This window comes from Serratia sp. TSA_105.2, from assembly GCF_052692115.1.
Genome location: NZ_JBQZFT010000001.1, coordinates 1,189,017 through 1,243,650, shown reverse-complemented (window position 1 = coordinate 1,243,650; position 54,634 = coordinate 1,189,017). Strand labels below are relative to the sequence as shown.

The window sequence follows — 54,634 nt, the reverse complement described above, 5'->3', positions numbered from 1 at the left end:
AAGCCTTCCTGAGTACCGTCACCAGCCAGCCCGGCGTCTACCGTATGTACGACGCCACGGGCACGGTGATCTACGTCGGTAAAGCCAAAGACCTGAAAAAGCGTCTCGCCAGCTATTTTCGGCAGCAGGTCAGCAGCCGTAAAACCGAGACGCTGGTTAAAAATATCGCGCAAATAGACGTAACGGTTACCCACACCGAAACAGAAGCGCTGCTGTTGGAACATAACTACATAAAATTGTACCAACCGCGGTATAATGTTCTTTTGCGAGACGATAAATCTTACCCGCTGATTTTTCTCAGTGCGGATACCCATCCCCGTTTGGCGGTGCATCGCGGTGCCAAACACGCCAAGGGCGAATATTTCGGGCCTTTTCCCAACTCTTATGCCGTGCGTGAAACGCTGGCGCTGCTGCAGAAGCTGTTCCCGATCCGCCAGTGCGAAAACAGCGTGTATCGCAACCGTTCTCGTCCGTGCCTGCAGTATCAGATCGGCCGCTGTCTGGGGCCTTGTGTTGCCGGCCTAGTGAGCGAAGAAGAATACCGGCAGCAGGTGGACTACGTGCGGCTGTTCCTTTCTGGTAAAGATCAGCAGGTATTGCACCAGCTGATTGCGCGTATGGAAGACGCCAGCAAACTGCTCAATTTCGAAGAGGCGGCGCGCATTCGCGATCAAATTCAGGCTGTGCGCCGCGTCACCGAGCGGCAGTTCGTGTCGGGCGACAGCGACGATCTGGACGTGATTGGCGTAGCGTTCGATGCCGGCATGGCGTGCCTGCACGTGCTGTTTATCCGTCAGGGCAAGGTGCTGGGTAGCCGAAGCTATTTCCCTAAAGTACCGGGCGGCACGGATATGGGCGAAGTGGTGCAGACCTTTGTCGGCCAGTTCTATCTGCAGGGCAGCCAGGCGCGCACATTGCCCGGCGAGATCCTGCTGGATTTCAGCCTGCCGGAAAAAGACCTGCTCGCGGAGTCGCTCTCCGGGTTGGCGGGGCGCAAGATCCAAATTCAAAGCAAACCACGTGGCGACCGCGCCCGTTATCTGAAGCTGGCGCGCACCAACGCGGCAACGGCGTTGACCACCAAGCTTTCGCAACAGTCGACTATTCATCAGCGGCTGGCGGAATTGGCCAAAGTGCTGAACCTGACGGAAATCAACCGTATGGAGTGCTTCGATATCAGCCATACCATGGGCGAGCAGACCGTGGCTTCGTGCGTGGTGTTCGACGGTAACGGCCCGGTGCGCGCGGAGTATCGGCGCTACAATATCAGCGGCATCACTCCAGGCGATGACTACGCGGCGATGACGCAGGTGCTGAAGCGCCGTTACGGCAAGGCGCTGGAAGAGAAAAAGATCCCGGATGTCATCTTCATCGACGGCGGTAAAGGGCAGCTCGGCATGGCGATCGACGTATTCAAATCGCTGAACGTTACCTGGGACAAGAATAAGCCGCTGCTGATTGGCATCGCCAAAGGCGCCGATCGCAAGGCCGGGTTAGAAACGTTGTTCTTCGTGCCGGAAGGCGAGGGGATTTCGCTGCCGCCGGATTCGCCGGCACTGCATGTGATCCAACACATCCGTGATGATTCGCACAATCATGCGATTACCGGCCACCGGCAGAGAAGGGCGAAGGTCAGAAATACCAGCGCATTGGAGTTGATTGAAGGCGTAGGGCCGAAACGGCGCCAGGTGCTGTTGAAGTATATGGGCGGACTGCAACCTTTGTTGAACGCCAGCGTGGAGGAAATTGCAAAAGTGCCGGGTATTTCACAAGCATTGGCAGAAAAGATCTACAATGCATTGAAACACTGAGGGCAATGTAGCAACATACTCTTAATTTCCACTCTAGCCAGATAGTTACCGTAGCATTATGCAATTGAATATACCGACTTGGCTTACCCTGTTTCGCGTAGTTCTGATCCCATTCTTTGTGCTGGCGTTTTATCTGCCGTTCAACTGGGCTCCGATGGTTTGCGCCGTTATCTTTGTGTTCGCCGCCGTCACCGACTGGTTTGACGGTTTCCTGGCACGCCGCTGGAAACAAACGACGCGCTTCGGGGCGTTTTTGGATCCGGTTGCGGACAAAGTGATGGTGGCGGTGGCGCTGGTGTTGGTGGCGGAGCACTACCACAGCTGGTGGATCACGCTGCCGGCGGCCACCATGATTGCCCGTGAAATCATCATTTCGTCGCTGCGCGAGTGGATGGCGGAAATTGGCAAACGCAGCAGCGTGGCGGTGTCCTGGATCGGCAAAGTGAAAACCATGGCGCAGATGATGTCGCTGGTGGGCTTGCTGTGGCGCCCGGATCGCTCCGTAGAGTATGTGGCGATTGGCTTGCTGTATATCGCAGCGGTGCTGACTTTCTGGTCGATGTTCCAATATTTGAACGCGGCACGCAACGATCTGCTGGAACCGTGATCGATACGCTGCAAAAATCGGCAAACGATCGTGATGAACCAACAATTTTATTGACTCATCACGTCAGGTAAGTAGAATGCATCGCATCAGACGACAACGATGAATTGCCGAAAGATAGCAAATAAATCAGTCAGTTCTGGTAATGCGGGAATAGCTCAGTTGGTAGAGCGCAACCTTGCCAAGGTTGAGGTCGCGAGTTCGAGCCTCGTTTCCCGCTCCAAACATTGGCCTGTTGGATCCCCGTGATTCGGCAGGTAAACGAAAAAGGGGCTTCGGCCCCTTTTTCGTTTTCTATTCCTTTGCCGTCCGGCGAAATCTTTCTTCAACGTGATACATCGATTATTGCCTCTGCATCTCCTGTCGTTTTCATACCGCAGGATGCATCCGTTGCATGGTGTAATCAGGCACATTTGATTGGACATTGTGCCGGTGCTCCCGTGCGGTGTACGGCCTGACATCAGTCTCTACCTCTGCAGTTCCGTTGGCGATTCAGGGCGGCGGCGTTGGGCAGGGGGGAGTGATATTCCACTTTCGGTACGGTTGCTCGGTTTTCTGCCGGCATGTGTGGTGGGGGCTATCGTCGATAGCGTCTATCCCGGCATTAGCCGATTGCCGTGGTTTCTGCTGTTATACGTGCGTTGTCAGCCAGCGGCGCCGGAGATTGCGCGATGTCCCCCATGAGATGTTTCGCATGATATCCCAAAGCAGGTGAAAAGCCGCAGAGGGCGCGGGTCAGTGATTCCTGCCGATAGAAAAGATCCGATTTGTCCGTGAATTCCTGAGCCGATGCATATAAAATCAACATTCCGCTTGCCTTTGCGTTGGCATTGTGAACAGTGCGCCCACAAAATAAGCAGTTGAAAGCGTTAGAGAACTTTTTGCTATTTCGGGGGGTTGCCAAGGTGGGGGGTTTAGTCCATAATGCAGTCCATCGATTCGGCGGTAACGAAATAAATTACTTAAGAATCAGATGATTAAGATAAGCGATTTCAACATCGCGGATCAAAAGAACAAAACGAAGTGGGTGAATCACCGGCTTTGGCCTGAAAAGGCAAACAGAATAAAGGCGCGTTAACAAAGCGGTTATGTAGCGGATTGCAAATCCGTCCAGTCCGGTTCGACTCCGGAACGCGCCTCCAACTTTCCCGAGCCCGGGTGGTGAAATCGGTAGACACAAGGGATTTAAAATCCCTCGGCTTATGGCTGTGCGGGTTCAAGTCCCGCCCCGGGTACCAGGGAACGAAAATACCGAATAATCAAAGCAATAAGTAGTAATGTCGTAGACCGCCGAGAGGCGGTTTTTTTGTGCCTGAAATTCGTATTATACCTGCATCCTTTCTTGTCGTGCTGCCACCCTGCCTGCACGGAGCCCCGCAGGGCTCCGAAATACAACTCATAAGAAACCGAACGCCGCGGCGAGGATCCAGCCGAAGACGCAGGAGACGCTGACGCCGATCAGGCCGGGCAGAATAAAGCTGTGATTGATCACGAAGCGGCCGATGCGGGTGGTGCCGGATCGGTCAAACTGGATTGCCGCCAGATCGCTGGGGTAGGTCGGCAGAATGTAATAACCGTAACAGGCCGGCGCCGAAGCGACGATATAGGCCGGGTTGACGCCGATCGCCAGCGCCACCGGCACCAGTGCCGCCAGCGCGGCGGCCTGCGAGTTGACGAATTTCGACACCAGCAGCAGGATCAGCGCATAGGCCCAGGGGTATTCTTTCACCAGCACGCCCAGCGTGGCTTCGATCTGCGCCAGGTGCGCGCCGAACATGGTTTCCGCCATCCAGGCGACGCCATACACCGCCACGATGGCGATCATGCCGGAGCGGAACACTTCGTTTTTAGAGATAGACGCCGGGTTGGTGCGGGTAATGATAACGATCAACGCCCCGGCCATCAGCATACACATCTGGATCACCAGGACCATGGAGAGCGGCTTGCCGCCGAAGCTGGGCCGCAGATCGGAAAACGCCCCCAGTACCGCCACCAGTGCGATGGTGGCGAGGAAAATCCACATGGCGATCCAGTTGCTGCGTGGCAGCACCCGGTCCAGTAAGGTGGCGGCATCGCCATAGACGTAGCGATGGTTTTCCGGCACCGAGATGAATTTCTGGAACTCCGGGTCTTTGTCCAGGTCTTTGCCGCGGAACCAACTGAAGATGCCGATCGCCAGAATGCCGCACAGGGTAGAAGGGATGGTGATAGACAGCAGATCGAGGAATTCCAGATGGCGGCCATTGAAGGTGTAGCTGCTGAGCATCGCCACCAGTGAGACTACCGCCACTGAAACCGGGCTGGCGATAATGCCCATCTGCGCGCCGATCGAGCTGGCCGCCATCGGTCGCTCCGGGCGGATGTTGTTTTTGATCGCCACGTCATAAATGATCGGCAAGATGGTGTACACCACGTGCCCGGTGCCGCACAGAATAGTGAGAATACAGGTCACGAACGGTGCGATGATCGAGACATAGCGCGGGTTACGTCGCAGCATCCGTTCGGCGATCTGCAGCATGACGTCCAACCCGCCCGAGGCCTGCAGGGTGGCGGAAGCCGCCACCACCGCGATGATCACCAGCATCACGTCCACCGGCGGTTTGCCGGGCTGCAGGTGAAAGCCGAACACCAGGATCATCAACCCGATCCCACCCAGTAACCCCAGCGCAATGCCGCCCTTACGTGCCCCATACAGCAGGCATGCCAATATCACCGCTAATTGCAGAAAGAAATCCATGATAGATACGCCTTAATAATGTTGAACTTAACTGCTTTCAGTTTCCGGCTGCGCTGGTAGCAGAAAGTTGTTTTAAATCTAAAGGCGCTGAAAAATTATGGTTATTAGCGCTAAAGAGTGATGACGGTCACGTTCAGAGAATCTGAAGAGCAGGCGGCTGACGACATCAGCACGAAAAAGCAAGTTAAGAGGTCAGACCTCTCCTATATAACGGGTTTACCACCAGAGGAGAGATCAATGGATCCGACAAAAATGACCGGGCTGGCGCTATTACAGGCTGCGATGGCCGGTAAAATTCCACCGGCTTCGATCGCTGAAACCGTGCCCATGAAACCGGTCGCGGTGGAAGAGGGGTATATCCGCATCGTGGCGCGGGCCGACGGGCGCCACCTGAATCCGTTGGGGGGCGTTCATGGCGGCTTTGCCGCCACGGTCTTGGACTCGGTGACCGGTTGCGCGGTGCACAGTACCCTGGGTGCGGGGATTGGTTATGGCACCGTCGATCTGCAGGTTAAAATGTTGCGCCCTGTGCCGAAGGAAACTGACCTGATCGCCGAGGGGCGTCTGGTCTATGCGGCGAAGAACGTCGCTTTCGCTGAAGGCACGCTCAAAACGGCGGAAGGGAAGCTGCTGGCTTCGGCAACCGCCACTTGTTTTATCATTCGCCCTACCGAACAAGCACCGCAATAATCTGCCTTTTGTCGGGCTTCGGGCTATCAACCCGGGGCCCGATGCAATTCTCTTCGGCTGCATACCTTGCTGCGCTACGATGACAGGCGCGATACGTCATTGTGGTCTAGTATTCTTGGGTAAAAATTTAACGGGGTGATTATGCAGCCGTATAAAGAGGTTGAGTTTGATCATGAGCTTTGTCTGGCGATCGGCAAAGCCGTATTAGACGTGGTGGCGCAGGGGGAGGAAACCAGCGCTCCGGGGGTGATGAACGCGATCGAGCGGTCGATGGATCAGGGGCTGAATGACGACGAAATCGCCGCTGCCGACGATGCCCTGGATTTGATGGCACGTCTCATCCACGGCTGCCGGATTGTTAACCTACCGGGTGAAGAGGAGACTTCCCATGCATTGGTTGAATTTCAAGCGCTACAAGAGTGACGTGGCCAAACAGGCCGTGCCGCCGCATTTGAATGCGGCTGAATTTGCTCGGCATTACGCCGATAAGCCGCAAACCGATACGGAAGAGTATCTTTCGCTGAGCGGGGAGATGTGCTGGGATGCGGTGGTGCTTTGCGCTCACCGTTCAGGCGCGCTCAGCAAGGCGAAATACAAGCAGCTGTGGCAGACGGTGTTCGATAAGCAATACAAACATTTCGTCAGCCCGGACGATACCGAGATCCGCACCATGGCGGATATGCTGCGCGCTCCGCAGGGATGTTTTATCGGCATATTCTCCCTGCGTGACGCGGCGGCGCCCCGTTTGCTGCATGCCATGATCGGCACCGGTGCAGGATTTGCCGCCGGCAATAAAAATCTTTGCATCGGCGTGGGGGGCGCGGTCGGTTGGGAAAATCTCAATCTGGCGCGCGATCTGCGCTGGCAGCCGGAAGGCGGTTTTTTACGCCAGGGCGACAACGAAGTGCTGCGCATTTTTTATCGGCCTTTCCCCGCCTGAGCCGGTCCGCATGTTTGTAGAGTAAAAAACTGCCGTCTGGCGGTTTTTTTGTTGGCGCGTGTCGCCCTTATTTAAACCCGCCGTTGCGAATGAACTCGAGACCGGCGGCGGTGATCCGCGTTTGATGCGGGTCGATATCATAGTTGTTCTCATCGATGTCGCTCATCACATAGGCCTGTATCAGCCCTTTGGTTTTGAGATAGGCGAAGGGATCGGCGAAGGCATGCGGGCTAGTGGCGTCTTGTTTCCACAGTTCGTAGTTTTTTTCATCCAGCGTGCCGGGGTGATTGGCGGCCAGTCGGGTCAGGATCTGATTGTAGAACGCATAATCGGTCATGATGCAGTCCCCTTATCGCGAGCGATAATCGTGGAAAATGGTGGTAACGTCTTTTAATCATAGCCGATGTTTTCCACCGCCTGCGTCGGCGTGGGGTTAGCTGCGTTGGCTCTCAATCCAGTGAAACAGGCGTGAAATGCTGAAGGTGATATCGCCAATGTTGAAGAACGCGCCAAACCACAGGGCGAGCATAACAAGGATGCCGATGATGACGGGAAGGTCCATTTTGCTCATGAATATGTTCTTCATCAATAAAGCGTGTGCTGCAAAGTGTACCACCCATTCCGATGGTCATAAAATGCGCTGCGCATTATTTCGTTTGAAATCAAAATAAAAAAGCCACCCAATCGGGTGGCTTTTGCCTTTCAGCGCCGATCAGTCCAGCTTGGGATGCTGGTCGATCAGGATCTGTTTTTTCTTTTCCAACTCGGCGATCTGCGCGTTGATGTCCTCGACTTTCTGTTCGATGTTGTCGTAGGTCTCCTGCAGCAGCTCTTTCGCCTCTGAGCGGTCAGACGCCGCCGGCGTCGCGCCGCGCAGCGGCTTGTTGGCGGTCTCTTTCATGTACAGACCGGTGATAAGACCGATCACCGCCACCACCATCAGGTAGTAGGCCGGCATGTACAGGTTGCCGGTCGCTTCGACCAGCCAGGCAGCGGCGGTCGGCGTCGCACCGGCGATCAGCACCGAAATGTTGAACGAAATCGCCAGCGCGCTGTAGCGAATGTGCGTCGGGAACATCGCCGGCAGGATGGAAGCCATCACTCCGGTGAAGGAGTTGAGCAGCACCGCCAGCACCAGCAGACCGACGAAGATCAGGCCAATCACGTTGCTGTTGATCAGAATGAAGCACGGGATCGCCAGCGCCAACAGGCCGATGCTGCCGCCGATGATAAACGGCTTACGGCCGATGCGGTCGCTGGTCAGGCCGATCACCGGCTGCACGAACAGCATGCCGATCATGATGGCGATGATGATCAGAACACCGTGATCTTCCGAGTAGTGCAGGTTATGCGACAGGTAGCTCGGCATATAGGTCAACAGCATGTAATAGGTCACGTTGGTGGAAATCACGATACCGACACACACCAGCAAACTTTTCCAGTGTTTGGCCGCGATCTCTTTGAACGAGGTTTTCGGCGGATTTTCGATGGCGTTGCGGTCCTCTTTCTCCATCTTGTCCACGTGCTGCTGGAACGCCGGGGTTTCTTCCAGCGCATGGCGCAGATAGAGACCGATCAGGCCCAACGGCGCGGCGATGAAGAACGGAATGCGCCAGCCCCAGTCGAGGAAGTTGGCTTCGCCGACGATGCTGGAGATCAGCACCACCACGCCTGCGCCCATCACAAAGCCGGCGATGGAGCCGAAGTCCAGCCAGCTGCCCATAAAGCCGCGTTTGCGGTCCGGCGAGTATTCGGCGACGAAAATTGCCGCACCGGAATATTCACCGCCGACGGAGAAGCCCTGCGCCAGCTTGGCCAGCAGCAGCAGGATCGGTGCCCAGATACCGATCGACGCATAGGACGGGATCAGGCCGATACAGAAGGTGCTGACCGCCATGATGATAATGGTCACCGAGAGCACCTTTTGGCGACCGAACTTATCGCCCATGGCGCCGAAGAACAGGCCGCCGAGCGGACGCACCAGGAAGGGTACGGAGAAGGTCGCCAGCGCGGCGATCATTTGCACGCCGGGAGAGGCGCCGGGGAAGAAGACCTGGCCAAGCGCATAGGCGACAAAGCCGTATACGCCGAAGTCGAACCACTCCATCGCGTTGCCCAGGGCTGCTGCGGTGATCGCCTTCTTGAGTTTGCTGTCATCGATGATGGTGATGTCGCTAATGTGCATCGGTTTATGTCGTTTTTTTCTTAACTTCATATAATCATCCCTTAATGAATTATTCGTTGTTCGTGAAAGCGTAATCTCCGTTCACTGTTGTTTTCGAGTTATCAAATCGGCTAATCGAATCGCGGTTCAAGACGATTCATTATCCACATTTAAGATGGGATGTGGATCACAAAATATCGTCGTTTATGCCAAGGTTATGTCATTTAGGTGACTAATTATTTTGCATCTATAGCTTAACGTTATATCTTGCGCCGATCAAATCCAGCAGTTTAACTTAAGTGTTTGCACTGATTTGGTGCGAGAATGGTCTAATAATTGTGCAATTTGACGGTTTTTCGTCTGATTGGCCATGTTTGAAGTATAGAGAGTGCGGGAGATAAAACAGGAAAAATTGATGTGTTTGCCGCTAAAAAACCACCTGGCCGGATGGCCAGGCAGTTTGGATTAGGGGGCCGATGAACCGCCGAATTCCAGATAGATTTTCGCCAGGTTCTGGTACTGCGCGAAGCGGTTTTCGTCCACCGCCAGCTCCGCCTGACGGCGCTGCTCCTGAGCATTCAGCCAATCGGTAATGGTGACAGCGCCCTGCCGGTAACGCACCTCGTTCAGCCGCTCCGATTTGCGCGCCAGCGCCAGCGAGGCCTGCAGCTGCGTCTCTTGCGCCAGCAGCTGCGCACGCAGCGACAGGGCGTTATTCACATCGCCCATCGCCTTGTACAGCGCCTGCCTGAATTCCAGCACCTGCTGTTCGTAGTCGTTACGGGCGATCTTGATATCCACGCCCATTTGCCGCCATTGCAGGAACGGCAACGTCAGGCCGGCGCCGAGGCTGCCGGTCGGGTTGCGCAAAAACTCCAGCAGCGCGCTGCTGCTGGCGCCCAGCGAGCCGGTCAGACTGAATGCGGGGTAGTATTGCAGACGTTTTTCGTCGACGTTGGCCAGCGCGGCGCGCAACCGCAGTTCTTTGGCGCTGAGATCCGGGCGACGGCTCAAGACGCTGGCGGGAATGCCGGTGCTGATCTGCGGCATTGCCGCCGTCGGCAAACGTGCGGGCGCGATGGTGGCCTGGTCTGAAGGCGCGCCCAACAGCACCGCCTGTTCGTTCAACGCCTGTTGACGCTCGTGTTGCAGCGTCAGCAGCCGGCTTTCCTGCGTCAGCACGTTCTGTTCCGCGTTCACCACGTCCAGCGCCGAGATGCTGCCGGCACGATAGCGGGCGTTGGCCAGCCGCAGCGTCTCTTTGGCATAGGCGATGCTCGCCTGGTTGACGCCGATCTGCTGATTGAGGAAGCCGATGCGCCAGTAATTCGTGGCGGCGTTGGCCAGCAGCGTCAGGCGCGCCGTCTGCAGATCCTGCTCGGAAGCCTGGCTGGCCCAGTCGGCGGCGTCGCGCTGGCGCGCCAATTTGCCCCACAGATCGACTTCATAGCTCGTAGAGAGCGTTGCGCCGCTGGTTTTATTCCAGGCGGAGGACTCCGACAGCGGGCGATTGATGTTGCTGTTCAACGAGGCGTTGACGTCGGGCGCGGTGCTGATGCCGACGCGTTCAGCCTCGAGGCGCGCGTGGTAGACACGCAACACGGCGACGGCCAGATCGTTGTTGCTGGCCATCACCTGATGCAGCCAGCGGTCGAGCTCGGGATCGTGGAAATCGCGCCAGTCGAACGGCGTCGGCGTGGCGTTTTCGACGGCGTGCTGCCAGCTCGTCGGGTAGTTGACCTGTGGCGCCCGGTAGTCGCTTTTCAGGGCGTTGCCGCAGCCGGCGGTGAGCAGGGCGGCGAGGCTTAATGCCAAAGGAGAGAAAATTTTCATGGATTACTCGCTGGCCAATGAAACGACCGGGTCCATCCTTGCCGCTTTGCGTGCGGGGAGATAACCGAAGATCATGCCGATTAAGGTTGAACAGAAAAACGCCGTTGCGGCGGCTTGCCAGGAATAGATGGCGGTGAACATGCCGCCCGCCAGCGAGGTGAACAGCGACCCGGCGGCGAACGACAGCGCGATGCCCAATGCGCCGCCGATCAGACAAACCAGCACCGCCTCGATCATGAACTGTTGCATGATGTCACCGCGCCGCGCGCCGACCGCCATGCGCACGCCGATCTCGTGGGTGCGCTCGGTTACCGACACCAGCATGATGTTCATCACGCCCAGACTGCCGATCACCAGCGAGATCGAGGCCACCATCAGGATCAGCAAACTGAGCGTCATCGAGGTGCGCTCGATCGATTTACGGAACTGATCGCGGTTGAACGTCATGAAATCCTTGACGCCATGGCGCTGGGTCAGCAACTGCGTAATGGCGCTGACGGCGGCTTCGCTGGCGACGTCATCCTTCAGCCGCACGGTAATGCCGCTGAGCGTGGTTTTGCCGACCATGCGGTACATCACCGTGCTGTAAGGCATCCAGACGCTGATACGGTTGGGCGCATAGTTGCGTTCGCTTTTGGCGACGCCGACCACTCGCGCCGGCACTGAGCCGAGAAACACGATCTGGCCGAGCGGTTCGACGCCGAAATCGCCGAACAGCGCCTGGCGCGCGTTATCGTCGATGATCACCTCCTGCAGTGCGTTGCGATCGTCGCGGAAGGTGGCGCCTTGCACCAGCGTGATGCCGTTGACGCGGAAATAATCGCGCCCGACGCCGGTGATTGACGCGGTGGCGGATTTACTGCGAAAACGAATGCTGTCGGACGCGCTGACCTCCGGGCTGACGCTGTCGACGAAGCTTTGCTGCGCCAGCGCGTCGGCATCGGCCGGCACCAGGGTGCGGATGCTGTCGATTGCGTCGTCGAAGAAGTCACGCCCCGGATAGATGCTCACCACATTGGTGCCGAGTCCCTTGATATTCTCCAGCGTGCGCTGCTTGGCACCTTCGCCCAGCGCCACCACCGTAACGACGGCGGCGATGCCGAAGATAATGCCGGTCATGGTCAGCGCGGTGCGCAGGCGGTGGGCGTTCATCGCCTTCAGCGCCATGTGCAGCGACTCGCGGGTGCGGTCGAACAGGCTTTGCCAGCCGCTTTGCCGGCTGCGGTTCGGCGGCGGCAGCGCTGCGGCGGGCGCCGATTGGCGGCCGCTGTCAGCGATGATCTCGCCGTCCCGCAGCTCGATGACGCGCTGCGCATGTTGCGCCACGTTCATATCGTGGGTGACGATCACCACGGTGTGGCCGCGCTGATTCAGCTCGCTCAGGATCGCCAGCACCTCCTGGCCGGATTGGGTGTCCAGCGCGCCGGTCGGTTCGTCCGCCAGGATAATTTCGCCGCCGTTGATCAGCGAGCGCGCGATGCTGACGCGCTGCTGCTGGCCGCCGGAAAGCTGGCCGGGCTTGTGGTCTTCGCGTCCTTCCAGACCCAACCGCGCGAGCAGTTGCGCCGCTCGCTGCCGCCGCTGATCGCGCCGGGCGTTGGCGTAGATGGCCGGAATTTCAACGTTGCCCAGCGCGCTGAGGTCGGGCATCAGGTGATAACGCTGGAAGATAAAACCGATGTGCTCGCGGCGCAGGCGGGCCAGTTCGTCCGGCGACAGGTGGGCGGCGTTCTGGCCGCTGATGTAGTAGTCGCCGCGATCCGGTACGTCGAGACAGCCCATGATGTTCATCAGCGTTGATTTGCCGGAGCCGGAGGCGCCGATGATCGCCACCAGCTCACCGGCGGCGATGGTCAAATCGATGTCTTTCAACACCGTCAGCGCCTGACCGCCGTTGGTGTAGGTCCGGCTGATGCCTTTTAGCTCGATGATCGCGTTCACAGGAAAATGCCATCCTCAGCCGACTTGGCGGCGGGCTGCGACAGCACCACGGTTTCACCGGCTTTCAGGCCGCTGAGGATCTGAATGTCGACGTTGTTGGTGATACCGGTGGTCACTTCGCGCGTTTCCAGCCGCTGATCTTGGGTCAGCACCTGCACCTGTTGCCCTTTTCCTTCGGCTTTATGCACCGCCTGGATCGGCACCAGCAGGGCATTCTTCGCTTCGCCGAGCAGCAAGGAAACCTGCGCGGTCATGGCGATGCGCAGGCGGTTTTCCGGATTGGGCACGTCCAGCAGCGCGTTGTAATAGACCGACGCGTTCGAGGTGCCGGAGCCGGACGCGGAGCTGGTGCCGGCGAGCGAGTCGTCCTTCATCACCGATTCCGGCGCCAGTTCGATGGTGCGCAGCGTGGCGTCGTAGCGTTTATCCGGATCGGAGAAAATGGTGAAGTAAGCCTTTTGCCCCGGCGAAATGCGGGTGATGTCGGCTTCGGAGATCTGCGCCTTGATGGTCATCATATCCAGCCGGGCCAGCTTGACGATGGTCGGCGCACTTTGGGTGGAGTTGACCGTTTGCCCTTGCTGCGTGACCACGGCGATGACGATACCGTCCATCGGCGCGACCACGCGGGTATACCCCAGATCGATCTTTTTCTTGTCGACTTCAATCTGCGCCTGCACCAGGCGTGCATTGAGCGAAAGCAGTTCGGCGCGGGTGGTGGCGAGCGTGGCCTCGGCGGTTTCGAAGTCTTCACGCGAGCTGGCTTCGTCGTTCAGCATGCGCCGCTGGCGTTTGAAACGCGACTCGGCCTGCTTAAGCTGTGCCTGTTTGGCCTGCAGTTCGGCTTTGATGACGTTCAGCGCCGCCTCGGCGTTACGCAGATCGTTGCGCTGTTGCAGATCGTCGATGTCGGCGATCGGCTGCCCTTTGGTGACGCGATCGCCCAGTTTGACCTTCAGCGATTTGACTTCACCGGAGACCCGCGCGCCGACGTTAACGCGTTCGACGGCATCCAGCCGCCCGGTGGCCAGCACGGCGTTCTCGATATCGCCCAGGCGGGCCGGCGCGGTAACGTAATCCTGCTGTGGCGGGCGTTGCCAATAGAGGGCCAGCGCGATGGCGACGGCGATGAAAACGATGACGGCGATCAACGCCAGACGACGGGGTGTGAGTTTCAGTAATGGCATGCCCAGGTTTTCCATAACGATAAAAGCGGCGGTTCCAGTCTGCCATCATGGCAGCGCCAGCCTGAACTGGCGCTAAACGTGAGGCGCTTTCCCGCTGGAAAGGGGATAGTAAAGGCTTTCCCGCTAAAGATCACGGCGAGTTATTATCCTTCGAGTGTGCAACCGGCAGCGCGGCACGCTATACTGGCTAAAAAACCAGTATTCATTCATCCGCAGGATAACGCCGCCGCCATGATGCCAAACCGCCTCGAGCCGGAACTCGACATTTACCAATACCCGGAGCACCTGCGCGCTTGCCTGGCGCCGTTGCCCAAAGGGCCGGGCGTCTATGTGTTTCACGGCGAGAGCGACAGCCTGCCGCTTTACATCGGTAAAAGCGTCAACGTACGCAGCCGGGTAATGGCGCATTTTCGTGCACAGGATGAGGCAAAAATGCTGCGGCAAACCCGGCGCATCAGCTTTATCGAGACCGCCGGCGAGTTGGGGGCACTGCTGCTTGAGGCGCAATTGATCAAGCAACAGCAGCCGCTGTTCAACAAACGCCTGCGGCGCTCGAAACAGCTGTGCGCACTGCGTCTGCAGGCGGACAGGGTGACGATTGCCCACGCCAAAGAGATCGATTTCGCCGTCACGCCTCATCTTTACGGGCTGTTTGCCAATCGCCATGCCGCGTTGGAAAAACTGCGCGCCATCGCCGACGAGCATCGTTTATGTTACGGCAAGCTGGGGATCGACAAGCTGCCCGCCGGGCGAGCCTGCTTCCGCTACAGCCTGCGCAAGTGCGCCGGTGCCTGCTGCGGCGTGGAGCCGGCGCAGGAACATGCGCGGCGGCTCGGCGCGGCGCTTGAACAGTTACGCATCGCCTGTTGGCCGTTCGCCGGGCGAGTGGCGTTGGAAGAGCAGGGCGAGGCGCTGCGCCAGTACCATGTGATTCACAATTGGTTTTATCTGGGCTCTGTCAGCACCCTGGCGCAGGCGCAGCGGCTGCAGAACGCCGCCAGCCATTTTGACAGCGATGGCTACAAGATTTTGTGCAAGCCGCTCATCGCCGGCGATTACCGGATTATTGAGCTGCCGTAATGCCATAACGCTATCGATAACCTAAGACTTATCTGTAAATTCAGGGCATTATGCTAAAAAAGCTTGAGTCCATAATGTTGTTATGGATAATGACGCCCCGAAGCGAAGGAACGCGCTATTAACTCAGTTGGCAGAGTGATTGGTTTTATAATGGCTTGTTTTGGCTTGAAAATTGATAGACGCGGGTTCGAGTCCTGCATAGCGCGCCAGTTTTCTTCCCTTCATCTCACCGCGCTTACCGTAAAGCGCACCCGGGTTGATTTGCACTATCGGCTCCTCGTTGGGATTTTCGGGTGTGCTTTACCGTAACCGCTGGCTTTCCTTCCTCTTTCTCTTTCGATCCTTTGCTAAACTGTAATCAGGCAGGCTTGCTGCCCGGCAACAGGAGGTCGATATGTCTCACTCCGAGCAACTGCAGGAACTCTTGCAACGCGTCGCCGCCCTCGAGGCGAGAGAGAAAGCGCTGAGCGCCGCGTCCAACGCGTATCAGGCGATTATCACCACCATGTTGGGCAATATGGAGAAGACCGAACGAGATCGGATCATCGCGATGATCGATCAGGCCCACGAAATCGCTTACGCCCGCGCCATTCATCGCAGCAACGAACCGCAAAAACAGAAAATCAAACAGGCCGACGATGTGGCCCAGCGCATGTTCATGTTTGCGCAAGGCAAGGCCGCCCAGCCACGTTGAAGCCGAACTATAACAGTTGCCGCCATTAAGTTGGCTAACTGATCTACCCGGCGAAACTGTACTTGTGTTACTTTTAGCGGTGAGATTTGATGGCAATGCTGTTTCCAGCATAAGGTTGTAACGATGGACGCGATTAAAAGCATCTTGGTTAAAGAGATTGAACAGATCAATCGGCGCGAAGGGCGTGACGGCAAGCCGCGCTTCAACAGCGAATTCGCCCGCACTCACCGCTATCTGTGCCTTGCCATGTTCGCCGGTTATTTTGCGGTGATCGCCGTGATGTACCAGGTGCCGTACATGGGGATATATGCCTTCCTGGGTTTCACCGCTTTTGTGCTGTTCATGTTCGCCATGCTGCTGATAGAGATCCGGCCGGTATACCGCTTCGAGGACATCGGGGTGCTGGATCTGCGGGTTTGCTACAACGGCGAGTGGTACTTTACCCGCGCGCTGTCGCCTTATGCGGTGCAGCAACTGCTGGATGAGCCGTCTATCGGCGCCGCGCTGAAACAGAAGATGCGCGTGATCATCGGCAACAAGGGCGAAATCGACTTCTACGACGTGTACGACATGGCCTACGGAAAAAAGCCGCAGGATGAGCCACCTCAGTTGGCGGCGGCAAACTGAAAGGTTTCCGGCCGGCGGCTTGTCGATTATACTCAGCGTTTGAACACGAAGCAGAATGAGGACCAAGCGATGAGTGATGATATTTTCGATTTTGATATCGATGCCGAACTGGCGAAAGCCGAAGAAAAAGCGGCGCAGAAGGTAAAAGAGGTCCCTGAGTTCCTCGAGGACGAAGCGGACTGCGAAGGTTGCAAGATCTGATCGCCTGACCCATAAAAAAAACCGCCGCGGCGGTTTTTTTATGTCTGAGCGTCGCGCGGTATCAATCCAGCACGAATCCCCAGATCAGGAACGCCGCCACTAGAATCAGGCAAAGCGCGGACACCGTCACCAGTATTTTCCCCAGAATGTCTTTTTCTTGTTCCTGCTGCGTCACGTTAAAATTATCCAATTAAAAGTCTATGGACCAAACCGGCGATGCCGAGATCGGCTGCCGCTACGCCCAAGGCCATGAGCATCATCACCGAAAGAAATCGAGTCTTGCCGTTCACATCCCTAATCCCTGACGGCGCCACTGTTAAATTGTTTTTATATCAAATGGATATAATTCAGCGGCGCCGTACTTCATGCATCATGATAGTGATTAAGAACGTTCTTAAGGCCAGAAGTTCCCTCGTCTGATAACGCAGCCGGTGCGGCAGCGTCAGTCGGTTACGATCCGCACGCCTATCTTGCTGACTTGGTTGCCGTCCATTTCGGCGATGGTCCAGGTCAGGCCGTCCCATTCCACCTGGTCGCCGATCACCGGTTCGCCGCCGATCAGCTGAATGACGAACTGGCCAAGCGTCTGCTGCTCGTCCACGTCGTCTTGCAGATTGAGGCCATAAACCTGCGAAATGTCGCTTAAACGGGCGTCGGATTGCAGGATAAAGTCACCGAAGAAGCGTTCGTCGAGCGTCACGGCCGGCGCCTGGCTGAACAGCTTGCCGAGGATCGGCAGATCGTGCTCATGGCCGATGACGCACAGAATATCGTTCTCCCGCAGCCGGGTACTGCCGCTAGGGTGCAGCAGCTCTTTGCCGCGGAACAGGGCGGCGATGCGGGTATTGGGCGGCATTTTCAGCTCACGCAGCGCCGCGCCGACGCACCAGTTTTCCGCCGAAAGCTGATACACGAACTGTTCCCACTGGTTCTCCGGGTGTACATCCAACCCAACGCGGGAGATCGGCGTCAGCGCCGGCGGTACGATCACCTTGGCTTTTTTGGCGGCAAACGACAGCGTGGTGCCTTGCAGCAGCAGGGAGACCAGCACCACGAAGAACGCCACGTTGAAGAACAATTGGGCGTTGGGCAGCCCGGCCATCATCGGGAACACCGCCAGGATCACCGGCACCGCGCCGCGCAGGCCGACCCAGGAAATAAAGCCGCGTTCGCGCAGGGTAAAGCTGCGGAACGGCAGCAGGCCGATAAACACCGACAGCGGGCGGGCGAACAGGATCATCCACAGCGACAGCAGCAGGGCAGGGATGGCGATCGGCAGCAGCTCGTGCGGGTTGAGCAGCAGGCCGAGTACCAGGAACATGCCGATCTGGCTGAGCCAGGCCAGGCCGTCGAAGGTTTGTACGATGCCGTGACGGTTGCGGATCGGCCGGTTGCCCAGCAGCAGGCCGCACAGGTACACCGCCAGAATGCCGCTGCCGTCCAGCGCGGTGGTCAGCGCGAAAATAAGAATACCGCCGCTCACCGCCAGCAGCGGATAGAGGCCGTCCGCCAGTTTGATGTGGTTGATCAGCGTCAGCAGCAGCCAGCCGCCGCCCAGACCGAAGACGATGCCCATGCCGAACTGCTGCATCAGATGCAGCGGGAAGGTCCAGCTCAGTGCGGTTTCTCCGGCGGCGATCATCGCAATCAGCGTGATGGTGAGAAACACCGCCATCGGATCGTTGCTGCCGGATTCGATCTCCAGCGTGGCGCTGACGCGTTCGTTCAACCCTTTTCCGCCCAGCAGCGAGAAGACCGCGGCGGCGTCGGTGGAACCGATGATGGCGCCGATCAGCAGCCCCTGTAGCAGATCGAGGTTGAACAGCCAGGCAGCGGCCATGCCGGTCAGGCCGGCGGTGATCACCACGCCGATGGTGGCAAGAGACAGCGCCGGCCACAGGGCGACGCGGAAAGAGCTGACCCGTGTACGCATGCCGCCGTCGAGCAGGATCACCGCCAACGCGAGGTTACTGACCAGATAAGCGACAGGATAATTGCTGAAGACGATGCCGCCGGGGCCATCGACGCCGGCCAACATGCCGATCGCCAGGAAGATCACCAGGATCGGAATGCCGAGCCGGGAAGAAAATGAGCTGAGCAGAATGCTTGCCCCCACCAGCACGGCACCGATGACGAACAAACTGTTAATGGTGCTGGCATCCAAAATATTGCTCTCCTGAGGCTGGGAATCGGTGGGGCACTGCGCGTGTGTCGATGATAGCGTGTTTAGTGGGTAAAACGCCAAGGCTGATTGCGAAAACAACCGATCAATTATTGCCCTTTGATGCGATTAACCGAAGAAAGTGAGGAGAAGAGAGAGAATCCTGCCTTTTATCCAACATTATCAGGCTACTGTATTTCTGCTTTGGCAACAATGGCCGATCGTGGCTGAGGGAAAAACCATTAAGCCCGCGCAGGCAGGCTTAATGGTTTGCAGACGCGGTAGGGTTAGTGGTCGAGCGATTCCAGTGCCCGTTTGATCAGCTCGCTGGCCAACTTGCTTTCCGTTTCGGAAATGCCGTCGAGATTGATGTTGGAGAGCTCAGCGACCAAAACACTGCGTTCTTTGCCGCTGATTGAGGCGTCCAGTGCGGACAGCAACCTGCCGAGGATCTTCAGCAGGGTGGCGTTTTCCGCTATGGCTTCCTGAGCCGGGGTGTGCTTATCGGTCATTCAAAATCCTCTCTGTCGTGACGGAAGGGAGATGCAGCTAACGCCATCGAATAAATTCAACGATCGCGCAGCCCTTCGGGGGTGTTGAGCCCAATCACTACCGTAAGGCAGGGATCCGGATTTCTACTTATGCATTGCAGTTATAACGGCTAGGTTATCTATGCAGCCGTATCACTTTGCCCTAACGGGCGACGCCAGGCTGAGCAATGTGTGCTCTGCATGGCAAGAGAGAGATGGCGCAACCGATAGGTAGCGCCATCAAGTATAGCGTCGGGGAGAAAATGTGAAGGCGGTGGAACCGCCTTCAGGAGATTTTTTCTTTTCGCAGACGGTTATTGAAGCGGGGACGCTCCAACAGGAAATTGAGATGGAGGCGTTGTATCAGCATATAGGCGATAACAGGGGCGATTAGCCCGAATAGCGTGCCGGCGATCGCTTGTGTTGGCCAATGGCTGATATGCATAAACTTGGTCAGTACAATGCGTAAACCGCTGGCCGCGAGGATATGCATCAAATAGATGACCATGCTCAATTCACCGAGCCGGCGTAGCCACAAGAGTTCCGTTTTGGCCAGTAAGACCGACAGGCAGACGATAAAGAAGATGGCTTCTACCGCCAGTAACAGGGAGAAACTTCCGGCATCGGTATACAGCAAGCCGGCATAGCCGTGGAATCCCCACTGCAGCGCGATAAACGCGGCCAGAGAGGCCAAAAGGGAACCGAACCCCAGATTGGCGATGAAGGAAGCGTAGCGAATGGCCAAAGCACCGAGCAAGAAGAAGATGAAGAACCGGGTGATGTAATCAAAATGGAAGGCTTTGGTGAGGCTGTCTTGGTAGAGATACAGCCCCGCGCTGATAACGATCAATACCGGCAGGAGATAACGGTATGTTTCTTTTTTATACAGCAAAGTGGCCAAAAGAAAGACCATGAACAAAGCATACAGAAACCAAAACTGCGCGCGCGGATGCGTAAACAGCGACAGGACATCACCCAGGTTGGAAGGGTTATTGGTATAGCGCGACAACAGCACTTCCACCATGCCTTGCAGTAGTGACCAGATGACATAGGGGTAAACGATGGTGTCTATCTTACTGATCACAAAGCGTGTTTTTCCCTTTTTGTCCAAAGATTGCGTAAAGAACAAACCTGAGAGGAAGAAAAACAGCGGCATATGAAAACTGTAGATAATACTGTCTGTCAGTTGGTAGTACGACCCCGAGAGCTGAATGCCAGCGCTGTATAGACCCCGGTTGACGTGGCCAAAAACCACGAGAATAATGCCGATCCCCTTCGCATAATCGACCCATGCTTCTCTCATATGAGTACCTTGCCCAGAAAGTGACGCAACTAATTTATAAGTATGAATAATGAGCGTAACAGGCAGTTGTCGTTTTGCAATGCGTCGGGGGGATTAGGATTAATATTAGGAAAATGCTCAGGGCTCTGCCGCTGTTGGAAAAGTGATAAAGCACTGTATCATTGATGTGGTTGATTTTTGGGCGATAAATCATCACCCAAAAATTGAGTCGGGAACTTAGCGCGGCTTGCCGGAGAACAGGAAGCGCAGCACCGGAATACGCTTGTGCAGTTCATATAGCGCGAAGGCCAGCGAGAACACAAACAGCAGGCCCAGCAAGAATCCCAACAGGTTGTTGCCGATATAAGGCGTCACGAAAGCGCCATATATCAGGGTCAACGGATGGTGCACCAGATATATAAACAGCGAGGCGTTGACCAGATAGGTGATGCGCGGCGAGTGATAATTCAGCAAGTTATGCCCGAAAGAGAACACGACGTTGGTCATCAGGATCCCCATTAGGGTTTTGATCACCACTTCTACCTCGAACATATAGCTGCTGTGCGCCAACAGCTTTTGATTCAGCATATATGCGATAAACAGCAGCAGCGAACCGAGCAGCGCCAGCGGTGAGCGGCGCAGAAAAATCTCCTTAAGCCACACGTACTTAAACGCATAGGCGCCGAGGATGAAGAACGGCAGGTAGAACATCGTCTCCATCACCACGAAATTGAACAGGCCGTTGGATAATAGCTGCGGGGCGAAAATTAAAATAATGCGGTGCGCGGCCGAATAGCATACCGCATAAATAAAGAAACACAGTGAGATGTTTCCTAATCCGTGCATTCGGTTTATTAACGCCGGAATAGGCTCACGGGGTTGACGCTTGATTTTGCGGAACAGATAAAAACAGGCGCAGGTTAACAATGACAGTGTCAATAAGAACCAGAGATGAGAAACCAATTCCCAAACTGTTACATTTATTTTCTGATAGAGAGAAAATTCATCCCAGCCGTTTAATTTATCGGTGAAGTATTTCAGCATGAAAAACTGCGGCACCGTGATTAGCGGGATGGAGCTCAGCAGCGGGATCGCCACCCGCTCCAGCCTGACCTTCAGCCACTGGTGGCGCTCGTAGCGCTCGTAAAGCATGTAGGAGAAGTAGCCGGATATCACGAAGAACACCTGCATGCGGAAAGCGTGGATGAAGTCGTTCAGCACCGTGAGCGAGAAAGAGGGCGACGCGCTGTTCACCGCCCAGGCATGGCTGGAATAAATCAGGGTGAGGTGAAACGGAATCCCGAGCAACATCAAATAGGCTCGGATCGAATCGAGAAAAAACTCGCGCTGTTTGCTGCCTTTAGTCATAGATTACCGCTGGTGATTTAATCGAGAGTTCATTAACACGCTTAATAAGTCGTCAAACGTTAAATTGTTATCCGGAACCCTACTATAGCCCCCCGCATTTTTCCATAGCGTCTTGTTGCGCGGCTTGCTACGCTGGTGTTCCATCAGCTGCTTAAACAATGAGCCGTAAACATGAACCATCCATTTATCATGTTGTCGGAAAGCTGAGTAATCCATTAATATGGATTTAAATGATTTGAGCACACGAATAGGGGGGGATGTGCTAGTTAATATATTATCCGGACAACCACGCGCCGCGAGCGTTCGTTGGTTAGGTGCTACCGTATTGTTCACGCTGTTCAGTTCGCCGGCTTGGGCCTTTTCTATTGATGATGTGGCCAAGCAGGCGCAGGATCTGGCGGCGAAAGGTTTCGAAGCCCCGAAGAGCAACCTTCCTTCTCAGTTCCGCGAGATGAAGTTCGCAGACTATCAGCAGATTCAGTTCAATCACGATAAAGCCTATTGGAGCAAGCTGAAAACCCCTTTCAAGCTTGAGTTTTATCATCAGGGGATGTACTTCGACACGCCGGTGAAAATCAACGAGGTCACCTCTACCAGCGTAAAACAGATCAAGTACAGCCCGGATTACTTCAACTTCGGTTCGGTCAAACACGACCCGGAATCGGTGAAAAACCTCGGCTTTGCCGGTTTTAAGGTGCTTTACCCGATCAACAGCGCCGACAAAAACGATGAGATCATGAGCCTGCTGGGCGCGAGCTATTTCCGCGTAGTGGGTAAAGGGCAGGTTTACGGGCTTTCCGCTCGCGGCCTGGCTATCGACACCGCTTTGCCGTCCGGCGAAGAGTTCCCGCGTTTCCGCGAATTCTGGGTTGAGCGTCCGAAGCAGGGCGACAAGCATCTGGTGATCTATGCGCTGCTGGATTCCCCGCGCGCCACCGGCGCTTACCGTTTCACGGTGATCCCGGGCCGCGACACTACCGTGGACGTCGAGTCGAAAGTGTTCCTGCGCGACAAGGTGGGCAAACTGGGCCTGGCGCCGCTGACCAGCATGTACCTGTTCGGGCCGAACCAGCCGTCGCCGACGTTGAACTATCGCCCGGCGTTGCACGATTCCAACGGTCTGTCTATCCATGCCGGCAACGGCGAGTGGATCTGGCGTCCGTTGAACAATCCTAAACATCTGTCCGTCAGCACCTATACCGTCGAGAATCCGAAAGGCTTCGGTCTGCTACAGCGCGGTCGCAATTTCAAAGAATATGAAGATCTGGACGATCGTTACGATCTGCGTCCTAGCGCCTGGATCGAACCGAAGGGCGACTGGGGCAAAGGCAAGGTCGAGCTGGTGGAGATCCCGACGGCGGATGAAACCAACGACAACATCGTCGCGTTCTGGACGCCGGATACCTTGCCGGAAGCCAAAAAGCCGCTGACGCTGAGCTACCGTCTGAACTTCACCCGCGATGAAGACAAACTGCATTCGCAAGACATCGCCTATGTGGCGCGGACCATGCGTTCGACCGGTGACGTGAAGCAGTCCAACCTGATTCGCGAGCCAGACGGCAGCGTGGCCTTCCTGGTCGACTTCGTCGGTCCGGTGCTTAAAGGGCTGGATGCCAATACCCCGGTCGCTTCTCAGATCAGCATCGGCGACAACGGTGAAATGGTAGAAAACAACGTCCGCTATAACCCAGTGACCAAAGGCTGGCGCCTGACGGTGCGTCTGAAAGTGAAAGACGACAAGAAGCCGGTAGAAATGCGCGCGGCGCTGGTCAATGGCGATAAGACTCTGTCGGAAACCTGGAGCTATCAGCTACCTGCCAATGAATAAGCCTACTCAACCCGCCCAGGATTATCTTGCGGCGCTGCCTCTGACCGCCGAGCGGTCGGAGGCGCTCAACCCTCAAACGGCGGATGACGCTCAGGCACTGGAGGCGCTCCATCGGCAGATGGGCGCCGCCGACGCCAACGTCAATAGCCTGTCGGCGGATGACGTGGCGCTGGCCTCGGTCAAACCGCGCATCGAAAACGCCTGGCCGGATGCGGTCAGCGATGACGACTTCGATACCGACGCCGAAGGGCGCGCCATTCTGAAGGCGACGCCGCCGATCAAACGAACCACCATGTTCCCGGAAGCCTGGCGCACCAACCCGGTGGCGCGCTTCTGGGATTCTCTGCTGGGGCGTTCGCCGCACAATCGGCACGCCACCAAAGAGGAGGCCGAGGCCGAGAACCGCTGGCGCGTTGTCGGCTCCATGCGCCGCTATGTGCTGCTGGTGCTGATGCTGGTGCAGACCGGCATCGCAACCTGGTACATGAAAACCATCTTGCCTTATCAGGGCTGGGCGCTGATCGATCCTATCGCCATGCTGGATCAGGATCTGATGCAGTCGGTGCTGCAGCTGCTGCCGTATGTGCTGCAAACCGGCATTCTGATCCTGTTCGCCGTGCTGTTCTGCTGGGTCTCGGCCGGTTTCTGGACCGCGCTGATGGGCTTCCTGCAGCTGCTGATCGGCAAAGACAAATACAGTATTTCCTCCACCATCAAGGGCGATGAGCCGATCAACCCGGCACACCGCACCGCGCTGATCATGCCGATCTGCAACGAAGACGTCGAACGCGTGTTCGCCGGCCTGCGTGCGACCTATGAGTCCGTCGCCGCCACCGGTCAGCTGGAGCACTTCGATATCTACGTGCTGAGCGACAGCTACGATCCGGACATCTGCGTGGCGGAGCAAAAGGCGTGGATGGAGCTGTGCCGCGATGTCGACGGCCACGGCCGCATCTTCTATCGCCGCCGCCGTCGCCGCGTAAAACGCAAAAGCGGCAACATCGACGACTTCTGCCGTCGTTGGGGCGGCGAGTACAGCTACATGGTGATCCTGGACGCCGACAGCGTGATGAGCGGCGAATGCCTCACCGGGCTGGTGCGTCTGATGGAAGCCAACCCGAACGCCGGCATCATCCAGTCCGCGCCGAAGGCGTCCGGCATGGATACCCTGTATGCGCGCGTGCAGCAGTTCGCCACCCGCGTTTACGGGCCGTTGTTCACCGCCGGCCTGCATTTCTGGCAGCTGGGTGAATCGCACTACTGGGGCCATAACGCCATCATCCGCGTGAAGCCGTTTATCGAGCACTGTGCGCTGGCGCCGCTGCCGGGCGAGGGTTCCTTCGCCGGTTCAATCTTGTCGCACGACTTCGTTGAAGCGGCGCTGATGCGCCGCGCCGGCTGGGGCGTGTGGATCGCTTACGATCTGCCGGGCAGTTACGAAGAGCTGCCGCCAAACCTGCTGGACGAGCTGAAACGCGACCGTCGCTGGTGCCACGGCAACCTGATGAACTTCCGCCTGTTCCTGGTGAAAGGCATGCACCCGGTGCACCGCGCGGTGTTCCTGACCGGCGTCATGTCCTACCTGTCGGCGCCGCTGTGGTTCATGTTCCTGGCGCTATCCACCGCATTGCAGGTGGTGCACACCCTGATGGAACCGCAATACTTCCTGCAGCCGCGGCAGCTGTTCCCGGTCTGGCCGCAGTGGCGGCCCGAGCTGGCGATAGCGCTGTTCTCCACCACGCTGGTGCTGCTGTTCCTGCCGAAGTTGCTCAGTATCGTGCTGATCTGGGCCAAGGGCGCGAAAGAGTACGGCGGGGCGTTCCGTCTGTTCATTTCGATGCTGATGGAAATGCTGTTCTCGGTGCTGCTGGCGCCGGTGCGCATGCTGTTCCATACCGTGTTCGTGGTGAGCGCCTTCCTCGGTTGGGAAGTGGTGTGGAATTCGCCGCAGCGTGACGATGACGATACGCCTTGGGGCGAAGCGTTCCGCCGCCATGGCTCGCAGATGTTGCTGGGCCTGGTGTGGGCCGGCGGCATGGCGTGGCTGGATCTGCGCTTCCTGTGGTGGTTGGCACCGATCGTGTTCTCGCTGATCCTGTCGCCGTTCGTGTCGGTGCTGTCGAGCCGCGCGACGCTGGGCATGAAGAGCAAACGCGCCAAGCTGTTCCTGATCCCGGAAGAGTACAACCCGCCGCGCGAGTTGCTGGCGACGGAAGAGTACCTGCATCTCAACCGCAACCGCGCGCTGACCAACGGCTTTATGCATGCGGTGGTCAACCCGTCCTTCAACGCGCTGGCGACGGCGTTGGCGACGGCGCGTCACCATCTGCGCGCTACCCTCGATCGCAACCGCGAGGAGCGGGTGAACGAAGCGCTGCAGCTGGGGCCGGAGAAGCTGGTGAAGGGTAAACGTCTGGAGCTGCTGAGCGATCCGGTCACGCTGGCTCGTCTGCACCAGCGCGTCTGGCTGTTGCCGGAAGGCGCCGCCTGGCGTGAGCACTATCAGCAGTTGCCGCACAACCCGCTGGCACACCCAACGGGCCGACGTTAATCGCTGAACGGCAACGCTCAGACGGGGAATGCGCATGGCGCATTCCCCGTTTTTTTTACCTTTTGCTTACGTGCGCCGGGCGGGTGGAGAAAGGGAACTGTGGTAGACTGCGGCCGATGCGTTGTTCACTCACGAAACAACCCCCTTGCTCAGAGTCAATGTCGTGAAGCTCTCTTCCTACCTTCGGCTGGCCTGCGTGGCGGCCGGCGTGATGGTCCTAACCGGTTGCGGCAGCATCATCAGCCGCACCGTGCCCGGTGCGGGGCATGGCCACCAGTACTATCCCGGCGTGCAGTGGGATTTGCGCGATACGCCCTGGCGCTACGTCACGGTGATAGACGTGCCGCTGTCGATGGTGGTGGACACCTTTATGCTGCCGTTCGATGCGCAGCACGGCCCCTATGAATAAACCTGCTCAGCGGGTGGCGAACACCACCAGCTGATAGCCTTTCTGCCCACAATGGAAAGGCGCCAGCGCCGTCATGCCCAACCCTTGCACGTGAGCCGCCAACGAATGCGGATTGTCGTCGTCGATAAACAGCGCGCCCACGTCGTAGTCATGGCAGGTGTGCGCTTTGACCGCGGCGTAAAGGCGCTTTAGCACGCCTTTGCCGCGCCAGGCGGCGGCGAGGCAAACCGGGCCGTAGAGAAACACCCGCTGTTCACTCAGCGCCCGCCCGGTGAAGGATTGCGTGGCGAGCGTCGCCAGCATCGCATCCACCACCGGCGGCCTCGGGTGCACGTCGGCGGGCATCAGGCAAACGAACCCTGCCAGTTGGTTCTCCTGTTCGGCCACCAGTATGCCGATGCCGCGGTTGATCGCCGTCAGCTGTGCCTCATTCATGCGCGATACGATAAATCCCTGCCGTTTTTGGCGCTCGTCGAGCGCTTCCGGCACGTTTTCCCCCTGCAGCTGCAAAATGGCAGGGTAGTCGGTGGGGCGGGCCCGGCGAATGATCATGCTGTCTCCTTGGCGATGAAAGCGTGGTGCGGGTTAACGCTCATCCCATTCATCGGCGGCGGCCTGGCCTTCTTCGGTATCCAGCGGCGGTTCGAGCTGAAAGTCGCCTTCTTCCCATTCGTACAGGGTGTTTTCGTCTATCCACTCGGCGGTAATTTCCACCTCGTCGTAGTCACCGTCGAAGATCGCCTGCGCCGCCGCACCGCTGCGCAGCGGCAGGCATTCCACCGCCTCACCTTCTTCTTCGAAGAACTCCGCCTGCCACATCGTGTCGCCATCCTGCATCACGTACTTTTGCAGATTGAACTGCTGCGGCACCGGCGGTTCGTCACCGCTGCCGCCTTCGGCGGTGTCGATAAACGCTTCGCGTGCGGCCTCGATGGCTTCTTCCAGGGTTGCATACAGGCTCATGTTTGCCTCCGTTGACGATGAGAGTAAAGCGCCCGGCGGTGCTGCCGTCGCGTGGGTGAAAACGTCAAAGCTAATTGTTGTCTCACTGGCGCAGGATGCAAATTTTTTTGTTGTCCGCTTTGCGACGACGATTGTCCGCAAAGCGGGAGAAGAGGAGGCGATAGCGGGAAATAATGGCGCTATCGTTCACTCAGACGCCAGGATAAGCCCATGTTAATCGACCCTTCAAGCAAATACCGACCGTTCCCGCCGGTGACGTTACCGGACCGCCAGTGGCCTGCGCGTACCCTGCGGCAGGCGCCGCGCTGGTGCTCTAGCGATCTGCGCGACGGCAACCAGGCGCTGGCGGAGCCGATGGATAACGCGCGCAAGCGCGAATTCTATCAATTGTTGTTGCAGTGCGGTTTCAAAGAGATTGAAGTGGCTTTCCCTTCGGCGTCGCAAACGGATTTCGATTTTGTGCGCACGCTGATCGACGAGCAACTGATCCCGCACGACGTCACGATTCAGGTGCTGACGCAGTCGCGCGACGATCTGATCGATCGTACCTTCGAGGCGCTGCTGGGGGCGCCGCGGGCTATCGTGCATTTGTACAACGCCACGGCGCCGATGTTTCGCGACATCGTGTTCCGCCAGGATAAGGCCGCCACCGTGGCGCTGGCGGTGAACGGCGCGCGGCGCATCCGCCGGCAGTGCGAGGCACAGCCCGATACCGCCTGGTGTTTTGAGTATTCGCCGGAAACCTTCTGTTTTACTGAATTAGAGTTCGCGCTGGAGATCTGCGAAGCGGTGGCGGAGGTGTGGCAACCGGGGCCGCAGCGGCCGATGATCATCAACCTGCCGGCGACGGTGGAGGTGAGTACGCCCAACGTGTATGCCGATCAGATCGAGTGGTTCTGCCGTCACTTCAGCCGTCGCGCCGATGTGGCGATCAGCGTACACCCGCATAACGATCGCGGTACCGGCGTGGCCTGCGCGGAGCTGGCGCTGTTGGCCGGCGCCGATCGGGTCGAAGGTTGCCTGTTCGGCAACGGAGAGCGCACTGGCAACGTCGATCTGGTTACGTTGGCGCTGAATCTCTATACCCAGGGCGTAGCGCCGGGTCTGGACTTCAGCCGCCTGAAGCAGGTGGTGGAGGTGGTGGAGCTGTGCAATCAGCTGCCGGTGCATCCTCGCCATCCTTATGCCGGTGAGCTGGTGTTTACCGCCTTCTCCGGTTCGCATCAGGATGCGATCAAAAAAGGCTTCGCCGCACAACGGCAGCGACAGGATGGCTGGTGGCAGGTGCCTTACCTGCCGCTCGATCCCGCCGATGTCGGCTGCAGCTATGAGGCGGTGATCCGGGTCAACAGCCAGTCCGGCAAAAGCGGCGCCGCCTGGCTGTTGGAACAGAATCATGGGCTGGCGTTGCCGCGCGGCTTGCAGATCGATTTCAGTCAGGTGGTACAGCGGGCGACCGACGGCAGCGGCAAGGAAATGAGCGGCGCGCAGCTGTGGCGCTTGTTCCGCGACACCTATGGGCTGGTGGAGCAGCCGCGTTTGCAACTGTTAAGCTACCAGACGGAAAGTCACGGGGTAGAGGCTTATAGCTTCAACGCGCGAGTTGCCTGCGAGGGAGAGCCACTGCGCCTGCAGGGCGCCGGCAACGGCCTGCTTTCCAGCGCGGTGGATGCACTGCGCCAGCGCTTCGGCTTGCCGCTGGCGATCGAGGATTACCACGAGCACACGTTGGGGCATCAGAGCGACAGCCGAGCGGTGGCCTACATTCGCTGCGTCTTGCCTCACGGAGAGGCGAGCTACGGCGTTGGCATTGACGTCGACTCCGCCAGCGCTTCGCTGCAGGCGCTGTTCAACGTCGCCGGTCGCTATCTGGCGTCAACGTCGGCCCGGTCCGGCTGAAATAGTCGCTGGGCGCGACCCCCAGCACTCGGCGAAACATGGCGCTGAACGCGCTGGGGCTGTCATAGCCAAGATCCAGCGCCACTTCCAACACCGAACGGCCGGTCGCCAGCGCGTTCAACGCCGCCAGCAAACGGGCGCGCCGCACCCAATCACTAAAATGCAGGCTGGTTTCTCGCTGGAAGCGCCGCGACAGGGTGCGTCCGCTGACGCTGAGATGAGCGGCCGCCTGTTCCAGCGTCCAGGGCTGTGCCAGCGTGGCCTGAATATGGCGGCACAGGGCGAGCAGAGAGGCCTCGCGCGGTTCCGGCAGGTGCAGTGGCAGAATCGGCAGCATTCTCAACTCATCCAGGATCAGTTCCATCACGCGCTCATCGCGCCCGCCGCTTGGATAATCAGGCGCAATCTCCATCGCGCAAATAATCAACTCGCGCAGCAGCGGCGACACCTGTACCACCTGGCATTGGGCCGGCAGATCGGCACGCGCCAGCGGATCGACGAACAGCGTCCTGGCCGCTACCAGGCCGGTGATGCGCAGGCTGTGCACCACTTTTGCCGGCACCCAGACGCCGCGGCCGGGCGGAACCACCCAACTGCCGAGCCGGGTCGTGACCTGCACCACGCCGCTCAGGCTGTGAATCAGCTGCGCGCAATTATGGTAGTGGTCCGGCTCGCTGTCGCCGTGGTGATAATCCCTGGCTAACGGCCGGACAGGCTGATCGGGCGGCAGAACGTCGTGAAACAACAGCATCGTAAGCAGGCTCCGCGCGGCAAAAGGGGGAGGACAGCATGCCATGCGGCGCTGTTCCACACCAGCCTGTGGCACACTGCAGATAAATAGTTTATAAAATGATATTATATAAATTTATAAACTGTTGGAGAGGCAATGGATATTGACGCGATGCGCAAGGCGGCGGCGCAGGCCGGTGCGATGCTGCGCGCCCTGGGCAACGAAGATCGGCTGCTGCTGCTGTGCCGGCTCAGCCAGGGCGAAATGGCGGTGAGCGAGTTGGCGCAGGCGTTGGATATCCGCCAGCCGACATTGTCCCAACAGCTTGGCGTGCTGCGTGAGGAGGGGTTGGTCTCCACCCGGCGCGCCGGCAAGCAGATTTACTATGCGGTGGCCGATGCCAAAGCGCTGACGCTGCTCCATACCCTCTATCAACTGTATTGCCCACAGCCGGAGAGCCGCGATGACCATTGACTGGCAACACTTCACGCCCTATTCCGCGCTGGCGGGCGGGGCCATTATCGGCGGCGCGGTGGCGCTGCTGCTGCTGTTCAACGGCCGCATCGCCGGCATCAGCGGCATTACCGGCGGCTTATTGAGCGCGGGCGGCCAAGAACGGGGCTGGCGCGCCGCATTTATTGGCGGGTTGCTGCTCTCCCCCTGGCTGTATGCTGTCGCTGCGGCTTTGCCGTCCGGTGAGATCGCGGCCGGCAGCGGCGGGCTGGCGATGGCAGGGCTGTTGGTGGGGGTGGGTACCCGATTGGGCAGCGGTTGCACCAGTGGGCACGGCGTGTGCGGCGTCGCGCGGTTGGCGCCGCGATCGTTGGCCGCCACGGCGGTGTTTATGCTGCTGGGGTTTACGACCGTGTGGCTGATGCGCCATCTGTTGGGAGGGTGAAAATGTTTAAATCGCTGTTGGCGCTGCTGAGCGGCGTGATTTTCGGTCTGGGGTTAATTATCGCCGGCATGGCCAATCCGACTAAAGTACTGGCGTTTCTCGATATTACCGGCCAGTGGGATCCTTCGCTGGCGTTGGTGATGGTTGGGGCGATCGCGGTGGCGGCGCCGGCCTTCATGTGGGCGCGTCGACGCCAGCGGAGCCTGTTGGGGGAACCGCTGCAGATCCCGGCCGCCGGGCGTGTGGATCGCCGTTTGCTGGTGGGCAGCGCGCTGTTTGGCATCGGTTGGGGCATTGCGGGCATTTGCCCTGGCCCGGCCTGGGTGTTGGCGGGGGCGGAGATACAACGGGTATGGCCGTTCCTGCTGGCGATGCTGGCGGGCATGGCGTTGTATGACGTTATCATGAGGCAGAGGCGTACATGTCGATAGCCAAGGCGGTGCTGCGCATTGCGCGCCCGACCGATCGGTTGCAAGAGATTGCCGCGCTGTATTGCCGCGGGTTGGGGTTTGAAAGGCTGGGCGAGTTTGTCGATCATCAGGGGTTTGACGGCATGATGATCGGGCATCCGCAGCATGCCTACCATCTGGAGTTTACGCAGCATCGCGGGGTGCAGGTTGGACAGGCGCCGACGCAGGATCATCTGCTGGTGTTTTATCTGCCGGATGAGAACGAGTGGCGAGCCGCGTGTGAGCGGATGCGGGCGGCGGGATTCCTGGCGGTCACCGCCTATAATCCCTATTGGGATCGGGCGGGGCAAACCTTTGAAGATCCTGACGGCTACCGGGTAGTCTTGCAACATCAGGCCTGGCAGGCATAAAAAAACCGGCGCCTCGAGCGCCGGTTTGCGAGATAAGCGGGTTATCCGTCAGGCGTTGGTCGCCGGTTTTTGCGCGCTCTTGGACTGGGTATTTTCCAGCATGCGGCGAATCGGCACGATCAGCACGATCAGCACGGCGGCGCAGATCAGCAGCGCGACTGAGCAGCGAGCGAACAGATCCGGCAGCATATCCAGTTGGTCGGCCTTGACGTGACCGCCGATCAGACCGGCCGCCAGGTTGCCCAGCGCACTGGCGCAGAACCACAGCCCCATCATTTGCCCGCGCATTCTCTCCGGCGCCAGCAGCGTCATGGTGGCCAGCCCGATCGGGCTCAGGCACAGCTCACCCAGCGTCAGCATCAGGATACTGCCCACCAGCCACATCGGCGATACGCCCGCGCCGCCGTTGCTCAGCACATTCTGCGCGGCCAGCATCATCAGGCCGAAACCGCCGGCGGCGCACAGGATACCGATCACGAACTTGGTGATGCTGCTCGGGCGCACGTTATTACGCGCCAGCGCAGGCCAGGCCCAGCTGAAGACCGGCGCCAGCAAGATGATGAACAGGGCGTTGATCGACTGGAACCATACCGCCGGGATCTCGAAGCCGCCGACCATGCGATTGGTGTAATCGTTGGCGAACAGGTTGAACGAAGTCGGTTTCTGTTCAAACGCCGACCAGAAGAACGCGGCGGAGATCAGCAGGATGAAGCACACCAGCAGGCGTGCGCGCTCTTTGCGGCTCAGGCCGGCAAAGGCGAACAGATAGATGAAGTACAGGGTGACCGAGGCGGCGATGACGTACACCAGCACGCTGGCTACTTCGACCGGATTGATGACAATGATGCCTTGAGCGATCAGCACGATGACGGCCACCAGGATAGCCGCCAATGCCAGCAACCAGACGCCGACGCCTTTTTTCTTCGCGACCGGGCTATTCCAGGTGGAATCCAGGCCCACTTCGCGGTCATAGCGTTTCATCGCCGGTACGGCGAATACCCGGAAGATCACCAGCGCCACCAGCATCCCGATACCGCCGATGCCGAAGCCCCAGTGCCAGCCGTGTGACTTGATCAGCCAGCCGGAGATCAGCGGGGCAATGAACGAGCCGATGTTGATACCCATGTAGAACAGCGAGAAACCGCCGTCACGGCGCGCATCGCCTTTCTTGTACAGCGTGCCGACCATCACCGAGATACAGGTCTTGAACAGGCCGGAACCGAGCACGATGAACATCAGGCCGATGAAGAACAGGTTAGTGCCCATCACCGCGGACAGGGCGATCGACAGGTGGCCGAGGGCGATCAGGATAGACCCGTACCAGACGGCCTTGCGTTGGCCGAGCCAGTTGTCCGCCAGCCAGCCGCCCGGCAGCGCCGCCAGGTACATGCTGCCGGCGAAGATGCCGACGATCGCCGACGCGTTCTCGCGCGCCAGACCCAGACCGCCGTCGTACACGGTGGCGGCCATAAACAGGATCAGCAGCGGACGGATGCCGTAGAACGAGAAACGCTCCCACATTTCGGTGAAGAACAGAGAACCCAGCGGATAGGGATGGCCGAAGAAGGTCCGGCTTTCTGACTTATTGACAGAGGATTGCATAACGATTTCCCAATAAAAAGGCGCTGCATGGCTGCAGCCCGTACTGTGGTTGTATGTGTATTTAATGAAGGCGATCCGCCCAATGCGGATTACCCAACAAAACCGCGGCTGCAACGCTGATAAACCGTGGAAAGCGTGCTGACCTTTTTTCACTTGGCCGATGGTTCACATCTGGCGTGATATTATTTAACCATTTGATAACTGGTCGTTGGTTTTGTCTAGTACCTGTATCCCATTTTTTAGACGAAAAGTCGACAAGCATCTCCTTTTCTGGTTTTTCTGTTGGTTATGACAGGAATATGATTGACAGCGGGTTTTATGCACTGAAGGTTAATTAATTGTTGATAAACAATATGTTGAATTAAGAATGTTCCGAGCAAGCCAAAAATTCGCAGGCCCGAAGGAAGCATTATTAAAAGTAGGGGAAACGCGGCGTGGATCCGGCTAATCGCGGAAATTGGCGATAAATGCAGCTATTGTTCTTCCTGCAGCGTGTCTTCCCGCATGTAGCCCGGCCGCCGCCGCAGACACCACCAGGAATAACCGGCGTTGAACAGCACCACTAAAGCGGTGACGGCGAAGACCGCGCGAAAACCGTAACCGGCGGAGACTGCGGCACCGAGCAGCGGGCCGCTGACGTTGCCGACGTCGCGGAACGACTGGTTGTAGCTGAAAATGCGGCCGGCCACCTGATTGGTGCAGTTGTAAATCAGCAGCGTCTGTACCGCCGGCAGCAGCGCGCCGTCAGCCGCCCCCAGCAGAAAACGCAGCACCCCGAGCTGCCACGGCGTTTGCACGAAGGCCATCGGGATCAGCAGCAGCACCGAGACGATCAGCATACATATCAGAATGCGCTCCGGGCCGATGCGATCGCCCAACTTGCCCAGACGTGGGGCGCTCATCAACGCCGCGACGCCGGGCACCGAGGCGATTAGCCCGCTGATAAACGCCAGGTTATGGGTGGCGCCGGCCAGATCGCGCACATACAGCGTCAGGATCGGTGCGATCGAGCCGGTGGCGATCTGGATAATCATGGTAGTGACGAACAGGCTGAGCACCAGCTTCGGGTTTTTGAGCGAGGCAAACACCTGCCGTGCGTGCAACATGTCGCGTTTTTGTACCGGGGTGAACTGCTCTTTGACATACAGCAGCGTCAGCACGAAGCAGACGAACAGCACCGCTGCGGTGATATAAAACACCGGGCGCAGACCATAGAGGTCGGCCAACAGGCCGCCGATCAGCGGGCCGATCAGCGCACCGCCGACACCGCCGGTTGACAGGGTGCCGAGCGCCCAGCCGCTGCGGTTGCGTGGCACCTGGGTGGCGATCAGCGCGTTGGCGTTGGGTATGAACCCGCCAAGCAGCCCCAGCACCGCTCGCAGCGCGAGAAATTGCCAGACCGTTTGCGCCATGCCCATCAGCACCATGACTATCGCCATGCCCAACGCTGAGCGCAGCAGCATCAGTTTACGGCCGCGTCGGTCGGCCAGGGCGCCCCAGAATGGCGCGGCGATAGCGGAAAACAGGAAGGTGATGCTGAACAGCAGACCGGACCACATGTTGAGCGCCTGATGGCCGGTTACGCCCAGCGTCTCTACATACAGCGGCAGAAACGGCATCACCAGGCTGAAGGCCGCACCGGTGAGGAAACACCCGACCCAGGCGACGAAAAGGTTGCGTTTCCAGTTAACGGGTTCTGCTGCCGAAGCCATAAATGTCCACTGCCGAAAGGTGACGCGCTTTGCCGGCGGCAAGATGAAGGGGCAAAGCGTGAAAGTTAGCTTGGTAAGTATGCGCCGCCAGCGCGGCGACGGCAAACCAGGGGACAAGGATTGGGCAAAAAATGAAATAAAGTTTTAAAAAAGACGTTTAAACCTTATTCCGCGCTTAGCGCGCGGAATTTACAGCGTTTTATAGTCCGGCCAGCGCCTCGAAACCGGCGGCGGTGGTGGTGGCGCTAAAGTCGGTGACCTCGTAGTGGGCCACGGCGTTGAACGGATCTTCGGCGAGGATGGCGTCCAGCCGCGCACGCTCAATGCCTTTGGCCAGGATCACGCCGCCGGTGCGGGGATTCTTGCGGCCGGAGGCGATGAAGGTGCCATCCTGAAAATATTTCTTAAGCCAGGCGATGTGCCCGTCAAGGTGGCTGTCGACGTCGGCGATCGGGCGATGGTAGGTCAGGCTGACAATGTACATAGCGGCTCCGGGGGTGGCGGTAAAGGCTTTACCATCCCACCCTCGCCGTCGATTCTCAAGAGGCGCGCAATAAAAAACCCGCCGGCGGCGGGTTTGCTTTATCAGTAGAGCGAAGGCTCTCCTTCCGGGCGGGTCTTGAAGCGGCGATGCAGCCACATGTATTGGTCCGGCGCCATCAGGATCTCTTTCTCCACCACTTTGTTCATAAAGGCGGCGGCGTCGAGTTCGTTATCCAGCGGGAAGTTTTCCACCGCCGGCTGCATGATCAGCTCATAGCCTTTGCCGTCCGGCAGGCGGCGCGGGGTGAACGGAATGATCGCCGGTTTTCCCATCCGCACCAGCACGTAGCTGCCGGTGGTGGTGGCGGCTTTGTCCACCGCGAACAGCGGCGCGAAAACGCTGCTGCGCGGGCCGTAGTCGTGATCCGGCGCATACCAGATGATATCACCCTGTTTCAGGGCGCGGATCATGCCTTTGATGTCTTTGCGGTCCAGCATCGATTTGTTGGAACGCATGCGGCCCCAGGTTTGCAGCCAGTCCATCAGCTTGTTGTCGTGCGGGCGGTAAACGCCGATGCCCGGGTTATGAATGCCGAAGATGCGCGCACCCAGCTCCAGCGTCAAAAAGTGCAGGCCAATCAATAACACGCCCTGCCGGTTGTCGCGCGCTTTTTGGATGTGCTCCAGGCCGCTGACCTTGAACCAGCGCTCGATGCGCCAGTTGGGCCAGAACCACGCCATGCCGGTTTCAAATAGCCCCATGCCGACCGATTCGAAATTCTTTACCACCAGCGCATCGCGTTCGGCCTGCGGCATGTCGGGAAAACAGAGCTCGAGGTTGCGTTGGGCGATAGCGACGCGTCGCTGGAGAAAGCGCATGGAAAATCGCCCAATCGAGGTGCCGAGCCAGTAGATGACGGGGTAAGGCAGCAACACCAGCAGATACAGCAAGCCGATACCGACCCAGGTCAACCAGTAGCGCGGGTGCAATAAGGAACGATTGAAAGTAGGAACTTGAGTCATGGGTTCTCTGTTTGAATACGGTTGTTTAAGTGTAATGACAGAGTCATCGCATGGTCTGGCAGCCGGGTGAGCTTGGCTGCAAGGTTCGTTTCTGCCGTTTGTTTGCGACTATTGTGGCATTTTTCTGGCGATCCGGGAAAACACAACGCATTAAAATCCCTTTTTGGGTGTTAAATATGCATCGAATGCCGAATTTTTCCACAATCTTTCCTGCCAAAGATAATGGCGATATTATTGCTGGTAATTATTCAGAGGGTAAATATTTTGGCACCATGGATCAGTGCGGGGCTGCTGGTATTGGGCGCGGCGGTCGGCAGCGTCGGCGCGCATCTGCAGATGAACGCGATATTGGCGCTCGCCGGCGTGATGATGGCGCTCGGCATAGTGGCTTCCGCGTTTACCGAAGGCGGCGGAGGCTGAACGGGGCGTTTGCGCCAGGGCTGCGCGGCGGCGGTTTTTCGGGTATGATGTGCGCCGCGCGCGGGCCGGCAGGCCGCGTGCGGTAAATAAGTCACCTCCCGAAAGACAGGAAAGTACACCATGCCAGTGTTACATAACCGAATTTCTAATGAGGAACTGAAGGCGCGCATGCTGGCGGAAACCGAGCCGCGCACCACAGTTTCTTTTTACAAATACTTCTCCATTGACGATCCCAAGGCGTTTCGCGACAGCCTGTACGTTCAGTTCGAAAAACTGAAGGTGTTCGGCCGCGTTTACGTGGCGAAAGAGGGTATCAACGCGCAGATCAGCGTGCCGCAGCATAATTTCGACGCGTTCAAAGCCGCGCTGTTCGCCTCGCACCCGGCGCTGGATCAGGTACGCCTGAACATCGCGCTCGAAGACGACGGCAAATCCTTCTGGGTGCTGCGCCTCAAGGTGCGCGAGCGCATCGTGGCCGACGGCATCGATGACGAGAGCTTTGACCCAAGCAACGTCGGCGAGTATCTGCAGGCCGATCGCGTCAATCAGATGATCGACGATCCCAATACGGTATTCGTCGATATGCGCAACCACTATGAGTACGAAGTCGGTCACTTCGAAAACGCCATCGAGGTGCCGTCGGATACCTTCCGCGATCAGCTGCCGATGGCGGTGGAGATGCTGCAGGACAGCAAAGACAAAAACATCGTCATGTACTGCACCGGCGGCATTCGCTGTGAAAAAGCCAGCGCCTATATGCTGCACAACGGCTTTAAAAACATCTACCACGTGGAAGGCGGGATCATCGAGTACAGCCGCAGAGCGAAAGAGCAGGGGTTGCCGCTGAAGTTTATCGGCAAAAACTTCGTGTTCGATGAGCGCATGGGCGAGCGCATCTCCGACGATGTGATCGCCAACTGCCACCAGTGCGGTGCGCCGTGCGACACCCACACCAACTGCAAGAACGACGGCTGCCATCTGCTGTTCATTCAGTGCCCGAGCTGCGCCGCCAAGTTTGAAGGGTGCTGCAGCGAGATTTGCCGCGAAGAGCTGAAGCTGCCGCGTGAAGAGCAGCGCGCGCGCCGTGCCGGCCGTGAAAACGGCGTCAAGATCTTCAATAAGTCGAAAGGCTTGTTGCAGACTACGATGCACATTCCGGCACCGGAAGAAGAAGGTCCAGCCCGCTGAGCCTGAGCAAATGAGAAGCCCGGCCGCCAAGCCGGGCTTTTTTTTTATTTCTCGCGCACGCCTTCTACGGAGATGATCAGCTCAACGTCTTGCGACGCCGGGCCCAGATCGGTGGTGATGCCGAAATCTTTCAGCTTGATCTTGCCGTTGGCCTCAAAGCCGGCGCGGTAGCCGCCCCACGGATCGTTGCCCTGGCCAATCAGTTTGGCGTCCAGCGTAACCGGTTTGGTCACGCCGTTCAGCGTCAGGTTGCCGACCACTGCATAACCGTCGCCGCTTTTCTTCACTTCGGTGGATTCAAACTTGGCCTGTTTGTTCTTCTCCACATTCAGGAACTCGGCGCTGCGCAGGTGCTTGTCGCGCTCGGCGTGGTTGGTGTCGACGCTGGCGGTATTGATGGTCACGTTAACCTTGTCCTTGGACGGATCTTTTTCGTCGAAGGTGAAGCCGCCGTCGAAGTCTTTAAAGCTGCCGTACAGCCAGCTGTAACCCAGGTGCTGGATGCGGAACTCGATAAAGGCGTGCTGGCCCTGTTTGTCGATCTTGTAGTCCGCCGCCAGTGCGGAACCGGCGCTCAGCAGCAGGGCGCCTGCGGTCAGGCCCAATACGGTCTTTTTCAACATAGCAATCTCCATAAATCCAAAGGTTAATCGGCGCTGCTACCCAGCATCCGTTTCAAAGTGACATCACGATCGATAAAGTGATGTTTAAGCGCGGCCAGTCCGTGCAGTACCGAGAGCACTACCACGGCCCAGGCCAGGTAAAGGTGTATGGCACCGGCGGTATCGGCCTGTTCCGCCATGCCGGTTACGGTGGCTGGCACGTCGAACCAGCCGAATACGCTGATCGGTTGGCCGTCGGCGGTCGAGATCAGATAGCCGCTGATCAGAATGCCGAACAGCACGGCATATAGCGCCAGATGCGCGAGAATGGCGCTAACGCGAGTGAGGCGACCATAACTGGCCAGAGGCTTGGGCGGCGGCGAGACAAAACGCCAGATCACGCGGATCACCATCACGCTGAACAGCAGCGCGCCGATGCTTTTGTGGATCTCCGGCGCCTGATGATACCAGACGTCGTAATAGCCCAGCGTGACCATCCACAGGCCGAGCGCGAACATGCCGTACACCGTCAGCGCCACCAGCCAGTGGATCAACACTGACACATGGCCGAAACGATCGGCGGTATTTTTCCAGAGCATCCTGTTTCCTTCGATTACCGATTGGCTGGCTGCAATAATTAAACTTTAGGAAACATAAAATCAATAATAAATTTAACTATGTTACTTCTTAGAAATATTAGTCAGTGAATTTGTTTGAGATGTTCGGGGTTCATCAGATAAATCGTTGAAGATGATATTATTTCTTTCACGTAACGATTATGCTAGTTGTTGAAAATTAGGCTTATTATCTATTAATGTCAGCTTTTGTCATTTTACGTAAAGCGTCCATAAATTGCTCGATGGGATTATTTGTTGGCAAAGGTTATGCCTATTTCTCGCGGCGAAGAGCAGGGCGGAAAGATTAATTTTTTCGAACGGTTATGCGTAACCCTCTGCGGCATAACGGCGGACTTTGCTACCATTAGCGCCAAGCGTCGGCTCTTTGTGGCCGGTTAAACCAGTGAAATAACAAGGAAACGTGATGGGCCGAACCCGTGTAACCGACAACAGCCTGCGTTTGGCCGTCCTGCTGGCGATGTTGGTGATCATTCTGGCTGGGGTGAAAGCCGCCGCCGACATCGTGGTGCCGTTTCTACTGGCGGTGTTCCTCGCCATGGTGCTGAACCCGCTGGTGGCGATGCTGGAACGCCGACGGGTGCCGCGTATCGTTGGGGTGACGCTGCTGGTGACGGCGGTGATTGTGGTCGTGATGCTGTTTATCGGCATGCTGGGCGCTTCGCTCAATGAGTTCGCCCGTTCGTTGCCGCAGTACCGCGGCATGATGATCGAGAAACTGCGCGAGCTGCAGCATTACGCCGATCGCTTCAATATCAGCCTCTCCAGCGAAGCGATGCTGCAATATGTCGATCCCAGCGCGGCGATGAATCTGGTTACCCGCATGCTGGGGCACCTGTCTGGCGCCATGACCAACGTCTTCCTGCTGCTGATGACCGTGGTGTTTATGTTGTTCGAAGTGCAGCTGTTGCCTTATAAGCTGCAACAGGCGTTGGATAAGCCGAACGAAGGCCTCGCGGCGATGCGGCGGGCGCTGGACGGCGTGACGCGTTATCTGGTGATAAAAACCATCATCAGCCTGGCTACCGGGGTGATCGTCTGGATTTTCCTGGCGGCGGTCGGCGTACGCTTCGCCTTTATCTGGGGGCTGCTGGCGTTTCTGCTCAACTATATTCCCAATATTGGCTCGGTATTGGCCGCCATTCCGCCGCTGATTCAGGCGCTGCTGTTCAACGGATTGGGCGATGCGCTGGTGGTGGCGGGCGGCTTTATCGCTGTCAACATGGTGATCGGCAATATCCTCGAGCCGCGGGTGATGGGGCGCGGGCTGGGGTTGTCGACGCTGGTGGTGTTCCTGTCATTGATTTTTTGGGGCTGGCTGCTCGGCCCGGTGGGCATGCTGCTGTCGGTGCCGCTGACAATTGTTGCGCGCATCGCGCTGGAGACCACCGAGGGCGGCTATCGGCTGGCGGTTATCCTGGGCGACGGCCGCCCGCCGCGCCAGCCTCCGGCGGCGCCGGAGTGAGGAATATTTTACCGTTGACGCCGGGTTGGGCGGCGTGCTGCAGCGCCGCTGCGTACTGATATAAAGGGTAAATCGCAGCGGGCGGGCGCAACGCCAGCTGGCCGCGCCGCAGCAGCTGGAATAGCTGATAAAACGCTGTTTGCCACTGCGCCGGCGCGGCCTGCGCATTCCATTTACGCAGGTGGAACAGCGAAGCGCGCAGCTTCAATTCGTCCACCACGCGCCGCCAGTCCACCTGGCGCCCACCCAGCAGGCCCAGCGCCACAAAGTCGCCGCCGGTGCGAACCGCCCGCGCCAGCTGCAATCCGTCTTCTCCGCCGATGCAGTCGATAGCGGCGCGGGCGCCAAAGTGGGTCATTTGCGCCAGCTGCGGCGCCTCAATAACGCGCCAGGCGCCGGCGGCCAGCAGCGCCGGGCGATGAGCGACGTTGCGCACCACCACCGCCAGGCGGATACCACGCAGCGCCGTCATCTGCGCCAACAGCAGGCTAACGGCGGAGCCGCCGCCGTTGAGCAGCAGCACGTCGCCGGCGTTGAGCGGCAGCCATTGCGTCAGCAGCACCCAGCAGGTGAGCGGGTTGATATAGATTTGCGCCGCGCCGGCGTCGTCGATGTCGTCCGGCACCCAGACCACCCGATCCTCAGGCAGCGTGACGAAGGTTTGCCAGCTGCCGCCACCCGCTACCGCCAGCGCGCGTCGGCCGGTCGAGCGCCCGCTTTGCGGATCGACGATGACGCCTACGCCTTCATAGCCCGGCACCTGCGGCAGGGCGATGCGGTGCGCGTATTGACCGTGAATCGGGATCAGGTCGGAAGGGTTGATCGGGGCATAGCGCATCTGCAGCAGCCGCTGGCCGGGGCGCAGCGTCGGCCTGTTCACCTGCTGCAGTGCCAGCACCTGGGCGGGATCGCCGAAGCGGCTGAAGCTCAAGCGGGGAAATGAAGACGGCATGGGTTACATCACGAAGAAAAAATAGACATCCAGCGCCAGCAGCACCAGCCACAGACAAAGGTACAGCACCAGGTGCTCACGCACGTTGTTGACGATAGCCGCCAGTATTCGGTTTAACATTTCAGCCGCCTGAAGAAAGAGACCTTTGATTATAGTCCTTTTCTCTGCGTCTTTTATAGCGCGCCGCACGTGAGTGCTGGAAGAGTGGCGATAAAAAAGCCTGCGTTATCGCAGGCTTGATGTTACACCGCCAGCAGCGCCAACGGCGTTGAATTCGTTGGTGTGCTTGGCGGGTAGAAATAACGCAGCACGTTATACAGCGAGTAGAACTCCAGCCGGTTGCGCGCGTTGATCTTCTCCGTGATGTGACGCTTGTGCACGTATACCGTATGTGAGCTGATCTGCAGCTTTTTCGCGATGCGGTAGTTGGGCATTTCCGCCATCCAATACTTCATTACCGTCAGTTCCTGCGGGCTGAACAGGGAACGCTCTTCGCCGTCATCGGCCAGCGCCAGCGGATTTTCGCGCAGCGTGCGCAAGGTGAGCGGCAGAATGCTTTTATTGAACAGAAACGCGTTATCGGCGATGCGCATTGGCGTTTCGCTGTAGGGGTAAGGCGTATCGAGATAGATAAACAGCAAAGCAGCCTGGCTGGCTTCCATAAACGCCAGCAGCTGTGCGTCCGCTTCGTTATAGCGGCACTGGTTGCTGAGGTTCACCAGAATGTGGCTCGGCTGAAAGCTGGCCAACAGCGGCGTAGCGTACTCAATGCTGTGGCAGCACTTGATCGTCGTAATCCCACTATCAGCAAAGTAGCTGGCTATACCGACCCGGGTGAAGCAGCATTCGTCCACGACAAGTAGTTTCATGGTGACGTCCTTGTTGAAAGCCGATGGAGCATATCTTCTGTAAAATAGGACTTACACTGCAAGTGTTCAATTCGGAAATTCAAATGCTGAATACAAGAAATTTCCGTTATCAGAATTTTTACTTGGTATTTAAAAGAGTTAGCATGTTAATGAATTGTAACCGTCAAATTTCTCTGCCCAAGGCTCTTCGGCAACCTGGACAGAGAAATCCTTCGCTTAGCTAAATCGTTTCAGACCAAAGCTGGCGACATCGACCGGCGGCGCTTTGTCCTGCGCGAACAGCGCGGCAATCTCACCCAACGCGCTGGCGAACTTGAAGCCGTGGCCGCTCAATCCGCTGATGACCATCAGGCGATCGCACTCCGGCAGGGTATCGATAATAAAGTCTTCGTCGGGGCTCATGTCATAACTGCAGGCTTCGCCGTGTAAACATACGCCTACACCCGGCAAAAACTGCCGCAGGAAGGTGAAGACTTCGGTGCCGTCGCTGGCGTAGCTGCCGAAGGGCTTGCGCTGCTCGGGGGCATCCATCGGCTGGCCACCGTCGTGCTTGCCCACTTTCAGGCCGTCGTTGTCCGCCGGGAAGCCGTAGTAGTGCGTGCCGTCCTGCGCTTCGACGGTAAAGGCCGGGAAGCGGTTGTTCACACTGTAGCGGCCGTCCGCCTGATGCCAGGAGAATACCTTGCGCAATGGCGCGATCGGCAGCTGCGGCAACAGCGCTTTCACCCAGGTGCCTGCGGTGACCACGGCTTTTCGCGCGGTGAAACGCCCTTCGCCGGTGACGACTGCAACGCCGTCATCGATAGGTTCCACCGCGCTGACCGGGCAGTTGAACAGCTGGCTGCAGCCGGCCTCTTTCGCCAGCTTGATCAGGCTGGCAACCGCCAGCTCGGAGCGCAGGAAGCCGGCGTCCGGCTCGAAAACGCCGACGTAACCTTCCGGCGCACGGAATTCCGGCCAGCGTTGAGCGATTTGTTCGGCGTTGAGGGTTTGCGCGTTCAGGCGAAATTTCTGCGCGCTCTGCTGAGCATTGCGAATGAATTCGGAGTGCTGCGGCCCCAAATTGAGCACGCCGCACGACTGGAACAGTTCCTCGCCGGATTGCTGAATCAGCGCATTCCACAACGCCTGTGCGCGCAGCACCAGCGGCACGTACTTTTCACCTTCGCCGTAAGCGTGACGGATGATGCGGGTGTCGCCGTGATGGCTGCCGTTGCGGTGTGGGGGAATGGCGCTGTCGATCATCAGCACTTTCAAGCCGGCTCGGGTAGCGTAATACCCTGCCGCCGCGCCGACTGAACCGCTGCCCACCACAATCAAATCATATTCCACGTGCCCACCCTCTCTGATAGCGATTTCTTATCGCCCCATGATAAAAGGTTGCCGAGCGCAATGCACTGATTGAACGGCGAAAGGCAAAGAAAAAGGCGCCGGGAATGGGCCGCGGCGCCTTAGGGGGTAGGGGACGATGAATCAATGTTTTCTGCGATCAAGATCCTGGTAATCCGTAGCTTCAATCTTGGCGATGCCGGCCTCTAAGATATTGATTAATTGACGGGCGACATCTGTGGTCAGCCAAAGCGTTCTGTCTACTTGGGCTTCTTCAGGCGTTTGGTCTAGTGAAGACAGGTAATGAAGGCGTATCATCATGGCGTCGTAAACGTCGACAGTACTGATATCCCAACCGACAAGCGGGTGCGTCTGAATTACTTCATCATTTCTGTCCATAAAGACCCCTTATTGAGTAGTAACTACCGTGAGTGACTAACGAGGATCAATGCGGCTCATCATCATGAGAGCAATTACAGTATACGCATCCGCTTTCATCGGTGGAGGGGGTTGTCACCGAAATTTGCAAAATAAATATTTATTTGAACAATTATTCTACAAATTTGTATGTGCAGCGGTGGATGAGTAATGCGCAGCGCGTTATTCCACGTCGGCAGGTGGCGATGCGCCATGCAGACATTTTTCCAGCTCTTCGGCCAAATGGGCGAAATGCTTTTGCGTTTCGGCGTCGCGATTCTGGCTATGTGATTCCAGCTTCAGGCTGTGGATCAGCCTTTGGTTGGCTTTATCATCCAGGCTGAAGGCCAGATAAGAGAAAGCCACTTCCAATACGTTCAAGCGCCTTTTCTGATCGGCTATCAGCGCCAGCAGTTCGCCAAACGTCATTGCGTCTTCGGATTTCACCTTGTCCGGGGCCATGTTTACTCCTTTGCGTTAAATACAGCGCTGAGGCGCATTTTGTTCCAGAGTAAGGGTAAGCGATGAATGGGCAGGGCGCCAGAAACAAAAAAGCCGGAGAGCGACCCCCGGCAAAAACAGCATTGCAGTGTTATTCTGCGCTGAACCACTCGTCCGCGCTTTCCCAGGTTTCCTGAAGGATTTCCTCGATCAGATCCCGGTCGGTTTTGGCGCCCCCCAGCACGGAGAGGCCGTTGGCGCCGGCATAACGTACTTGCACGACGGCGTCTGGAAACTGGCGATTGACCCGCTTGCCCAGTTCGCCGGTCAGCGCCTCAATGGCGCCCGCCGGCAGCGGCCGGGTTTTATCTATAGTGACTTCAACACGCATAATTGCCCCCGAAGCGATTTACTGTTTATTTATACAGTTAACCGAGCGCGGGGGCAAGAGGGCGAAACAAAAATATCAGTCTTTCAGCGACCAATTCAGGGTTTCACCGGCCAGGAAGGGGATCACGGATTCATTGCCCAGGGCGATCTCTTCCGGCTGGGTGGTCGGCATGCGCTGCAGCTCGATGAAGTCTTCGTTGACCGGCAGGCCGTAGAAGCGCGGGCCATTGAGCGAGCAGAAGGCTTCAAAGTGCTCCAACGCGCCGAGTTGTTCGAACACGGCAGCGTAAGCCGGGATGGCATTAGGCGCGTTGAAGCAGCCGGCGCAGCCACAGCTGGACTCTTTGCGGTGCTTGAGGTGCGGCGCGGAGTCGGTACCGAGGAAGAAACGATCCGAGCCGCTGGCGACTGCCTGACGCAGCGCTTCCTGGTGGACATTGCGCTTGAGGATCGGCAGGCAGAACAGGTGTGGGCGAATGCCGCCCACCAGCATGTGGTTGCGGTTGAACATCAGGTGCTGTGGCGTGATGGTGGCGCCGAGGAAACGATTGCCTGCCTGCACATATTGCGCCGCTTCTTTGGTGGTGATGTGCTCGAAAACGATCTTCAGCTCTGGGAACTGGCGGCGGATAGGTTCCATGACCTGTTCGATAAAGCGCGCCTCTCGGTCGAAAATATCGACGGCAGGATCGGTCACTTCGCCGTGGATCAGCAGCGGCATGCCGATTTTTTGCATCTGTTCGAACAGCGGGTAAATGCCGGTCACGTCGCTGACGCCGTGGCTGGAGTTGGTCGTAGCGTTGGCCGGATACAGCTTGGCGGCGGTAAACACCCCTTGCTCGAAGCCGTTGACCAGTTCACTGGCCGCCAAGGAGTTGGTCAGGTAGCAGGTCATCAGCGGAGTGAAGTTGTGGCCCTGCGGGACCGCCGCCAGAATGCGATCGCGGTAGGCGCGCGCGGCGGCCACGGTCGTTACGGGGGGAACCAGGTTCGGCATCACGATCGCCCGGCCAAATACCTGGCTGGTATAGGGCACCACCGTTTTCAGCATCTCGTCGTCACGCAGGTGGATATGCCAGTCGTCTGGGCGGCGGATTTTCAGAACTTGAGGTTGTGCGGTCATCTAGCTAGGCTCCGGCGGTCAAATACGTCTAATGAAAAGCGAATAATGGGTTTATTCACGCCGGGGTGTAAGGATAAGCGGAAAGTGCCTGAGATGCATCTGTTTGTTGGCGACAAGTTGAAATCAATAGGGCGGCGGGCGCATAGTGGCAGAGATTTCAACGATGCCGACGCCAATACCGTCGACCTTCATCAAGTGGAAAGGGAGAAAACAATGGAAGTACGCGTTATCGCCACCCTGCAAGCGAAAGCGGGATTTGAAGCCGCCGTCAGCGAAGCGGTGCACGACATTATCGAGCCGAGCCGCCAGGAGTTGGGCAACCTGCAGTATGATTTGCATCGCGATCTGGAAAAGCCGGGCGTCTTCGTGTTCTTTGAGCGTTGGGCCAGCAGCGAAGCGTTGGATAAGCATAATGAGACGGCGCATTTTCAGCAGTTCGTCAGCCGGCTTGACGGCAAGTTGGATGTTTTGGACATCAAAAAACTGAAGAAGATCGCCTGAGCATTTTACAGGCAAGAAAAAACCCGCCGATGGCGGGTTTTTTTAGGGTTGCAGATTAACTTATTCGTTAACCGGCTGCGGTTTGGTGGCCGGCGCGGTGGCCTGGCTCACCGCCGAGTGACCGCCGGCTGAACCTTTGCCTTCAAAGTTGAAGGAAGGGCGCTGCCAGTCGCTGTGCTTGCGTTCTTCCGGCTCGTAGGCCGGCGCAGGCGCTTTGGTCATCGGCGCAGTGGCGATGTGTTTGTACAGCACGTCCTGTACGGCTTTCACCGGCGTGGGCTGTTGAACAACCGCAGGTGCAGGCTCGGCAGCAGTTGGCTCCGGAGCTTTTTCCACCGGAGCGGCTTCCACGGCGGCTGGCGCAGGTGCGGCTTCTATCACTGGCGTTTCTTCCGCTGGCGTGGCTTCTACCGGCGCAGTTTCGACCACAGGCTCTTCTTCCACCAGCTTGGCTTCAACCACAGGCTCTGCCGCAACGATTTCAGCTACCGGCTCGGCTTCCACTGCCGGAGCAGTCTCTTCCGCTTTCGGTTCTTCAACTGCGGCAGGTGCCGGTGCGTCTGCCACCGGCGCCGGGGTTTCCTCGGCCGGGGTAGCAACGACAGGCGCTACGGCAGCAGCTTCTTCCGATACGGTAACGGCAGCAGTTTCAACGGCGGCTTCTGGTGCCGACTCGTTGACGCTGGCCGCAGCCGGAGTTTCTTCCACGGTACCGCTGTGCTGTTCAACCGCTGCGGCGACAACCGGTGCCGCTGTCTGTTCTACTTCTACGAGTTCGGCCTGCACTTCGGCTTCTTCAACCTGAGCAACCGGGTAGCTTACCCAGACTTTGCCCGACGCCATTTCCGGCGAAGCGAACGCGCCCGCCAGCGGCATTGGGGACTGCAGCGGGTAACGCTCGTCGCGATAACGACGGCGGCGCTGGCCGCTTACGCGCAGGTGACGCGGTGAACGACGGGAACGACGCGGCATACCTTCGCCGTTGCCGCGGTTTTCGCCCTGGGCATCGTCTTCCGGCTGAGCGGCAACGGTTTCCGGCAGCAGCTTGACGCTGTCGTCGGCGGTCGGCTGCGCGTGTGCGGCTTTCGCTACCGGCGCTTTCGGCGCCAACAGCTCTTCCGCTGCACGCTGCAGCTCTTCTTCCGCAGACAGGATACGCACTTTCTGCGACAGAGGGCGGCGCTGACGGCGCTGCATGTTCTGCTGCTGGCGTTCTTCCTGCTCTTCGTCGGTGCTCTCGACCGCTTCAACGCTTTCCAGCGCTTTAACTTCCTGCTGAGCCTGGCGCTTCTCTTCCTGACGACGACGCTGGCGTTCAGCACGTTGCTCACGGCGTTGCTGCTGATCTTCGCGCGGCGCTTTAGCGCTTTCTTCTGAAGCGGTTTCCTCCGCTACCGGCGCGTTCTGCTGCTGGTTGCGGCGGTTACGGCGCTGCTCATCGCGGGACTCACGCGATTCACGGCCTTCACGGTTCTCACGCGGTTCACGGTTGTCGCGCTCGCGATTGTCACGGCCTTCACCGCGCTCTTTACGCTCGCCGCGTTCCGGACGATCGCCACGGTCGCTACGCTCACCGCGCTCTTTACGGCCGGTGCCTTGACGGCGCTGACCGCGACGATCCTGACGACGGTTTTCACCGTTGCTTTCCGCCTTCGGCGCTTCGGCTGGTTTGGCTTCTTCGACGGCAGGTTGCTCTTCACCGGCGAACAGGTTTTTCAGACCCCCGAACAGGCGGCCCAGGAAGCCCGGCTTGGCGGCGACCGGTGCTGCGGCTTGAGCCTTGGCGGCGGCAGCGGCAGGCTTGGTCACGGCGACGGGTTCTTCAGCCGGCGGCGGCGCATCGGCGGACAGGGAGAAGGAAGCCAGGGCCGGTTGCTCCGGACGCTTGCGCTCCATCGGCGCGTCTTCCAGCGGGCGCTCCATGTCTTCTTCGTGCAGCTTCGGCAGCAGGTAGCTGAGGGTAGAGGTTTCCTCGCCCTTGCGCACGCGCAGTACCGAGTAGTGCGGGGTTTGCATTTCATCGTTCGGCACGATGACGGCTTTCACGCCACCCTGACGTTTTTCGATCGCGCTGACGGATTCGCGCTTTTCGTTCAGCAGGTACGAAGCGACCTGAACCGGCACGATAGCGTGAACTTCTTTGGTGTTTTCCTTCAGCGCTTCTTCTTCGATCAGGCGCAGGATGGACAGCGCCAGCGATTCGTTGTCGCGGATGGTGCCGGTGCCGTTACAGCGTGGGCACACGTGGTGGCTGGACTCGCCCAGCGACGGGCTGAGGCGCTGACGGGACATTTCCAGCAGGCCGAAACGGGAAATGCGGCCGATCTGGATGCGCGCGCGGTCCTGGCGCACGGCGTCGCGCAGGCGGTTTTCCACTTCGCGCTGGTGGCGAACCGGCGTCATGTCGATGAAGTCGATGACGATCAGGCCGCCAAGGTCACGCAGGCGCAGCTGGCGAGCGATCTCGTCCGCCGCTTCCAGGTTGGTGTTGAACGCCGTCTCTTCGATGTCGCCGCCGCGGGTTGCGCGGGCGGAGTTGATGTCGATGGCGGTCAGCGCTTCGGTGCTGTCGATGACGATCGAGCCGCCGGACGGCAGGCGCACTTCGCGCTGGAAGGCGGATTCGATCTGCGATTCGATCTGGTAGTGGCTGAACAGAGGGATTTCACCGCTGTACAGTTTGATTTTGCTGCTGAAATCAGGGCGGCCCAGCGCAGCGATGTGCTCTTTGGCCAGATCGAGAATTTTCGGATTGTCGATCAGGATTTCGCCGATGTCCGGGCGCAGGTAATCGCGGAAGGCGCGCACGATAACGTTGCTTTCCTGGTGGATCAGGAACGGCGCAGAGCGGCCTTCGGCGGCTTTTTTAATCGCTTCCCAGTGCTTCAGGCGGAAGGAGAGATCCCACTGCAGCGCGTCGGCGGATTTGCCTACGCCCGCGGTGCGAACGATTAGGCCCATGCCGTCCGGCAGTTGCAACGAGGAGAGCGCTTCTTTCAGCTCGGTGCGATCGTCGCCCTCGATGCGGCGAGAAATACCGCCTGCACGCGGGTTGTTCGGCATCAGCACCAGATAGCTGCCCGCGAGACTGATGAAGGTGGTCAAGGCGGCGCCTTTGTTGCCACGTTCTTCTTTGTCTACCTGAACGATGACTTCCTGGCCTTCGCGCAGCACATCTTTGATGTTTGGGCGGCCATGGGAAGAGTAATTGCTAGGGAAGTATTCGCGGGCGATTTCTTTAAGGGGGAGGAAACCATGTCGTTCTGCGCCGTAGTCCACGAACGCTGCTTCAAGACTTGGTTCAATGCGGGTGATTTTGCCTTTGTAAATATTCGCTTTTTTCTGCTCATGACCCGGACTTTCGATATCCAAATCATACAGCCGCTGTCCATCTACAAGGGCAACACGCAACTCTTCCTGCTGAGTTGCGTTAATCAACATTCTTTTCATCTTAACTTACTCGTTATTTTTACATTATCGACAAAGCTGCGGGCAAAATAACCTCATGGCCGGAGTTAAACCGAAAGCCCCGTGTCTTCTCGCAAAGCCGTCAACCTCACGGTTGTCGCCTGCATAGGGGCGCATTATCTCGGTAAGCCTGCTTTTCTTTGTGAAAGACAGCACTTTTACTAGGGGAATAGCCTCTGATTTACGTCGACAGATCTGATTCCATTTGCCGGCCAAGCTGCAACCCGCAGCCCGCTAATTGTTTGATTTCGCATTACGTCTTACGCCATTGCTGCGTTTTTGCGCGATCAGACAAATTTTATAATTCCACCGTTTTCCCTGTTTAACGAGAATCAACGCGGAAAGTAACTGCATTATTCCACTGCTGATGCCGTTATAGCAAGGTGACTTTTCCTTAACTGCGGAAGAAATCGCAAACGTTCAAATCGGCTTGCTGCCTTATTGTCCGCTGGGGTTTCGCCCGCCGTCAGAGAGACAGTTAAGCACAGAAAAAGATGTGGCGCTATTCACGCGCTCTATTTAGAATCCCGCACCATGAAAACGAACAATCCAGCAGTACAATTCATCACGATTTCCGACGACGAAGCCGGTCAGAGAATCGACAACTTTCTGCTCGCTCGCCTGAAAGGCGTGCCGAAGAGCATGATTTACCGCATCGTGCGCAAAGGCGAGGTGCGGGTCAATAAAGGACGCATCAAGGCCGAATACAAATTGGCGGCCGGCGACGTGGTACGCGTGCCGCCGGTGCGCGTGGCCGAGCGCGAAGAGACACCGGTGTCGGCCAAGCTGGATAAGGTAGCCGCATTGGCAGACTGCATCCTTTATGAAGACGACCACCTCCTGATCCTCAACAAGCCTTCCGGCACCGCGGTGCATGGCGGCAGCGGCCTGAGCTTCGGCGTGATCGAAGGGCTGCGCGCGCTGCGCCCGGAAGCCCGTTTCCTCGAGCTGGTGCACCGTCTGGATCGCGATACCTCCGGCGTGCTGTTGGTGGCCAAGAAGCGTTCCGCGCTGCGCTCGCTGCATGAACAGCTGCGGCTGAAAGGCATGCAGAAGGATTATCTGGCGCTGGTGCGCGGCCAGTGGCAGTCCCACTGCAAGGCCGTACAGGCGCCGCTGCTGAAAAACATTCTGCAAAGCGGCGAACGCATCGTGCGCGTCAGCAGCGAAGGCAAGCCTTCCGAAACCCGCTTCAAGGTGGAAGAGCGTTACGAATTCGCCACCCTGGTGAAGGCCAGCCCGATCACCGGGCGCACTCACCAGATCCGCGTGCACACTCTGCATGCCGGGCACCCGATCGCCTTTGACGATCGCTATGGCGACCGCGAGTTCGATCGCCAACTCGCGGGTACCGGCCTGAAGCGGCTGTTCCTGCACGCCGCGGCGCTGCGCTTCGAGCATCCGTCCACTGGCGAAACGATGCGCATCGAAGCGCCGATGGACGAAGAGCTGCGCCACTGCTTGCAGGTGCTGCGCCGGCAGGCGGCCAACTAATCCGCGTCAGACCAGCGGGTTGATGCCTTCAGCCCGTAACATCTCCAACAGTGCGATCAACGGCAGGCCGATCAGGGCGTTCGGGTCCCGGCCTTCCAGCCTGTCGAACAGCGCGATCCCCAATCCCTCGCTCTTGAAACTGCCCGCGCAGTTCAGCGGCTGCTCCAGACGAACATAGGCGGCGATCTCCGCTTCGCTCAGCGCGCGAAAATGCACGTGGAACGGCTCGCACAGGGCCTGCAACTGCTTGCTGCGCCCGTTGTACAGCGCCAGGCCGGTATAGAAAGTCACGGCCTGGCCGCTGGCCTGGCGCAGCTGCGCCCGGGCGTTTTCCTCGGTATGGGGCTTGCCGGTGATGTTGCCATCGATCACGCAAACCTGATCGGAGCCGATGATCAGATGTTCGGGATAGGCGAGGGCCAGCGCCTGAGCCTTCGCCGCCGCCAGACGCAGTACCAGCGCTTCGGCGGTTTCGCCCGGCAGTGGGGTTTCATCCACCTCGGGTGCGGCGCAGTCGAAGGGCAGCTGTAGCTTCTCCAGCAGCATTTTTCGATAGGGGGAGGTGGAGGCTAAAAGCAATCTCTGCATAATTTTTTTCGCAAACCGTAGCGTAAATGGGTACGGCATTTTAAACTGTCGGCCGCTGTGGAAGCGAATATTGGTGAAAGGAGCCGTTTTACGGCCTTTTTCTTTGACTCTATGTCGTTACAAAGTTAATATGCGCGCCCTATGCAAAAGGTAAAATTACCCTTGACCATTGATGCGGTACGTACCGCTCAGAAACGCCTGGACTATGCTGGTGTCTATGCGCCTGAGCAGGTTACTCGTGTTGCCGACTCCGTGGTCAGTGTGGACAGTGATGTCGAGGTGTCGTTGTCGTTCAATATCGACAATCAGCGCCTCGCGGTGATAACAGGGCATGCGGACGTCACGGTAACGTTGATGTGCCAACGCTGTGGAGTCCCGTTCGAACATCAGGTTCACACAACATATTGTTTTAGCCCGGTCGTCAATGATGAGCAGGCTGAGGCATTACCGGAAGCGTACGAACCGATCGAAGTTGACGAGTTTGGCGAAGTCGATCTGTTGGCAATGATTGAAGACGAAATTATTCTTTCACTGCCTGTCGTTCCGGTACATGAATCTGAACACTGTGAAGTGTCCGAAGCGGACATGGTATTCGGCCAACTGCCTCCCGAGGCGGAGAAACCGAATCCGTTTGCCGTATTAGCCAGTTTAAAGCGTAAGTAATTGAGGAGTAAGGTCCATGGCCGTACAACAGAATAAACCAACCCGTTCCAAGCGTGGCATGCGTCGTTCTCACGATGCTCTGACCACGACTACTCTGTCTGTAGACAAAGTATCCGGTGAAACTCACCGTCGTCACCACATCACTGCCGACGGTTTCTACCGCGGTCGCAAGGTTATCGGCTAAGTAGCGATACCTTGACTCGTCTAACCCTGGCGTTAGATGCAATGGGCGGGGACTTCGGTCCCTGCGTCACAGTGCCTGCTTCGTTGCAGGCACTGGCCTCTAATTTACAGCTTCATCTCCTGCTGGTCGGCAATCCCGACGTCATCTCCCCTTTGCTTGCCCATGCCGATCCGGTTCTTCTGGAGCGTCTGCAAGTCGTGCCCGCCGAATCTGTGATCGCCGGCGACGCCAAACCTTCACAAGCGATACGCGCCAGCCGCGGCACGTCGATGCGCATTGCGCTCGAGCAGCTCAGCAGCGGAAACGCGCAGGGCTGCGTCAGCGCCGGCAATACCGGCGCGTTGATGGGATTGGCGAAGCTGTTGGTCAAGCCGCTGGAGGGCATCGAACGCCCGGCGCTGATGACGGCGATCCCGAATCAGCAACGCAGTAAAACCGTGGTGCTGGATCTGGGCGCCAACGTCGAGTGCGACAGCACCATGCTGGTGCAGTTTGCCGTGATGGGTGCGGTGATGGCGGAAGAGGTGATCGGCATTGCGCAACCGCGGGTGGCGCTGCTGAATATTGGCGAAGAAGAGACCAAAGGCCTGGATAATATCCGCGAAGCGGCTGCTGTGCTAAAAAATACTCCGGCAATCAACTATATTGGTTACCTGGAAGGAAACGAACTGCTCACCGGCAAGACCGATGTGTTGGTTTGCGATGGCTTCGTGGGCAACGTCACCCTGAAAACCATGGAAGGGGTGGTCAGGGTGTTCTTATCGCTGCTGAAATCGTCCGGCGACGGAAACAAGCAAGCGTGGTGGCTGAAATTGTTGGGCCGTTGGTTGCAAAAACGGGTGGTTAAGCGTTTCGGCCACCTGAACCCCGACCAGTATAATGGCGCATGTCTGTTAGGATTGCGCAGCACCGTAGTCAAGAGCCACGGCGCTGCGAACCCTCACGCGTTTGCAGTCGCAATCGAACAGGCTGTGCAGGCGGTGCAGCGGCAAGTCCCGGAAAGGATTGCTGCGCGCCTTGAGGCTGTATTACCTAAGAGTGACTGATCGTACATGTATACAAAGATTCTCGGTACGGGGAGTTATTTGCCCGTACAAGTGCGCACCAATGCTGATTTGGAAAAAATGGTGGATACCT

Annotated in this window: 58 protein-coding genes and 4 tRNA genes (2 of these 62 only partly in view); 30 read left to right on the top strand and 32 right to left on the bottom strand. The window is 58.1% G+C overall.

What is annotated here, in order from left to right; all coding sequences use genetic code 11:
- The 3 genes from uvrC to ACUTSC_RS05875 all read left to right on the top strand — a co-directional run.
- Positions 1–1,811, top strand: partial view of an excinuclease ABC subunit UvrC gene (uvrC, locus tag ACUTSC_RS05885; protein ID WP_197768651.1) — the 3' portion only. Its footprint begins 22 nt before the window's first position; only the last 1,811 of its 1,833 coding nucleotides appear in the window; its start codon lies off the left edge, out of view; the stop codon is at positions 1,809–1,811.
- Positions 1,812–1,869: 58 nt separating this feature from the next.
- Positions 1,870–2,418: a CDP-diacylglycerol--glycerol-3-phosphate 3-phosphatidyltransferase gene (pgsA, locus tag ACUTSC_RS05880; RefSeq protein WP_004927937.1), complete on the top strand. Its 549-nt coding sequence runs from the start codon at positions 1,870–1,872 to the stop codon at positions 2,416–2,418.
- 144 nt (positions 2,419–2,562) lie between these two features.
- A tRNA-Gly gene (locus ACUTSC_RS05875) sits at positions 2,563–2,638 on the top strand.
- Between the two features lie 381 nt (positions 2,639–3,019).
- On the opposite strand, the gene ACUTSC_RS05870 is transcribed toward ACUTSC_RS05875, so the two are convergent.
- Entirely contained in the window at positions 3,020–3,223 is a 204-nt protein-coding gene (locus ACUTSC_RS05870; protein ID WP_197768652.1) for a hypothetical protein, read from the bottom strand.
- 260 nt (positions 3,224–3,483) lie between these two features.
- Between ACUTSC_RS05870 and ACUTSC_RS05865 the strand changes: the two genes are divergently transcribed.
- Positions 3,484–3,557: transfer RNA gene (locus ACUTSC_RS05865), tRNA-Cys, on the top strand.
- Positions 3,558–3,567: 10 nt separating this feature from the next.
- A tRNA-Leu gene (locus tag ACUTSC_RS05860) sits at positions 3,568–3,653 on the top strand.
- 158 nt (positions 3,654–3,811) lie between these two features.
- On the opposite strand, the gene ACUTSC_RS05855 is transcribed toward ACUTSC_RS05860, so the two are convergent.
- A complete protein-coding gene (locus ACUTSC_RS05855) occupies positions 3,812–5,152 on the bottom strand; it encodes an anaerobic C4-dicarboxylate transporter (protein WP_025302367.1) in 1,341 nt (446 codons plus the stop codon).
- A gap of 237 nt (positions 5,153–5,389) precedes the next feature.
- Between ACUTSC_RS05855 and ACUTSC_RS05850 the strand changes: the two genes are divergently transcribed.
- From ACUTSC_RS05850 to ACUTSC_RS05840, 3 genes are all read left to right on the top strand, one after another.
- The gene (locus tag ACUTSC_RS05850) at positions 5,390–5,842 is read left to right on the top strand and encodes a PaaI family thioesterase (protein WP_130017680.1); all 453 of its coding nucleotides are present in this window, start codon (positions 5,390–5,392) and stop codon (positions 5,840–5,842) included.
- Between the two features lie 141 nt (positions 5,843–5,983).
- Complete coding sequence (locus ACUTSC_RS05845) at positions 5,984–6,265, top strand: hypothetical protein (RefSeq protein WP_197768653.1); 282 nt, start codon at positions 5,984–5,986, stop codon at positions 6,263–6,265.
- Entirely contained in the window at positions 6,231–6,782 is a 552-nt protein-coding gene (locus ACUTSC_RS05840; RefSeq protein WP_025302370.1) for a hypothetical protein, read from the top strand. Before ACUTSC_RS05845 ends, ACUTSC_RS05840 begins: the two co-directional genes overlap by 35 nt.
- 67 nt (positions 6,783–6,849) lie before the next feature.
- Here ACUTSC_RS05840 and ACUTSC_RS05835 read toward each other — a convergent pair whose 3' ends face one another.
- The 6 genes from ACUTSC_RS05835 to ACUTSC_RS05810 all read right to left on the bottom strand — a co-directional run bounded on the left by ACUTSC_RS05835 (position 6,850) and on the right by ACUTSC_RS05810 (position 13,898).
- Positions 6,850–7,119 (bottom strand): hypothetical protein, encoded by a 270-nt coding sequence (locus ACUTSC_RS05835; protein ID WP_063989495.1) that lies wholly within the window; start codon positions 7,117–7,119, stop codon positions 6,850–6,852.
- Positions 7,120–7,215: 96 nt separating this feature from the next.
- On the bottom strand, positions 7,216–7,353 hold the full coding sequence (locus tag ACUTSC_RS05830; protein ID WP_165384368.1) for a hypothetical protein: 138 nt from the start codon (positions 7,351–7,353) through the stop codon (positions 7,216–7,218).
- 141 nt (positions 7,354–7,494) lie between these two features.
- A complete protein-coding gene (gene proP, locus ACUTSC_RS05825) occupies positions 7,495–8,997 on the bottom strand; it encodes a glycine betaine/L-proline transporter ProP (RefSeq protein ID WP_060419579.1) in 1,503 nt (500 codons plus the stop codon).
- Between the two features lie 414 nt (positions 8,998–9,411).
- A complete protein-coding gene (locus ACUTSC_RS05820; RefSeq protein WP_197773451.1) occupies positions 9,412–10,779 on the bottom strand; it encodes an efflux transporter outer membrane subunit in 1,368 nt (455 codons plus the stop codon).
- Positions 10,780–10,782: 3 nt separating this feature from the next.
- The gene (locus ACUTSC_RS05815; protein WP_197768655.1) at positions 10,783–12,720 is read right to left on the bottom strand and encodes a MacB family efflux pump subunit; all 1,938 of its coding nucleotides are present in this window, start codon (positions 12,718–12,720) and stop codon (positions 10,783–10,785) included.
- Positions 12,717–13,898 (bottom strand): efflux RND transporter periplasmic adaptor subunit, encoded by a 1,182-nt coding sequence (locus ACUTSC_RS05810; RefSeq protein WP_443003183.1) that lies wholly within the window; start codon positions 13,896–13,898, stop codon positions 12,717–12,719. Before ACUTSC_RS05810 ends, ACUTSC_RS05815 begins: the two co-directional genes overlap by 4 nt.
- Before the next feature lie 240 nt (positions 13,899–14,138).
- On the opposite strand from ACUTSC_RS05810, the gene cho reads away from it, so the two are divergent.
- From cho to ACUTSC_RS05785, 5 genes are all read left to right on the top strand, one after another.
- Positions 14,139–14,987, top strand: a complete 849-nt coding sequence (gene cho / locus ACUTSC_RS05805; RefSeq protein WP_197768657.1) for an excinuclease Cho — start codon at positions 14,139–14,141, stop codon at positions 14,985–14,987.
- A gap of 112 nt (positions 14,988–15,099) precedes the next feature.
- Positions 15,100–15,196 (top strand) — tRNA-OTHER (locus tag ACUTSC_RS05800).
- Between the two features lie 185 nt (positions 15,197–15,381).
- Entirely contained in the window at positions 15,382–15,681 is a 300-nt protein-coding gene (locus ACUTSC_RS05795) for a sigma-S stabilization anti-adapter protein IraP (RefSeq protein ID WP_063989499.1), read from the top strand.
- A gap of 123 nt (positions 15,682–15,804) precedes the next feature.
- Positions 15,805–16,308 carry a YlaC family protein gene (locus ACUTSC_RS05790; protein WP_038875410.1) on the top strand — a complete coding sequence of 168 codons (504 nt, stop codon included), beginning with the start codon at positions 15,805–15,807 and terminating at the stop codon, positions 16,306–16,308.
- 69 nt (positions 16,309–16,377) lie between these two features.
- A complete protein-coding gene (locus ACUTSC_RS05785; protein WP_015377413.1) occupies positions 16,378–16,509 on the top strand; it encodes a hypothetical protein in 132 nt (43 codons plus the stop codon).
- Positions 16,510–16,570: 61 nt separating this feature from the next.
- Here ACUTSC_RS05785 and ACUTSC_RS05780 read toward each other — a convergent pair whose 3' ends face one another.
- The 5 genes from ACUTSC_RS05780 to mdoC form a co-directional block, all read right to left on the bottom strand.
- Positions 16,571–16,699: a hypothetical protein gene (locus ACUTSC_RS05780; RefSeq protein WP_016928228.1), complete on the bottom strand. Its 129-nt coding sequence runs from the start codon at positions 16,697–16,699 to the stop codon at positions 16,571–16,573.
- A gap of 252 nt (positions 16,700–16,951) precedes the next feature.
- On the bottom strand, positions 16,952–18,673 hold the full coding sequence (locus ACUTSC_RS05775; protein ID WP_123894579.1) for a potassium/proton antiporter: 1,722 nt from the start codon (positions 18,671–18,673) through the stop codon (positions 16,952–16,954).
- A 284-nt stretch (positions 18,674–18,957) separates the two neighbouring features.
- Positions 18,958–19,182 carry a hypothetical protein gene (locus tag ACUTSC_RS05770; RefSeq protein WP_197768658.1) on the bottom strand — a complete coding sequence of 75 codons (225 nt, stop codon included), beginning with the start codon at positions 19,180–19,182 and terminating at the stop codon, positions 18,958–18,960.
- A gap of 304 nt (positions 19,183–19,486) precedes the next feature.
- Positions 19,487–20,503, bottom strand: coding sequence for an acyltransferase family protein (locus ACUTSC_RS05765; RefSeq protein ID WP_445653170.1), 1,017 nt, complete (start codon positions 20,501–20,503; stop codon positions 19,487–19,489).
- A 216-nt stretch (positions 20,504–20,719) separates the two neighbouring features.
- On the bottom strand, positions 20,720–21,850 hold the full coding sequence (gene mdoC / locus ACUTSC_RS05760; protein ID WP_445653169.1) for a glucans biosynthesis protein MdoC: 1,131 nt from the start codon (positions 21,848–21,850) through the stop codon (positions 20,720–20,722).
- Between the two features lie 259 nt (positions 21,851–22,109).
- Here mdoC and mdoG point away from each other — a divergent pair, with 259 nt between their 5' ends.
- From mdoG to ACUTSC_RS05745, 3 genes are all read left to right on the top strand, one after another.
- Positions 22,110–23,678 (top strand): glucans biosynthesis protein MdoG, encoded by a 1,569-nt coding sequence (gene mdoG, locus ACUTSC_RS05755; RefSeq protein ID WP_025302384.1) that lies wholly within the window; start codon positions 22,110–22,112, stop codon positions 23,676–23,678.
- Entirely contained in the window at positions 23,671–26,229 is a 2,559-nt protein-coding gene (gene mdoH / locus ACUTSC_RS05750) for a glucans biosynthesis glucosyltransferase MdoH (protein WP_063989502.1), read from the top strand. The genes mdoG and mdoH overlap by 8 nt, the downstream gene beginning before the upstream one ends.
- Before the next feature lie 211 nt (positions 26,230–26,440).
- Positions 26,441–26,638, top strand: a complete 198-nt coding sequence (locus tag ACUTSC_RS05745; protein WP_046688460.1) for a YceK/YidQ family lipoprotein — start codon at positions 26,441–26,443, stop codon at positions 26,636–26,638.
- A 6-nt stretch (positions 26,639–26,644) separates the two neighbouring features.
- On the opposite strand, the gene ACUTSC_RS05740 is transcribed toward ACUTSC_RS05745, so the two are convergent.
- Together ACUTSC_RS05740 and ACUTSC_RS05735 are read right to left on the bottom strand one after the other, a co-directional pair.
- A complete protein-coding gene (locus ACUTSC_RS05740; RefSeq protein ID WP_197768661.1) occupies positions 26,645–27,190 on the bottom strand; it encodes a GNAT family N-acetyltransferase in 546 nt (181 codons plus the stop codon).
- Between the two features lie 33 nt (positions 27,191–27,223).
- Complete coding sequence (locus ACUTSC_RS05735; RefSeq protein WP_197768662.1) at positions 27,224–27,601, bottom strand: MysB family protein; 378 nt, start codon at positions 27,599–27,601, stop codon at positions 27,224–27,226.
- Between the two features lie 210 nt (positions 27,602–27,811).
- Here ACUTSC_RS05735 and leuA point away from each other — a divergent pair, with 210 nt between their 5' ends.
- Positions 27,812–29,500 (top strand): 2-isopropylmalate synthase, encoded by a 1,689-nt coding sequence (gene leuA / locus ACUTSC_RS05730; RefSeq protein WP_197768663.1) that lies wholly within the window; start codon positions 27,812–27,814, stop codon positions 29,498–29,500.
- On the opposite strand, the gene ACUTSC_RS05725 is transcribed toward leuA, so the two are convergent.
- Positions 29,451–30,251, bottom strand: a complete 801-nt coding sequence (locus ACUTSC_RS05725) for a helix-turn-helix domain-containing protein (RefSeq protein ID WP_197768664.1) — start codon at positions 30,249–30,251, stop codon at positions 29,451–29,453. The genes leuA and ACUTSC_RS05725 overlap by 50 nt on opposite strands.
- 135 nt (positions 30,252–30,386) lie before the next feature.
- Between ACUTSC_RS05725 and ACUTSC_RS05720 the strand changes: the two genes are divergently transcribed.
- The 4 genes from ACUTSC_RS05720 to ACUTSC_RS05705 are packed head-to-tail and all read left to right on the top strand — an operon-like array spanning position 30,387 to position 31,948.
- The gene (locus ACUTSC_RS05720; RefSeq protein WP_197768665.1) at positions 30,387–30,704 is read left to right on the top strand and encodes a metalloregulator ArsR/SmtB family transcription factor; all 318 of its coding nucleotides are present in this window, start codon (positions 30,387–30,389) and stop codon (positions 30,702–30,704) included.
- Positions 30,694–31,128: a YeeE/YedE family protein gene (locus ACUTSC_RS05715; protein ID WP_197773455.1), complete on the top strand. Its 435-nt coding sequence runs from the start codon at positions 30,694–30,696 to the stop codon at positions 31,126–31,128. Before ACUTSC_RS05720 ends, ACUTSC_RS05715 begins: the two co-directional genes overlap by 11 nt.
- 2 nt (positions 31,129–31,130) lie before the next feature.
- Positions 31,131–31,559, top strand: coding sequence for a YeeE/YedE family protein (locus ACUTSC_RS05710; RefSeq protein WP_197768667.1), 429 nt, complete (start codon positions 31,131–31,133; stop codon positions 31,557–31,559).
- Positions 31,550–31,948: a VOC family protein gene (locus ACUTSC_RS05705; protein WP_197768668.1), complete on the top strand. Its 399-nt coding sequence runs from the start codon at positions 31,550–31,552 to the stop codon at positions 31,946–31,948. The genes ACUTSC_RS05710 and ACUTSC_RS05705 overlap by 10 nt, the downstream gene beginning before the upstream one ends.
- A gap of 48 nt (positions 31,949–31,996) precedes the next feature.
- On the opposite strand, the gene ACUTSC_RS05700 is transcribed toward ACUTSC_RS05705, so the two are convergent.
- From ACUTSC_RS05700 to ACUTSC_RS05685, 4 genes are all read right to left on the bottom strand, one after another.
- Positions 31,997–33,550 (bottom strand): oligopeptide:H+ symporter, encoded by a 1,554-nt coding sequence (locus tag ACUTSC_RS05700; RefSeq protein ID WP_197768669.1) that lies wholly within the window; start codon positions 33,548–33,550, stop codon positions 31,997–31,999.
- Positions 33,551–34,023: 473 nt separating this feature from the next.
- The gene (gene mdtG, locus ACUTSC_RS05695) at positions 34,024–35,262 is read right to left on the bottom strand and encodes a multidrug efflux MFS transporter MdtG (RefSeq protein WP_107226975.1); all 1,239 of its coding nucleotides are present in this window, start codon (positions 35,260–35,262) and stop codon (positions 34,024–34,026) included.
- Positions 35,263–35,461: 199 nt separating this feature from the next.
- The gene (locus ACUTSC_RS05690) at positions 35,462–35,746 is read right to left on the bottom strand and encodes a YciI family protein (protein WP_033655070.1); all 285 of its coding nucleotides are present in this window, start codon (positions 35,744–35,746) and stop codon (positions 35,462–35,464) included.
- A 101-nt stretch (positions 35,747–35,847) separates the two neighbouring features.
- The gene (locus ACUTSC_RS05685; protein ID WP_197768670.1) at positions 35,848–36,768 is read right to left on the bottom strand and encodes an LpxL/LpxP family Kdo(2)-lipid IV(A) lauroyl/palmitoleoyl acyltransferase; all 921 of its coding nucleotides are present in this window, start codon (positions 36,766–36,768) and stop codon (positions 35,848–35,850) included.
- 264 nt (positions 36,769–37,032) lie between these two features.
- On the opposite strand from ACUTSC_RS05685, the gene ACUTSC_RS05680 reads away from it, so the two are divergent.
- Together ACUTSC_RS05680 and trhO are read left to right on the top strand one after the other, a co-directional pair.
- Positions 37,033–37,188: a histidine kinase gene (locus ACUTSC_RS05680; protein ID WP_443003159.1), complete on the top strand. Its 156-nt coding sequence runs from the start codon at positions 37,033–37,035 to the stop codon at positions 37,186–37,188.
- Between the two features lie 120 nt (positions 37,189–37,308).
- On the top strand, positions 37,309–38,376 hold the full coding sequence (gene trhO / locus ACUTSC_RS05675) for an oxygen-dependent tRNA uridine(34) hydroxylase TrhO (RefSeq protein WP_063989515.1): 1,068 nt from the start codon (positions 37,309–37,311) through the stop codon (positions 38,374–38,376).
- A gap of 44 nt (positions 38,377–38,420) precedes the next feature.
- Here trhO and ACUTSC_RS05670 read toward each other — a convergent pair whose 3' ends face one another.
- Positions 38,421–38,999, bottom strand: a complete 579-nt coding sequence (locus ACUTSC_RS05670; RefSeq protein WP_016928208.1) for a YceI family protein — start codon at positions 38,997–38,999, stop codon at positions 38,421–38,423.
- 23 nt (positions 39,000–39,022) lie between these two features.
- Positions 39,023–39,577: a cytochrome b gene (locus ACUTSC_RS05665; RefSeq protein WP_063989516.1), complete on the bottom strand. Its 555-nt coding sequence runs from the start codon at positions 39,575–39,577 to the stop codon at positions 39,023–39,025.
- Between the two features lie 442 nt (positions 39,578–40,019).
- Here ACUTSC_RS05665 and ACUTSC_RS05660 point away from each other — a divergent pair, with 442 nt between their 5' ends.
- The gene (locus tag ACUTSC_RS05660; RefSeq protein WP_197768671.1) at positions 40,020–41,078 is read left to right on the top strand and encodes an AI-2E family transporter; all 1,059 of its coding nucleotides are present in this window, start codon (positions 40,020–40,022) and stop codon (positions 41,076–41,078) included.
- Here ACUTSC_RS05660 and ACUTSC_RS05655 read toward each other — a convergent pair.
- The 8 genes from ACUTSC_RS05655 to pyrC form a co-directional block, all read right to left on the bottom strand.
- Positions 41,026–42,030 carry a zinc-dependent alcohol dehydrogenase family protein gene (locus ACUTSC_RS05655; protein WP_445653168.1) on the bottom strand — a complete coding sequence of 335 codons (1,005 nt, stop codon included), beginning with the start codon at positions 42,028–42,030 and terminating at the stop codon, positions 41,026–41,028. The genes ACUTSC_RS05660 and ACUTSC_RS05655 overlap by 53 nt on opposite strands.
- Positions 42,031–42,033: 3 nt before the next feature.
- Positions 42,034–42,150, bottom strand: coding sequence for a DUF2770 family protein (locus ACUTSC_RS05650; RefSeq protein WP_004927822.1), 117 nt, complete (start codon positions 42,148–42,150; stop codon positions 42,034–42,036).
- A gap of 122 nt (positions 42,151–42,272) precedes the next feature.
- Positions 42,273–42,899 (bottom strand): LuxR C-terminal-related transcriptional regulator, encoded by a 627-nt coding sequence (locus tag ACUTSC_RS05645; protein WP_445653167.1) that lies wholly within the window; start codon positions 42,897–42,899, stop codon positions 42,273–42,275.
- Between the two features lie 216 nt (positions 42,900–43,115).
- Positions 43,116–44,231, bottom strand: coding sequence for an N-methyl-L-tryptophan oxidase (solA, locus tag ACUTSC_RS05640; RefSeq protein WP_197768674.1), 1,116 nt, complete (start codon positions 44,229–44,231; stop codon positions 43,116–43,118).
- A gap of 141 nt (positions 44,232–44,372) precedes the next feature.
- Positions 44,373–44,627 (bottom strand): biofilm formation regulator BssS, encoded by a 255-nt coding sequence (bssS, locus tag ACUTSC_RS05635; protein WP_004927812.1) that lies wholly within the window; start codon positions 44,625–44,627, stop codon positions 44,373–44,375.
- A gap of 201 nt (positions 44,628–44,828) precedes the next feature.
- Entirely contained in the window at positions 44,829–45,107 is a 279-nt protein-coding gene (locus tag ACUTSC_RS05630; protein ID WP_445653166.1) for a hypothetical protein, read from the bottom strand.
- 130 nt (positions 45,108–45,237) lie between these two features.
- Entirely contained in the window at positions 45,238–45,477 is a 240-nt protein-coding gene (gene dinI / locus ACUTSC_RS05625) for a DNA damage-inducible protein I (RefSeq protein ID WP_038875499.1), read from the bottom strand.
- A gap of 75 nt (positions 45,478–45,552) precedes the next feature.
- Positions 45,553–46,599, bottom strand: coding sequence for a dihydroorotase (gene pyrC, locus ACUTSC_RS05620; RefSeq protein ID WP_443003155.1), 1,047 nt, complete (start codon positions 46,597–46,599; stop codon positions 45,553–45,555).
- Between the two features lie 213 nt (positions 46,600–46,812).
- On the opposite strand from pyrC, the gene ACUTSC_RS05615 reads away from it, so the two are divergent.
- On the top strand, positions 46,813–47,100 hold the full coding sequence (locus ACUTSC_RS05615) for a putative quinol monooxygenase (protein WP_015377446.1): 288 nt from the start codon (positions 46,813–46,815) through the stop codon (positions 47,098–47,100).
- 60 nt (positions 47,101–47,160) lie between these two features.
- On the opposite strand, the gene rne is transcribed toward ACUTSC_RS05615, so the two are convergent.
- Positions 47,161–50,550, bottom strand: a complete 3,390-nt coding sequence (rne, locus tag ACUTSC_RS05610; protein ID WP_197768676.1) for a ribonuclease E — start codon at positions 50,548–50,550, stop codon at positions 47,161–47,163.
- Positions 50,551–51,102: 552 nt separating this feature from the next.
- Between rne and rluC the strand changes: the two genes are divergently transcribed.
- Entirely contained in the window at positions 51,103–52,062 is a 960-nt protein-coding gene (gene rluC / locus ACUTSC_RS05605) for a 23S rRNA pseudouridine(955/2504/2580) synthase RluC (protein WP_197768677.1), read from the top strand.
- 6 nt (positions 52,063–52,068) lie between these two features.
- Here the strand turns inward: rluC and ACUTSC_RS05600 are convergent, their stop codons facing one another.
- Complete coding sequence (locus ACUTSC_RS05600) at positions 52,069–52,650, bottom strand: Maf family nucleotide pyrophosphatase (protein WP_197768678.1); 582 nt, start codon at positions 52,648–52,650, stop codon at positions 52,069–52,071.
- Positions 52,651–52,791: 141 nt separating this feature from the next.
- Between ACUTSC_RS05600 and yceD the strand changes: the two genes are divergently transcribed.
- The 4 genes in view from yceD to ACUTSC_RS05580 are tightly spaced (at most 16 nt apart) and all read left to right on the top strand, a layout consistent with a single transcriptional unit that may run on beyond the window.
- Positions 52,792–53,313: a 23S rRNA accumulation protein YceD gene (gene yceD / locus ACUTSC_RS05595; protein WP_004927780.1), complete on the top strand. Its 522-nt coding sequence runs from the start codon at positions 52,792–52,794 to the stop codon at positions 53,311–53,313.
- A gap of 16 nt (positions 53,314–53,329) precedes the next feature.
- Positions 53,330–53,497, top strand: coding sequence for a 50S ribosomal protein L32 (gene rpmF, locus ACUTSC_RS05590; RefSeq protein ID WP_004927778.1), 168 nt, complete (start codon positions 53,330–53,332; stop codon positions 53,495–53,497).
- Positions 53,498–53,508: 11 nt separating this feature from the next.
- On the top strand, positions 53,509–54,543 hold the full coding sequence (gene plsX, locus ACUTSC_RS05585) for a phosphate acyltransferase PlsX (RefSeq protein ID WP_071845251.1): 1,035 nt from the start codon (positions 53,509–53,511) through the stop codon (positions 54,541–54,543).
- 6 nt (positions 54,544–54,549) lie between these two features.
- A protein-coding gene (locus ACUTSC_RS05580; protein WP_025302411.1) for a beta-ketoacyl-ACP synthase III crosses the window boundary here: on the top strand, positions 54,550–54,634 show its 5' portion. It continues 869 nt past the right edge of the window; 85 of the gene's 954 nt are visible here — the first part of the coding sequence; the start codon lies at positions 54,550–54,552; its stop codon lies beyond the right edge, outside the window.

Excerpts from the sequence above, each read along its gene's own strand:
- ACUTSC_RS05850 (WP_130017680.1), top strand. The coding sequence starts at position 5,390 with ATGGATCCGACAAAAATGACCGGGCTGGCGCTATTACAGGCTGCGATG.
- pyrC (WP_443003155.1), bottom strand. The coding sequence starts at position 46,599 with ATGACCGCACAACCTCAAGTTCTGAAAATCCGCCGCCCAGACGACTGG.
- yceD (WP_004927780.1), top strand. The coding sequence starts at position 52,792 with ATGCAAAAGGTAAAATTACCCTTGACCATTGATGCGGTACGTACCGCT.
- mdoC (WP_445653169.1), bottom strand. The coding sequence starts at position 21,850 with ATGACTAAAGGCAGCAAACAGCGCGAGTTTTTTCTCGATTCGATCCGA.
- ACUTSC_RS05735 (WP_197768662.1), bottom strand. The coding sequence starts at position 27,601 with ATGAGCCTGTATGCAACCCTGGAAGAAGCCATCGAGGCCGCACGCGAA.
- ACUTSC_RS05600 (WP_197768678.1), bottom strand. The coding sequence starts at position 52,650 with ATGCAGAGATTGCTTTTAGCCTCCACCTCCCCCTATCGAAAAATGCTG.
- ACUTSC_RS05770 (WP_197768658.1), bottom strand. The coding sequence starts at position 19,182 with ATGACCGATAAGCACACCCCGGCTCAGGAAGCCATAGCGGAAAACGCC.
- ACUTSC_RS05855 (WP_025302367.1), bottom strand. The coding sequence starts at position 5,152 with ATGGATTTCTTTCTGCAATTAGCGGTGATATTGGCATGCCTGCTGTAT.
- ACUTSC_RS05835 (WP_063989495.1), bottom strand. The coding sequence starts at position 7,119 with ATGACCGATTATGCGTTCTACAATCAGATCCTGACCCGACTGGCCGCC.
- ACUTSC_RS05655 (WP_445653168.1), bottom strand. The coding sequence starts at position 42,030 with ATGCCGTCTTCATTTCCCCGCTTGAGCTTCAGCCGCTTCGGCGATCCC.
- ACUTSC_RS05630 (WP_445653166.1), bottom strand. The coding sequence starts at position 45,107 with ATGGCCCCGGACAAGGTGAAATCCGAAGACGCAATGACGTTTGGCGAA.
- ACUTSC_RS05765 (WP_445653170.1), bottom strand. The coding sequence starts at position 20,503 with ATGAGAGAAGCATGGGTCGATTATGCGAAGGGGATCGGCATTATTCTC.
- trhO (WP_063989515.1), top strand. The coding sequence starts at position 37,309 with ATGCCAGTGTTACATAACCGAATTTCTAATGAGGAACTGAAGGCGCGC.
- cho (WP_197768657.1), top strand. The coding sequence starts at position 14,139 with ATGATGCCAAACCGCCTCGAGCCGGAACTCGACATTTACCAATACCCG.
- ACUTSC_RS05870 (WP_197768652.1), bottom strand. The coding sequence starts at position 3,223 with ATGTTGATTTTATATGCATCGGCTCAGGAATTCACGGACAAATCGGAT.
- ACUTSC_RS05830 (WP_165384368.1), bottom strand. The coding sequence starts at position 7,353 with ATGAGCAAAATGGACCTTCCCGTCATCATCGGCATCCTTGTTATGCTC.
- ACUTSC_RS05785 (WP_015377413.1), top strand. The coding sequence starts at position 16,378 with ATGAGTGATGATATTTTCGATTTTGATATCGATGCCGAACTGGCGAAA.
- ACUTSC_RS05845 (WP_197768653.1), top strand. The coding sequence starts at position 5,984 with ATGCAGCCGTATAAAGAGGTTGAGTTTGATCATGAGCTTTGTCTGGCG.
- ACUTSC_RS05650 (WP_004927822.1), bottom strand. The coding sequence starts at position 42,150 with ATGTTAAACCGAATACTGGCGGCTATCGTCAACAACGTGCGTGAGCAC.
- bssS (WP_004927812.1), bottom strand. The coding sequence starts at position 44,627 with ATGGACAGAAATGATGAAGTAATTCAGACGCACCCGCTTGTCGGTTGG.
- ACUTSC_RS05715 (WP_197773455.1), top strand. The coding sequence starts at position 30,694 with ATGACCATTGACTGGCAACACTTCACGCCCTATTCCGCGCTGGCGGGC.
- mdtG (WP_107226975.1), bottom strand. The coding sequence starts at position 35,262 with ATGGCTTCGGCAGCAGAACCCGTTAACTGGAAACGCAACCTTTTCGTC.
- ACUTSC_RS05740 (WP_197768661.1), bottom strand. The coding sequence starts at position 27,190 with ATGATCATTCGCCGGGCCCGCCCCACCGACTACCCTGCCATTTTGCAG.
- ACUTSC_RS05685 (WP_197768670.1), bottom strand. The coding sequence starts at position 36,768 with ATGACTCAAGTTCCTACTTTCAATCGTTCCTTATTGCACCCGCGCTAC.
- ACUTSC_RS05795 (WP_063989499.1), top strand. The coding sequence starts at position 15,382 with ATGTCTCACTCCGAGCAACTGCAGGAACTCTTGCAACGCGTCGCCGCC.
- ACUTSC_RS05615 (WP_015377446.1), top strand. The coding sequence starts at position 46,813 with ATGGAAGTACGCGTTATCGCCACCCTGCAAGCGAAAGCGGGATTTGAA.
- pgsA (WP_004927937.1), top strand. The coding sequence starts at position 1,870 with ATGCAATTGAATATACCGACTTGGCTTACCCTGTTTCGCGTAGTTCTG.
- ACUTSC_RS05705 (WP_197768668.1), top strand. The coding sequence starts at position 31,550 with ATGTCGATAGCCAAGGCGGTGCTGCGCATTGCGCGCCCGACCGATCGG.
- rluC (WP_197768677.1), top strand. The coding sequence starts at position 51,103 with ATGAAAACGAACAATCCAGCAGTACAATTCATCACGATTTCCGACGAC.
- dinI (WP_038875499.1), bottom strand. The coding sequence starts at position 45,477 with ATGCGTGTTGAAGTCACTATAGATAAAACCCGGCCGCTGCCGGCGGGC.
- ACUTSC_RS05670 (WP_016928208.1), bottom strand. The coding sequence starts at position 38,999 with ATGTTGAAAAAGACCGTATTGGGCCTGACCGCAGGCGCCCTGCTGCTG.
- ACUTSC_RS05720 (WP_197768665.1), top strand. The coding sequence starts at position 30,387 with ATGGATATTGACGCGATGCGCAAGGCGGCGGCGCAGGCCGGTGCGATG.
- mdoH (WP_063989502.1), top strand. The coding sequence starts at position 23,671 with ATGAATAAGCCTACTCAACCCGCCCAGGATTATCTTGCGGCGCTGCCT.
- ACUTSC_RS05700 (WP_197768669.1), bottom strand. The coding sequence starts at position 33,550 with ATGCAATCCTCTGTCAATAAGTCAGAAAGCCGGACCTTCTTCGGCCAT.
- ACUTSC_RS05820 (WP_197773451.1), bottom strand. The coding sequence starts at position 10,779 with ATGAAAATTTTCTCTCCTTTGGCATTAAGCCTCGCCGCCCTGCTCACC.
- leuA (WP_197768663.1), top strand. The coding sequence starts at position 27,812 with ATGTTAATCGACCCTTCAAGCAAATACCGACCGTTCCCGCCGGTGACG.
- rpmF (WP_004927778.1), top strand. The coding sequence starts at position 53,330 with ATGGCCGTACAACAGAATAAACCAACCCGTTCCAAGCGTGGCATGCGT.
- ACUTSC_RS05790 (WP_038875410.1), top strand. The coding sequence starts at position 15,805 with ATGGACGCGATTAAAAGCATCTTGGTTAAAGAGATTGAACAGATCAAT.
- ACUTSC_RS05660 (WP_197768671.1), top strand. The coding sequence starts at position 40,020 with ATGGGCCGAACCCGTGTAACCGACAACAGCCTGCGTTTGGCCGTCCTG.
- ACUTSC_RS05840 (WP_025302370.1), top strand. The coding sequence starts at position 6,231 with ATGCATTGGTTGAATTTCAAGCGCTACAAGAGTGACGTGGCCAAACAG.
- ACUTSC_RS05725 (WP_197768664.1), bottom strand. The coding sequence starts at position 30,251 with ATGCTGTTGTTTCACGACGTTCTGCCGCCCGATCAGCCTGTCCGGCCG.
- ACUTSC_RS05690 (WP_033655070.1), bottom strand. The coding sequence starts at position 35,746 with ATGTACATTGTCAGCCTGACCTACCATCGCCCGATCGCCGACGTCGAC.
- ACUTSC_RS05710 (WP_197768667.1), top strand. The coding sequence starts at position 31,131 with ATGTTTAAATCGCTGTTGGCGCTGCTGAGCGGCGTGATTTTCGGTCTG.
- rne (WP_197768676.1), bottom strand. The coding sequence starts at position 50,550 with ATGAAAAGAATGTTGATTAACGCAACTCAGCAGGAAGAGTTGCGTGTT.
- proP (WP_060419579.1), bottom strand. The coding sequence starts at position 8,997 with ATGAAGTTAAGAAAAAAACGACATAAACCGATGCACATTAGCGACATC.
- ACUTSC_RS05745 (WP_046688460.1), top strand. The coding sequence starts at position 26,441 with ATGGTCCTAACCGGTTGCGGCAGCATCATCAGCCGCACCGTGCCCGGT.
- ACUTSC_RS05665 (WP_063989516.1), bottom strand. The coding sequence starts at position 39,577 with ATGCTCTGGAAAAATACCGCCGATCGTTTCGGCCATGTGTCAGTGTTG.
- ACUTSC_RS05645 (WP_445653167.1), bottom strand. The coding sequence starts at position 42,899 with ATGAAACTACTTGTCGTGGACGAATGCTGCTTCACCCGGGTCGGTATA.